Source organism: Plantactinospora endophytica (genome assembly GCF_016862915.1).
GTDB lineage: Bacteria > Actinomycetota > Actinomycetes > Mycobacteriales > Micromonosporaceae > Plantactinospora > Plantactinospora endophytica.
Genome location: NZ_BONW01000001.1, coordinates 1 through 57,169, shown reverse-complemented (window position 1 = coordinate 57,169; position 57,169 = coordinate 1). Strand labels below are relative to the sequence as shown.

At 69.4% G+C, this 57,169-nt stretch carries 50 protein-coding genes, 1 tRNA gene and 1 pseudogene; 27 read left to right on the top strand and 25 right to left on the bottom strand.

Going from position 1 to position 57,169, the window contains the following annotated elements; genetic code table 11:
• Positions 1-45: 45 nt before the first annotated feature.
• Positions 46-462: a hypothetical protein gene (locus Pen02_RS00260; RefSeq protein WP_203863835.1), complete on the top strand. Its 417-nt coding sequence runs from the start codon at positions 46-48 to the stop codon at positions 460-462.
• A 438-nt stretch (positions 463-900) separates the two neighbouring features.
• Here Pen02_RS00260 and Pen02_RS00255 read toward each other — a convergent pair whose 3' ends face one another.
• Positions 901-2,496, bottom strand: a complete 1,596-nt coding sequence (locus Pen02_RS00255; protein WP_203863834.1) for an ATP-dependent nuclease — start codon at positions 2,494-2,496, stop codon at positions 901-903.
• Positions 2,497-3,035: 539 nt separating this feature from the next.
• Between Pen02_RS00255 and Pen02_RS00250 the strand changes: the two genes are divergently transcribed.
• Both Pen02_RS00250 and Pen02_RS00245 read left to right on the top strand, forming a co-directional pair.
• Positions 3,036-3,512 (top strand): hypothetical protein, encoded by a 477-nt coding sequence (locus Pen02_RS00250; RefSeq protein WP_203863833.1) that lies wholly within the window; start codon positions 3,036-3,038, stop codon positions 3,510-3,512.
• Positions 3,509-4,141, top strand: a complete 633-nt coding sequence (locus Pen02_RS00245; protein ID WP_203863832.1) for a hypothetical protein — start codon at positions 3,509-3,511, stop codon at positions 4,139-4,141. The genes Pen02_RS00250 and Pen02_RS00245 overlap by 4 nt, the downstream gene beginning before the upstream one ends.
• A 272-nt stretch (positions 4,142-4,413) precedes the next feature.
• Here Pen02_RS00245 and Pen02_RS00240 read toward each other — a convergent pair whose 3' ends face one another.
• From Pen02_RS00240 to Pen02_RS00220, 5 genes are all read right to left on the bottom strand, one after another.
• Positions 4,414-4,596, bottom strand: coding sequence for a hypothetical protein (locus Pen02_RS00240; RefSeq protein WP_203863831.1), 183 nt, complete (start codon positions 4,594-4,596; stop codon positions 4,414-4,416).
• Between the two features lie 238 nt (positions 4,597-4,834).
• Positions 4,835-5,023, bottom strand: coding sequence for a hypothetical protein (locus Pen02_RS00235; RefSeq protein ID WP_203863830.1), 189 nt, complete (start codon positions 5,021-5,023; stop codon positions 4,835-4,837).
• A 572-nt stretch (positions 5,024-5,595) separates the two neighbouring features.
• A complete protein-coding gene (locus Pen02_RS00230) occupies positions 5,596-6,543 on the bottom strand; it encodes a UTRA domain-containing protein (RefSeq protein WP_203863829.1) in 948 nt (315 codons plus the stop codon).
• The gene (locus Pen02_RS00225; RefSeq protein WP_203863828.1) at positions 6,533-7,462 is read right to left on the bottom strand and encodes a DMT family transporter; all 930 of its coding nucleotides are present in this window, start codon (positions 7,460-7,462) and stop codon (positions 6,533-6,535) included. Before Pen02_RS00225 ends, Pen02_RS00230 begins: the two co-directional genes overlap by 11 nt.
• A 13-nt stretch (positions 7,463-7,475) precedes the next feature.
• Positions 7,476-8,258, bottom strand: a complete 783-nt coding sequence (locus tag Pen02_RS00220; protein WP_203863827.1) for a GntR family transcriptional regulator — start codon at positions 8,256-8,258, stop codon at positions 7,476-7,478.
• Positions 8,259-8,417: 159 nt separating this feature from the next.
• Here Pen02_RS00220 and Pen02_RS00215 point away from each other — a divergent pair, with 159 nt between their 5' ends.
• The 8 genes from Pen02_RS00215 (at position 8,418) to Pen02_RS00180 (ending at position 16,095) form a co-directional block, all read left to right on the top strand.
• Positions 8,418-8,669, top strand: a complete 252-nt coding sequence (locus Pen02_RS00215) for a DUF6284 family protein (protein ID WP_203863826.1) — start codon at positions 8,418-8,420, stop codon at positions 8,667-8,669.
• Positions 8,669-9,481 carry an ABC transporter permease gene (locus Pen02_RS00210; protein ID WP_203863825.1) on the top strand — a complete coding sequence of 271 codons (813 nt, stop codon included), beginning with the start codon at positions 8,669-8,671 and terminating at the stop codon, positions 9,479-9,481. The genes Pen02_RS00215 and Pen02_RS00210 overlap by 1 nt, the downstream gene beginning before the upstream one ends.
• A gap of 98 nt (positions 9,482-9,579) precedes the next feature.
• Entirely contained in the window at positions 9,580-11,781 is a 2,202-nt protein-coding gene (locus Pen02_RS00205) for a P-loop NTPase family protein (RefSeq protein WP_203863824.1), read from the top strand.
• 141 nt (positions 11,782-11,922) lie between these two features.
• Positions 11,923-12,159 carry a hypothetical protein gene (locus Pen02_RS00200; protein ID WP_239139844.1) on the top strand — a complete coding sequence of 79 codons (237 nt, stop codon included), beginning with the start codon at positions 11,923-11,925 and terminating at the stop codon, positions 12,157-12,159.
• Positions 12,156-12,446, top strand: coding sequence for a hypothetical protein (locus Pen02_RS00195; protein WP_203863823.1), 291 nt, complete (start codon positions 12,156-12,158; stop codon positions 12,444-12,446). The genes Pen02_RS00200 and Pen02_RS00195 overlap by 4 nt, the downstream gene beginning before the upstream one ends.
• A 36-nt stretch (positions 12,447-12,482) precedes the next feature.
• Entirely contained in the window at positions 12,483-14,438 is a 1,956-nt protein-coding gene (locus tag Pen02_RS00190; protein ID WP_203863822.1) for a DUF3987 domain-containing protein, read from the top strand.
• A gap of 233 nt (positions 14,439-14,671) precedes the next feature.
• Complete coding sequence (locus tag Pen02_RS00185; protein ID WP_203863821.1) at positions 14,672-14,875, top strand: helix-turn-helix domain-containing protein; 204 nt, start codon at positions 14,672-14,674, stop codon at positions 14,873-14,875.
• 11 nt (positions 14,876-14,886) lie between these two features.
• Entirely contained in the window at positions 14,887-16,095 is a 1,209-nt protein-coding gene (locus Pen02_RS00180) for a tyrosine-type recombinase/integrase (RefSeq protein WP_203863820.1), read from the top strand.
• A gap of 944 nt (positions 16,096-17,039) precedes the next feature.
• Here Pen02_RS00180 and Pen02_RS00175 read toward each other — a convergent pair.
• Positions 17,040-17,129 (bottom strand) — tRNA-Ser (locus Pen02_RS00175).
• A gap of 76 nt (positions 17,130-17,205) precedes the next feature.
• On the opposite strand from Pen02_RS00175, the gene deoD reads away from it, so the two are divergent.
• Positions 17,206-17,913, top strand: a complete 708-nt coding sequence (deoD, locus tag Pen02_RS00170) for a purine-nucleoside phosphorylase (protein WP_203863819.1) — start codon at positions 17,206-17,208, stop codon at positions 17,911-17,913.
• A 173-nt stretch (positions 17,914-18,086) separates the two neighbouring features.
• Here the strand turns inward: deoD and Pen02_RS00165 are convergent, their stop codons facing one another.
• The 4 genes and pseudogenes from Pen02_RS00165 to Pen02_RS00150 all read right to left on the bottom strand — a co-directional run bounded on the left by Pen02_RS00165 (position 18,087) and on the right by Pen02_RS00150 (position 21,941).
• Positions 18,087-19,298 (bottom strand): ABC transporter permease, encoded by a 1,212-nt coding sequence (locus Pen02_RS00165; RefSeq protein WP_203863818.1) that lies wholly within the window; start codon positions 19,296-19,298, stop codon positions 18,087-18,089.
• Positions 19,299-19,492: 194 nt separating this feature from the next.
• A pseudogene (locus Pen02_RS00160) lies at positions 19,493-20,137 on the bottom strand (ABC transporter ATP-binding protein); the annotation flags it as partial.
• 62 nt (positions 20,138-20,199) lie between these two features.
• Positions 20,200-21,228, bottom strand: coding sequence for an efflux RND transporter periplasmic adaptor subunit (locus Pen02_RS00155; RefSeq protein WP_239139842.1), 1,029 nt, complete (start codon positions 21,226-21,228; stop codon positions 20,200-20,202).
• A gap of 170 nt (positions 21,229-21,398) precedes the next feature.
• A complete protein-coding gene (locus Pen02_RS00150; RefSeq protein ID WP_203863816.1) occupies positions 21,399-21,941 on the bottom strand; it encodes a hypothetical protein in 543 nt (180 codons plus the stop codon).
• A 131-nt stretch (positions 21,942-22,072) separates the two neighbouring features.
• Here Pen02_RS00150 and Pen02_RS00145 point away from each other — a divergent pair, with 131 nt between their 5' ends.
• Both Pen02_RS00145 and Pen02_RS00140 read left to right on the top strand, forming a co-directional pair.
• Complete coding sequence (locus Pen02_RS00145; RefSeq protein ID WP_203863815.1) at positions 22,073-22,729, top strand: response regulator transcription factor; 657 nt, start codon at positions 22,073-22,075, stop codon at positions 22,727-22,729.
• Entirely contained in the window at positions 22,726-24,036 is a 1,311-nt protein-coding gene (locus Pen02_RS00140; RefSeq protein WP_203863814.1) for a sensor histidine kinase, read from the top strand. Before Pen02_RS00145 ends, Pen02_RS00140 begins: the two co-directional genes overlap by 4 nt.
• A 177-nt stretch (positions 24,037-24,213) precedes the next feature.
• On the opposite strand, the gene Pen02_RS00135 is transcribed toward Pen02_RS00140, so the two are convergent.
• The 4 genes from Pen02_RS00135 to Pen02_RS42905 all read right to left on the bottom strand — a co-directional run bounded on the left by Pen02_RS00135 (position 24,214) and on the right by Pen02_RS42905 (position 26,472).
• Complete coding sequence (locus Pen02_RS00135) at positions 24,214-24,786, bottom strand: nucleoside deaminase (protein ID WP_372445518.1); 573 nt, start codon at positions 24,784-24,786, stop codon at positions 24,214-24,216.
• Positions 24,783-25,319, bottom strand: coding sequence for a tRNA adenosine deaminase-associated protein (locus Pen02_RS00130; RefSeq protein WP_203863813.1), 537 nt, complete (start codon positions 25,317-25,319; stop codon positions 24,783-24,785). The genes Pen02_RS00135 and Pen02_RS00130 overlap by 4 nt, the downstream gene beginning before the upstream one ends.
• A 162-nt stretch (positions 25,320-25,481) precedes the next feature.
• Entirely contained in the window at positions 25,482-25,649 is a 168-nt protein-coding gene (locus Pen02_RS00125; RefSeq protein ID WP_203857601.1) for a hypothetical protein, read from the bottom strand.
• 196 nt (positions 25,650-25,845) lie between these two features.
• The gene (locus tag Pen02_RS42905; RefSeq protein ID WP_239139840.1) at positions 25,846-26,472 is read right to left on the bottom strand and encodes a hypothetical protein; all 627 of its coding nucleotides are present in this window, start codon (positions 26,470-26,472) and stop codon (positions 25,846-25,848) included.
• Positions 26,473-26,685: 213 nt separating this feature from the next.
• Between Pen02_RS42905 and Pen02_RS00115 the strand changes: the two genes are divergently transcribed.
• Positions 26,686-27,474, top strand: a complete 789-nt coding sequence (locus tag Pen02_RS00115; RefSeq protein ID WP_203863812.1) for a M23 family metallopeptidase — start codon at positions 26,686-26,688, stop codon at positions 27,472-27,474.
• Between the two features lie 28 nt (positions 27,475-27,502).
• The gene (locus tag Pen02_RS00110; RefSeq protein WP_203863811.1) at positions 27,503-28,507 is read left to right on the top strand and encodes a prephenate dehydrogenase; all 1,005 of its coding nucleotides are present in this window, start codon (positions 27,503-27,505) and stop codon (positions 28,505-28,507) included.
• Here the strand turns inward: Pen02_RS00110 and mtnA are convergent.
• Both mtnA and Pen02_RS00100 read right to left on the bottom strand, forming a co-directional pair.
• Entirely contained in the window at positions 28,479-29,456 is a 978-nt protein-coding gene (gene mtnA, locus Pen02_RS00105; protein WP_203863810.1) for an S-methyl-5-thioribose-1-phosphate isomerase, read from the bottom strand. The two genes, Pen02_RS00110 and mtnA, sit on opposite strands and share 29 nt — an antisense overlap.
• Positions 29,457-29,536: 80 nt before the next feature.
• Entirely contained in the window at positions 29,537-31,384 is a 1,848-nt protein-coding gene (locus tag Pen02_RS00100) for a M48 family metallopeptidase (RefSeq protein WP_203863809.1), read from the bottom strand.
• Between the two features lie 211 nt (positions 31,385-31,595).
• Between Pen02_RS00100 and Pen02_RS00095 the strand changes: the two genes are divergently transcribed.
• Complete coding sequence (locus Pen02_RS00095) at positions 31,596-32,669, top strand: PHP domain-containing protein (RefSeq protein WP_203863808.1); 1,074 nt, start codon at positions 31,596-31,598, stop codon at positions 32,667-32,669.
• Here Pen02_RS00095 and Pen02_RS00090 read toward each other — a convergent pair.
• Complete coding sequence (locus Pen02_RS00090; protein WP_239139838.1) at positions 32,655-33,629, bottom strand: DMT family transporter; 975 nt, start codon at positions 33,627-33,629, stop codon at positions 32,655-32,657. The two genes, Pen02_RS00095 and Pen02_RS00090, sit on opposite strands and share 15 nt — an antisense overlap.
• Positions 33,630-33,768: 139 nt before the next feature.
• Here Pen02_RS00090 and Pen02_RS00085 point away from each other — a divergent pair, with 139 nt between their 5' ends.
• From Pen02_RS00085 to Pen02_RS00070, 4 genes are all read left to right on the top strand, one after another.
• Positions 33,769-35,439 (top strand): DUF885 domain-containing protein, encoded by a 1,671-nt coding sequence (locus tag Pen02_RS00085; RefSeq protein WP_203863806.1) that lies wholly within the window; start codon positions 33,769-33,771, stop codon positions 35,437-35,439.
• 265 nt (positions 35,440-35,704) lie between these two features.
• Positions 35,705-36,070: a helix-turn-helix domain-containing protein gene (locus Pen02_RS00080; protein WP_203863805.1), complete on the top strand. Its 366-nt coding sequence runs from the start codon at positions 35,705-35,707 to the stop codon at positions 36,068-36,070.
• Positions 36,060-36,923, top strand: a complete 864-nt coding sequence (locus Pen02_RS00075; protein WP_203863804.1) for an ImmA/IrrE family metallo-endopeptidase — start codon at positions 36,060-36,062, stop codon at positions 36,921-36,923. Before Pen02_RS00080 ends, Pen02_RS00075 begins: the two co-directional genes overlap by 11 nt.
• The gene (locus Pen02_RS00070) at positions 36,920-37,555 is read left to right on the top strand and encodes a PIN domain-containing protein (protein ID WP_203863803.1); all 636 of its coding nucleotides are present in this window, start codon (positions 36,920-36,922) and stop codon (positions 37,553-37,555) included. Before Pen02_RS00075 ends, Pen02_RS00070 begins: the two co-directional genes overlap by 4 nt.
• Before the next feature lie 11 nt (positions 37,556-37,566).
• Here the strand turns inward: Pen02_RS00070 and Pen02_RS00065 are convergent, their stop codons facing one another.
• Positions 37,567-37,848, bottom strand: coding sequence for a flavin reductase (locus Pen02_RS00065; protein WP_203863802.1), 282 nt, complete (start codon positions 37,846-37,848; stop codon positions 37,567-37,569).
• A 418-nt stretch (positions 37,849-38,266) separates the two neighbouring features.
• Between Pen02_RS00065 and Pen02_RS00060 the strand changes: the two genes are divergently transcribed.
• The 3 genes from Pen02_RS00060 (at position 38,267) to Pen02_RS00050 (ending at position 39,506) form a co-directional block, all read left to right on the top strand.
• On the top strand, positions 38,267-39,085 hold the full coding sequence (locus Pen02_RS00060; RefSeq protein ID WP_203863801.1) for a helix-turn-helix domain-containing protein: 819 nt from the start codon (positions 38,267-38,269) through the stop codon (positions 39,083-39,085).
• Positions 39,045-39,236 carry a DUF397 domain-containing protein gene (locus Pen02_RS00055; RefSeq protein WP_203864281.1) on the top strand — a complete coding sequence of 64 codons (192 nt, stop codon included), beginning with the start codon at positions 39,045-39,047 and terminating at the stop codon, positions 39,234-39,236. Before Pen02_RS00060 ends, Pen02_RS00055 begins: the two co-directional genes overlap by 41 nt.
• 78 nt (positions 39,237-39,314) lie before the next feature.
• Positions 39,315-39,506, top strand: coding sequence for a DUF397 domain-containing protein (locus Pen02_RS00050; RefSeq protein WP_203863800.1), 192 nt, complete (start codon positions 39,315-39,317; stop codon positions 39,504-39,506).
• Between the two features lie 117 nt (positions 39,507-39,623).
• Here the strand turns inward: Pen02_RS00050 and Pen02_RS00045 are convergent, their stop codons facing one another.
• From Pen02_RS00045 to Pen02_RS00035, 3 genes are all read right to left on the bottom strand, one after another.
• Positions 39,624-41,651, bottom strand: a complete 2,028-nt coding sequence (locus Pen02_RS00045; protein ID WP_372445544.1) for an ABC transporter ATP-binding protein — start codon at positions 41,649-41,651, stop codon at positions 39,624-39,626.
• 188 nt (positions 41,652-41,839) lie between these two features.
• On the bottom strand, positions 41,840-43,573 hold the full coding sequence (locus Pen02_RS00040) for an ABC transporter ATP-binding protein (RefSeq protein WP_203863799.1): 1,734 nt from the start codon (positions 43,571-43,573) through the stop codon (positions 41,840-41,842).
• Positions 43,567-44,283, bottom strand: coding sequence for a TetR/AcrR family transcriptional regulator (locus tag Pen02_RS00035; protein ID WP_203863798.1), 717 nt, complete (start codon positions 44,281-44,283; stop codon positions 43,567-43,569). The genes Pen02_RS00040 and Pen02_RS00035 overlap by 7 nt, the downstream gene beginning before the upstream one ends.
• A gap of 189 nt (positions 44,284-44,472) precedes the next feature.
• Between Pen02_RS00035 and murD the strand changes: the two genes are divergently transcribed.
• On the top strand, positions 44,473-45,852 hold the full coding sequence (gene murD / locus Pen02_RS00030; protein WP_203863797.1) for a UDP-N-acetylmuramoyl-L-alanine--D-glutamate ligase: 1,380 nt from the start codon (positions 44,473-44,475) through the stop codon (positions 45,850-45,852).
• Positions 45,853-45,993: 141 nt separating this feature from the next.
• Here the strand turns inward: murD and Pen02_RS00025 are convergent, their stop codons facing one another.
• The 3 genes from Pen02_RS00025 to Pen02_RS00015 form a co-directional block, all read right to left on the bottom strand.
• Entirely contained in the window at positions 45,994-48,009 is a 2,016-nt protein-coding gene (locus Pen02_RS00025) for a cell wall-binding repeat-containing protein (RefSeq protein ID WP_203863796.1), read from the bottom strand.
• 284 nt (positions 48,010-48,293) lie between these two features.
• Positions 48,294-49,346, bottom strand: coding sequence for a hypothetical protein (locus tag Pen02_RS00020; protein ID WP_203863795.1), 1,053 nt, complete (start codon positions 49,344-49,346; stop codon positions 48,294-48,296).
• A gap of 141 nt (positions 49,347-49,487) precedes the next feature.
• A complete protein-coding gene (locus Pen02_RS00015; protein WP_203863794.1) occupies positions 49,488-53,870 on the bottom strand; it encodes an ExeM/NucH family extracellular endonuclease in 4,383 nt (1,460 codons plus the stop codon).
• Between the two features lie 389 nt (positions 53,871-54,259).
• Here Pen02_RS00015 and Pen02_RS00010 point away from each other — a divergent pair, with 389 nt between their 5' ends.
• Both Pen02_RS00010 and Pen02_RS00005 read left to right on the top strand, forming a co-directional pair.
• Positions 54,260-56,152 carry a VanW family protein gene (locus Pen02_RS00010; protein WP_372445543.1) on the top strand — a complete coding sequence of 631 codons (1,893 nt, stop codon included), beginning with the start codon at positions 54,260-54,262 and terminating at the stop codon, positions 56,150-56,152.
• A gap of 141 nt (positions 56,153-56,293) precedes the next feature.
• Positions 56,294-57,100, top strand: a complete 807-nt coding sequence (locus Pen02_RS00005; RefSeq protein ID WP_203863793.1) for a S1 family peptidase — start codon at positions 56,294-56,296, stop codon at positions 57,098-57,100.
• Positions 57,101-57,169 lie beyond the last annotated feature (69 nt).

Sequence of the window (57,169 nt, the reverse complement as noted above, 5' to 3'; positions counted from 1 at the left end):
GGGCGAGGTCAGGGCAGTGACAGGCCAGCCGCTGATAGTTGCCACATGACGAACTACAGCGCTTCCCTCTCCGACCAGGACAAGATCACCCTCCGCACCGCCGGGTACGGTGCCGTCGAGCTGCTGTCGATCGCCGGCGTCGCGGACTCGCCCCACAAGATCGCCACCAACGGCTTCCTCGCCCTGACGTCGGCGACCGGCCTGGTCGGGCACGTACTCGCCGAGAAGCCGAAGGGCGAGAAACTGAACCGCAAGTCCGCAGCCGCACTCGCCGACCAGGTACTGCCGGCCCTGACCGATTCCATGCACCTGCTCAAGAAGCAAGACCCGGCGGAAGCCGACAACTTCCGCAACACCGTCATCGTCGCCGTCAACGCGGCTGCCGGGGCCCAACGTGGCGAGGTCAGTCCGCCGATGGCCGAGATGATCCGCAAGATCACCGAAGCCCTCGACGCCGCCTGACGGCACGTCGAACCCCGCAACTGGGGGCCACAGGCAGAACGCCCGGCAGGTCGTTTCGACTGCCGGGCGTTCTGCTTGTTCAGTGGCGGTGGCGGCGGGATTTGAACCCGCGGAGGGCGTAAACCCTCACACGCTTTCGAGGTCTGCGATCATGCGTCCGGACCGGTCCGACAGTGGCCGTGACCAGCAGTCCGACTGTCTGTCGGACCGGCACGGACAACCTTGTACGACAGCGAATGAGACCACAACTGAGACCGTTGGTCCCAGTTACCCGGGCTCCTCAGGTGGAACCATTAGCTTGGGAAGCATCGGAGGTGCGCTGTCCGGCCAGCCGCGCCTTGGTCACCGTGGTCGGCGACCGCCTCAATTGACCTCTGTTGTCCTGGTTCGATGCTAAACTGCATCGGCCGATGCCGGCAGCAGGCCAGGCCCAGAACATCAAGCTAGCCGCTCAGCCGGTCCCGCTCTGAGACGCAAGGATTCTGTCGACCTAGAAATCGCTGTTGTACGGTCAACGGCACCGCCAGACACGCGCCCCAAACCGAGTAGCGCGCTCTCAATCGCCCGCAATCTATCAATCACTTCTCGGGCAGAATCGGCAAAAGCCTCTTTCGCCACCTGTTCATCTTCAACAATCCAGGCAAGAACCGCATTAAGCAGCACGCGTTTCGCTTCCCGGCGCTTTCGTTTATCTTTCTCTGAAAGCGCGCGTTCGGCATCATCTTTGAAGCAAGAGGGGTAGTACATCTCAAAGTCGGTGCGGTTCAAGTTGATGAAGCGATCCGCTGGCCAACCGGAGAAATTTCGCCTCAAAGTTTCGATGACCGCGATTCCCGACCGATCTCCATCTGCGATCACCCACGCGCGACCCCGATACATCGGCTCAAGGTGAGCGAACAAAAAGAGTTCTCGAAAGTCCTGCATGATCGGCTCAAGCCGTGAAGTGCCGCTGGCCGCTAACGTCCTAAGGCGAAGCAGGCGAGGAGCAAACCAGGGGATAAGGAATTCTCTGGCCAAGCGCTCGGCGCTGGACTCCTCGAAAATGAGCCACCCCTCTCCGAGATCGAGATCGGCCAACTCATAGCCAAGGTCCTGCAATACGGATATCCGCGAGGCCGGCGAGTTGATAACGTCATAGGAACTCGTTGGTGGAATCTCGCCGTCACTCGTGGTATGAACGACTACAGCACCAGGGATGGCGCCAAGCTTAGCCATAACGATGCTGCTATGAGTCGTTATGACGAACTGATTCTCAGCCGAGGCGGCAAGTATCAAGCCTAGAAGCGATTTCAACGCCTGCGGGTGGAGATCATTCTCCGGCTCCTCGATTAGGAATAACTTATTTCGACTTGCACTTAAGCTGAGAAGCAGGTTCAGAGCCGAAGTAATTCCCGCCCCCATCGCATGTAGCGGTATCTCGGTGAAACGATCGACTTGAATGCCCAGCTGCTGCTGCCCATGCTCGTTTGTCAAGATGTTCAGGCTGACGCCAAGAACATCTCGGCATGAAGTACGGAACGCGCGGGCCTCGGGTATCTCCGAGGTAGCGAGAGCCATCACTCTCGAAACGAGATTCGAATCGGTTGGACTGACAGTTATGGCGGAATTTCGTCGAACTTGCTCTTCATAGCGTGATTGACGTCGGGTAGCTAGAACTGGGTATATAGAGTTTCTTGGCTCCACATTACCAGCCAGCGGCACAAACGATTTGGCCCTCTCCGTAATTTGACCCCTGAGATTCTGCCCCACTCCCTTTAGCCGAAGGACAGATCCCGGCGCGATTTCGCCTGCATGCCTCGAATCGCTGAAATTGTGCCATTGACCCAACGTCAAATCGATCTCATACGAGGAAGCCCCAACGCGGACGTCACTTTCTCCCTGCTGCGCCCCCTCTTGGGACAGATAAAGCGCACGGATGACGGTCGATTTTCCCGAGTTATTACGACCGACAAGCAAAGTCACGGGACCAAGCGGAATTTTACCGGAGTCAACGACCGACCGGAAGTTTCGTATCGATATCGAGGTGTAAAGCATTTTTCCCCTCAATCCACCCCAAGGGTGCTACAGACGATCTAATGCGTCAATTTCGGAGCTAGAGGCACCTTCGTGCGAGAAGCTAATTGCATCGACGCAGCTTAAGCCCTTCTCTGCCATCCCGTCCTCCGCCGAGCCACGGCTGGAGGGGCCAAGGCCAGGGTGACGAACGGGGCAGTTCCCCAACTACCCACCCACCGAGGCTGTTCGGCAACTCCATCCTGGAGTCGTCTGGCCCCACCGGGGGCAGAGCTCTCTGCCCTCACCTCCGCTCCTTCCCTCCCTGGGGCCTCAGCGGCGGGTACGGAGCGTTCAGCGCAGGGCAGTACTGGCCGCAATCAGGGCCGGCACCAGCGTCTCCCAGTCCATATCCGCAAGGTACAAGCCTCGGTCGCGCCGACTCCCCCACTGCCCTCGCCTCCCCTTAACCAGAGGCTCCGCCGGAGACATCGGCTCTGACCGTTACTCGCTCGCGAATGTCGCGAATCCGTCAGCAACTAGACCGTGTCTCGGCTCTTGTCTTCGTGTATGCAAGGTGGATGGATCTCGATGTCGCACACACAGCCTCCGCCGTGATGCCATACGCAACCGCCGTAGTCGCGGCCTACGGCAAGGACACCGTTGACAAAATTCGTGAACTCGCGATCGCGCATGCTTCCGACGCAACAGTCAACCTCGGGCAGCAGTTACTCAACCGGATACTGAGGCGCGAGCAGTCCAGGGCTTCCATCGAGGAAGCCATCAACTACGCAGCCGGCGGAGAAAAAGATGGAGATGCAGCGCTACGCCTGCAAATTCGCCAGGCCCTTGCCGATGACGCCGCCCTGGTTCGTGACATAGCGGCCATGTTGCCTCCGGCTGATATCGAGGCAGTCGGCGAGCGTTCGATCGTGATCGAACAAAATAGTGGAATCGCTAGCACTGGCAACAACGCATTCAATGTGAGGGAACAGCATAATCATGGCTCCGGCGTCTTCATCGGTCGCGACTACAATTTCGGATCGGGTAGTGAATGACCGCGTCTACTCCCGACCATGGACCTCGGGATCAACACAACCACAGTAGCGGCATCTTCGTCGGTCGCGACCTGAACATAGAAACCCTTGACGCAAAGACCAAGGCACTGCTGGCCAAGCTTTCAAAGGATGCCCCCGCGCTGGCCAATCTTCTCGCCACAGCGCTACGGGATGGCGTCATCTCCCCCGACGTGGCCTTCGCTCTTGGAGCCGCAGCTCGCAGCATCAACGAGGATGTAGCCAGCCTCCTGTACCGCGCGAGTCGTTGTATCAATGAGGACGTCGCCCACATGTTGCGTCGCGCAGGCGAAAGTATAAACCCGGAAGTCGCGCAGCAAATAAGCACCGCGTCCACAACCCTAGAGCAGGCTTTACGTGAATTCACAGACCTGACAGGAAGGATTCGGAGCGCTACGTCCTCGCTTCGGAACACAAGCTCCGAGATCCGAGAGTGGGAGCGCGTCGCCGACGCAATGGACGTCGCAGCTCAAAACATGGCCTACGCAGCTCAGGCGCAAGAATCTAGTACGGTTGGATGGTCGTGGAAATCCTTCGGCTGGGGCGCTGGCGTTTGCCTATTTGCCATCATAACTATCTTAGTGTTGTGGACTGCTGGCGTGCATAAGTGAAGAAACATCCTCGGCTTGACTTGTAGTGGGCACTTGTAGCGGCTGGGCGCCTGGATGACCACGACGGCCGGCGATCTGACGGCAAAGCGGCAAAGCCAGTCCAGGTGGTCATCTCTAGGACCCGCACCGGGTCGCTTCACCCGGGCACCAGAGGCTACCTACGTGCGGGCTTTCGGCCCGGTCGCTTTTCCGCTAAGCCAGCGGCGGCGGGCGGGCAACGACGACGTGCGCCGAGTTGGGGCGGCTAGGAGCGGGTGAAAATGGGCCGAGTATCACACAATGTGAATCTCAACCACTGCACCAGACGGCTTGAGCACCGTCAACTGCCCGTCAGAATCGATGTGTCGCCAGATTCCCGCTGCCAGTCGGAGTGCCTTGCACACTGCCTCGGTCTGGTCCCGGGCGGGGATCCGCTCCAAGGCCGCCGCAGCATCGGCGGTCAGGTTCATCGTCACTCGACGTCCGGCCACTCAGTCCATCCCCGTAGTCCCGCGAACCTGCTCCGTCATCGGCGCCACCTAGGTCAGTGGAGCTTGCAGCACCGTCGTGGCCGCCGGCCGGCAGCCGCACGCGTAGACCACCGGCACCAGTTGCAGACGGCCACGCGCGATCATCCGCTTACACACCCGCGATCCTGCGGGTCGCGGCCAGCCCGCCGCTTGAGGTAGTAGCGCAGGCATTCATGCGGCCTGGTCACGGCTGGTTCTCGGCGGCGCTGCACAGGACGCTCAGCGACACCAGCACCTCGGTACACGGCGGGTGCGGCTCGCGGTCCGCCCGGTTGCAGGCAGGTTCGTGGCCGGAAACCCACGCCCACAGGTAGCCGTCGGAAAGCACCACACGCCGATGCGTCTGGGTCACTACCAGGTCCAGGCCGTTCATCGGCCTTCGGAGGTGCCGCAGCCCTGACGTCTGCTGTTCTACCGTGCACCACTGCGCATGTTGTAGCCGTAGCAGGGTGCCCTCTGGCAGCTCGGGAACCTCGACCCGCACCGCTGGGCGGCCCCGATCGCTGCTCAGACTCAGGGACCAGCGTCGAGAACGGTTGTCGATCACCGCTCCCACACCCGGTACCCGTGGTCCCGGCCCTAGGTAAACGACGGAAGGCGATCCAGCCGGGTCGGCGCCTCGCAGGGCGGCTGGTCGGCGATCGCCCCGCCTCGGTCCCCGGATGGCGGACGCGGGACGTTCGGTGTAGTGCAAGCGGCGGAAAGGCCAGACCATGACACGCGCTCCCTCCGGTCGCGGCGCCCCGGACCACCGGTCACGGAGCGCCGCTCTCACCTTGGCGGTCGGGCCGGATCCGCACGGGGTTCGAACCCGACTCGACGGGGCGTGGTCCCATCGGGTACCGCTACCTGGTTGACCACGCCCTATAGATAGCCTTCCGGTGCCGCCTGTTAAAGACCAGGGGACTGATGTTCGCCAGCTTGTACGCGGACAAGCGGCATCTGTCAGTCGCCGAGCGTCATGGCGTACTGAATGGCCATGAGGTCCGAACGCATGACAAAGCGAGTCACCTCGAAGGGCGTGCCGTTGTCATCATGGGCGGCGTGCAGGACGACGATGACGGGCACGCCTGGCTGAAGTTTCAGGGCGAGTGCTTCGTCTCGGGTGGGGAATCGGGTCGTTACCTGTTCCCTGATGTGGGTGATTCGGTGGCCGAGATCCTCGAACCTGGCGAAGAGTCCACCGGCTCCGAGGTTCTTCTTGCTCGCGATTGCCGACGTCCCGGCGATGTGCAGGGGTATATACGTCTGACCGAGTTGCACCGGCTCGCCGTCGGCGAAGTACCGATTCTCCCGGCAAATTACGCTCTCTCCTGGAGTCAGCAATAGCAGGGTGGCTATATCGCTAGGCGCTGGCTGCCGGGTGACCGACTGACACTCGGTGACTGGGATCCGGCCCTGCATTGTTGCTTCCGCGCGAAACGGTGTCAGGCCGGTTGCCTGTCGGATTCGCTGCGAGTAGCGGTCTGTGCCGAGGCGTGTAAGCGGTGGCCGGCTACGCACGAAGACATCGTAAAGCACGGTTGCGGCTTGCGCCCGACGGGATGCACTGCCAAGCGTCGACCTCCTGGGGGAGACTGACCCTGCTGACGCTGCCGGCCGAGTGTCCATATGATGGACGTCCGAATTCGTCAAAAGCGGCGGAACTACCGGAGAGGGTTCGGTTTCCCAATCATCCCGCGCGTTGCCCGCCAGTCGTTCAAGCTGGCCGTTGGCGTCAAGGGCCGCGTCGAGCGCTTCGGCTATGTGAGGAGTGGGTGGTTTGGCGCCGCTCTCGATGTCCCACAGGTAGGTGTGTGAGTAGTGGACGATCTTCGCCAGCTTGCGGAACGAAAGTCGCTGCTGCCGCCGTAGTTGCCGCATAAGACGGGGAAAGTCTTGCTCACCGAGCATCGTGCACCGTCTCAGTCCGTATCGGGGCGGTGGCCTTGGTGGTGGATTTCGGGGTGCGGCGCTGCACAAGGGCGACGCCTCCGAGAACAAGAAGCATTCCGCCGATCATGGGAGCTGTGACTGGTTCGGCGACGACCAGGGCTCCGAGGATGACGGCAACCACTGGTAGGAGATAGGTGGTGATGGAGGCGAGAGTTGGCCCTTCATCGCCGATGAGTCGATAGTTGAGCACGTAGGCGACGCCGGTGCCGAGGATGCCGAGAATGACCAGGCTGGCCAAAGCGTCAAGGCGCCATTGTGGTGCGGTGAACCCGCCGAGCGGCAGCGCTAGGACCATCAGCAGGGTTCCGGCTGCGAGCTGTGTGGCGGACAACATGATCGGAGAGGTTCCCCGGTTCGCCAGGAACCGGCCCATGTAGACGTAGGAGATGCCGTAGCTGGCAGAAGCGATTAGGATGGCGACTCCTCCCCAACTGGCTATTTCGTTGGCCGACTCCCATGGCGTGAAGATGAGCACAGTGCCGACGAAGCCGAGGGTCAAACCCAGGCCGCGCGACCATGTAGCGGTGCGATCGGTCCCGACCCCAAAGGCGAACAACGCTGTCCATAGTGGTGTGGTCGCGTTGATGACTCCAGCCACGTTTGAATCAACGGTGCGTTCACCAACTGCGAATAGGGTGTAGGGGATGGCGTTGGCAACCAGCGCCGCAACGAACAGGTGTCCCCATGTCCTGCGGTCAGTGGGAAACCGTAGGCCCCGATGAAGTGCTATGGGGACGAGTACCAGTGCGCCGAGGGCGAGACGGACAAGGACGATCTGGACCGGGGAGAAGCCGCGTAGTGCCAGCTTGATCCAGAGGAATCCGGACCCCCATAGAAGTGCGAGCATCAACAGCCGAACCAGACTGCCGCGACTCATCTGGCACCTTTCGTCAGTCCTCGACGGGCATTTCGTAGTCCAGTCCGTTCAGATCACCACGCATGACGAAGCGGGTGACCTCGAAGGGCTTGTGTTTATCGTCAAAGCTGGTGTGCAGCACCTCGATGACCGGTACGCCGGGCGGCATGCTCAAGCCGGTGAATTCCTCGTGGTACGGCATCCGGGCCGAGATCTCTTCCCGGATGCGTGTGATCCGGTAGCCGAGGTCTTCGAACCTCGCGTAGATGCTGCCTTTGCCGAGAGTCCGCTCTGAGGCGAGCGGCGAGTCACCGGCCACATCGACGGGAATGTAGGTCACGCCCACCTGTACGGGCTCGTCGTCAGCGAAGTACCAGTTCTCGCGGCGGATGACTGTCGCGGTGTTCGGGTCGAGCCCGAGCCGATCGGCAACGTCTGCCGGTGGCTTGTCCCGGGTGACGGACCGGCACTCGGTCTTCGGTGTCCGGCCCTGTTTCGTGACTTCGATGCGGAACGGCGATAGCCCGGTCTCACTGCGCAGGCGCCGCGAATACCGGTTGGCGCCGAGCCGCATCAGGGGCGTCCGTGGGCGGACAAAGACGCCGCGCCCGTGCTGCGCAACGACCAAGCCCTCCCCTTGCAGGATGCTGATTGCTTCCCTGGCGGTGTTGCGGGCCGTCCCGTACTGGGCGGCAAGCTCTCGCTCTGACGGCAGCTTGGCCCCGGGCGCCAACTCGTCAGATTGAATGCTCGTGCGCAGGTCATCGGCGATGCGTCGGCTCGGGGGACGCCTGTCTGTGCCGGCTTGATCGTCCATGGTTTGCCTGCCTGGGGTCGGTGGTCCCTGCCGTCGACCAGCCTACCGCAACTGGCTCAAGCCACCTCTTGACAGATGTCCGTCACGCCTCCCACACTGGCTCAAGCCAGTCAACTGGCTCAAGCCAGTTGCTTCCGCTCCTAGAGGCAGGGAGTTCGCGTGCACCCCCATCTGTCCGTCGATGACGACCCGACATCCCAAGACCTGGCCGCGATCGACCGTGAATGGCCGTTGATCGAGGCTGAGTTGGCACTGTTGGACGCGGAGATCACCGCGCTCAACGCCGACGGTGGCCCGTCGCCGCTGGACCGGCGCCGGATCCGGCGGGCCGAGCAGCGGGTGATGCGGGAGGCCGCCGCCCTGGGCGAGCTGCTGCCCGAGTCGCCGCGCGTGTGGAAGGCGGTGGCCTGATGACCACGCCGTCCATGAGCGCCTACCCCCGGGCCGTCGAAGACCTGATCCCCGCCGCCCGTGCCCTGGCCGACAAGCTCGGCCGAGTCCCGTCCCGGAACCTGCTGATGCGGGAGCTGCGGGTGGGTTCACCGAAGGCGACCGCGCTACGGGAAGCCCTCGCCACCGCCGAATTCACCCCCACCGCCCCACCTGCTGCGGCCCCGGTGGACACCCCGCCGGGTCCGGCAACCGAGCCGGTCCCGGCCGAGCCAACGACCGAACCTGAACCGTCATCTTCCCTCGCCGAGCCGGTCACCGGCCCGGAGGTGTCTACGCCGGTCGCGGTGGTCGGACACCCGAGTTCCACGATCACCACCGGCCCGGTTTCGGCTGTGCGGAAGCCGATGCGGTCATGGGTGTTGCTGCTTTTGGCCGCTCCCGCGTTCGTCGCCATCTGGTCGGGGTGGGTCGGACTCGGTGAACTCACCGGGTTCGGGGTGGTTCACCCGCTGCCGGGGATCTGGGACAGCTTCTCCCTGAACACCGCGATCACCCTGCCGGTCGGTGTCGAAGCCTATGCCGCCTACGCGCTGCGGGCGTGGCTGTCCGGTGACGGCGTACCTCGCCGGGCACGCCGGTTCGCGGCCTGGTCGGCGATCGGGTCGCTGCTGCTCGGCGCGGCCGGGCAGGTGGCGTACCACCTGATGGAGTCTGCCGGGGTGACGTCGGCCCCGTGGTGGATCACGACCCTCGTTGCCTGCCTGCCGGTCGCGGTGCTCGGCATGGGCGCTGCCCTGGCCCACCTGCTGCACACCCGCGACGGGTCCTGACTTCGCCCGGCGGCGCGGCCTCTGGCCTCGCAAACCTTCGCCGCGCCGCCGGCCCTGCCATCTGAGATCACCAAACCCCTGATGGAGGAACACCAATCATGACCTCCCCCAACGATGATCGGTTCGACTGGACGGCCGCCGAAGCGGACCTGTCCGCCGATGCAGAGGTCGTCGACCTGGCCGCCCGCCGCCGCAAGCCCACCGACAGCGTGAAGTCGTTCACGGTCGACCTTGACGACGAAGCCGACGACCAGGAGGCCGACACCCCGCCACCGGTCGACCCGCCACACGTACCAGCACCGTCGGCGTTCGCGTCGGTGCTGGCAGGCAAGACCGCGACCCGCCGCCCGATCGTCCCCGCGTGGCTACGGTCTCGGGTCGATTTGGTCACGGCTGGCCGGTGGGCGTTCTCGCACTACACCCACGTCAGCCTCTACCACCTCACCCGGTCACCGAAGTACACGCTCCGGCTGGCGTGGCGGGCACCGTTCGGCGTAGCCCGCGTCCTGGGCGCCACCGTCCGATGGGTGTCCGACGCCGAAGGCATCCCGGTCCGGCTGGCCGCCGTCCGCCGCGAAGACGCCGAGCTGTACCTGAAGCTGTCCCGGCAGCGGGATGCGCGGGTGCGCTGGCGCGGCATCGTCGTCACGGCCGTGCTATTGCTCGGCGTACCGACGGTCGCGGTGCTGATGGCCCTGGCCGGTTCATGGCAACGCTGGGCCATCCTCGCCGGAGCGGTAGCCCTGCTCGGCCTGGCGGGCACCCCGAAGGACAAGCCGCTGCTGGACGTGGCCGCCGTAACCCCACGCGCCCGGAAGCTGTCGGCCGACGTCGTGACGCGGGCGTTCCTGGCCGCCGGCCTGTGCAAGGTCGATGACCCGATCACCTTCCCGATGCCGATCATGCGCGACGGTCCCGGCTGGCGGGCCGTGGTCGACCTGCCGTACACCACCACCGCCGACAAGGCGATCAAGAGGCGGACCGAGCTGGCCGCCGGCCTCGACCTGGACGAGGTACAGGTGTGGCCGGAGCGGGTACGCGGCACCTCCGGCTCCGCCCGCCGACTGTCCCTGTGGGTGGCGGACGAGGACCCGTACGCAAAGCCGTCCGGGCTGTGGCCGCTGATCGACCGGGGGAGCGTGGACATCTTCGCCCCCTTCCCGTTCGGCCAGGACCAGCGCGGACGGCCGATCCCGTTGCTGCTCATGTTCACGTCGCTGCTCGTTGGCGCGATCCCGCGCATGGGCAAGACGTTCGCGGCCCGTCTGCCCGTGCTGGCCGCTGCCCTGGACCCGATCGTGGAACTGCACGTCTACGACGGCAAGGGAGGCCAGGACTGGCGGGCATTCGAGCGGATCGCCCACCGTGCCGGCTACGGCGTCCGGGACGAGATCGTGGAAGCCCTGGTGGAAGACCTCCGGGCACTGGTGGTGGACATGAACCGGCGCTACGACACCATCTCCACGCTGCCGCCGGACCTGTGCCCAGAGTCGAAGGTGACCCGAGAGATTGCCGAGAAGCGGTCACTCAAGCTGTGGCCGGTCCTCGTCGCGATTGACGAATTCCAGCGCTACTCCGGCCACCCCGTACACGGGGATGAGATCGTGTCGCTGCTGACCGAGCTGTGCAAGGTCGGCCCGTCGGTCGGGATCATGATCCTGCTCGCGACGCAGAAGCCGGACGGCAAGGCCGTACCGACCGATCTGCGCGACAACATCGGTACCCGGTTCGCGCTCAAGACCATGACGTGGCAGTCCTCCGAGGCGGTGTTGGGCGCAGGTTCGTACCCGGCTGGCTACGACTCCTCCCGCTTCCAGCGCGCCCACAAGGGGGTCGGGATTCTGCTCGGCGCCGACGACTCCGGCGCCGTGGAAGAAGCGGTGACCGTACGGACCAACTTCGCGAAGACCGCGCACGTGGAAACCGTCGTGGCCCGCGCCCTGGCGCTGCGGCAGAAGGCGGGCACCCTGACCGGGCACGCCATCGGCCAGGCCCCGGAGCAGACAACCAGCGCCGGTGACATCCTGCTCGACGACATCCTCACCGTCGTATCGGCCACCGAACCGAAAGTGTGGTCAGAGACCGTCGTCGCCCGCCTGGCCGAGCTGCGCCCCGACGTCTATGGCGGATGGGAACCCGCCCAACTCGCGGCGGCACTCAAGCCGCACCGCATCCCCGTCGGCCGACAGGTCTGGGGCACCGACCCGACCACCGGCAAAGGCGCCAACCGCAAGGGCATCCACCGCGACGACATCACCAACGCCGTGACCGAACGTAATCGGCGACGCAAGGCCGGATAGTCCGGCGCGGGCCGCTAGGTCTAGCCCCCGGCACAGCTAGACCTAGCGGCACCGCTAGCCCTTGATCTGAACCCCTGCCAGGACGCTAGCGATCTAGCGGCCTCAGCCCCACACGCTCGAAAACCGGCCCTGGAGGCACCCGTGGACGCGTCTGCGATCATCGCTAGCCTGCTCTGCCCGATCTTCACCCTGATAACGCTTGGTTACCTCGGAGTCTGCGCCGTCTCGCCGTTCGGAGCATGCCGACGCTGCCACGGCAACGGCCGAGGACGCACCTACCGGCACTGCAACCGCTGCGACGGCACCGGCCGCCGCATCCGCATCGGCCGGCACATCTGGAACGAGATCCGCCGCGAACACCGGAACGGCACCCGATGAACCAGCACCTGCCACACACCGACTGGTGCACCCGTGACCACCGCTGCAACCTCGGCGAACACCGCTCGGCGCCCCTCCTGGTCGACCTCCCCGGACACGGCCGCGCCGTCCTCACCCGCGTCCGCACCGACACCGGCCGCGAACACGCCGAGATCCGCGTACGCGTCGCCCTGGCCGCCACCGAACCCGCCGCCCGCCGGCAACTCGCCAGCCTGCTCACCGACCTCCGCCAGGTCGTCACCCGCGCAGCTCTCGCCGGCCGACCACGACCACGCCACGCCGCCTGACCAATCCGCCGCCCGCCAGAAGGGAGAAGCCTCATCGTGACCCGAGCACCCGCGCATGACCTGAACGCCGAGCAGGCGGTCATCGGCGCCGCGCTCCTCGCCCCGAACGTGGTCGCCGAGTTGGCCGGCACGCTCGCACCGGCCGACTTCTACCGACCCGTACACGGCCGGTTGTGGGAGGCGCTGTGCGCCATGCAGGCCACCGGCCAACCGGTCGACCCGATCGCCCTGGCCGCCCGCCTCGCCGACTCCGGAGACCTCGGCAAGGTCGGCGGAGCGCCCTACCTACACACGCTGATTCAGTCGGTACCGACCGCCGCGAACGCCAGCCACTACGCCCGGATCGTTGCCGACCACGCCCGCCGCCGGCAGGTTGCCGACCTCGGCGTCTACATCGCCGAACGGGCCGGCACCGACACCGACGTCGCCGAAATCGTCGCGACCGGCCGCGCCATCCTCGACCAGGCCGCCGCAGGTTCCCAGTGGTCACCCCTCATTCCGCTCGGCAACCGGCGGCACCTCCCCGACTTCCCCGGGTACGTCCTGCCCGAGTGGGTCGCCAACATGGTGTACGGCGTCGCCGAGTTCACCCAAACTCCGGTCGACCTGGCCGGCTGTATCGCCCTGGCCGCCCTGTCCACCGCCGCCGGAGGCCGCGCCGAGGTAGAGGTACGCGGCTCATGGCGCGAACCAACGAACCTGTTCACAGTCGTGGTGCTGCCTCCGGGGTCGCGAAAGTCGGCCGTGTTCGCCGCGATGATCGGGCCGCTCCTAACCGCCGAAAGGGCATTGGTGGAGCGGACCAAGCCCGCGATTGTGGAAGCCGAGCTGGCTGCCCGCGTCGCCGGCAAGGCAGCCGAGAAGGCCGCGAACGCCGCAGCAAACGCCGACCAGTCCGGGCGGGACACGCTGTTGGCGGAAGCGACCGCCGCCGCGATGAACGCCGACGCCGTGACCATCCCGGTACTGCCGCAACTCGTCGCCGATGATGTGACCAGCGAAGAAGCCGCTTCCTTGCTGGCCGAGCAGGGCGGACGCCTGGCCGTCCTCTCCCCGGAGGGCGGCATCTTCGCCACCATCGCCGGCCGCTACTCCGGCACTCCCAACCTAGAGGTGTTCCTGAAAGGCCACGCCGGAGACATGCTCCGGGTCAACCGGCGCTCCCGCTCGCCGGAACACGTCGAGCACCCGGCGCTCACGCTCGGTCTGGCCGTTCAGCCCGACGTGTTGCGCGACATCGCGGACATGCCGGGGTTTCGCGGTAAGGGTCTCCTGGCGCGGATCCTGTTCAGCCTGCCGGAGAACACCGTTGGTCGGCGGAAAATCGGCGCCGATCCGGTGTCGGAGCAGGTAGCCAGCGCTTACACGGCCAACCTCGGCGCCCTGGTGATGACCCTCGCCGAGTGGACCGACCCGGCCGTGCTGCCGCTGACCCCCGAGGCCAACGAGCGGGTGTTGGACATCGAACGGGCGGTAGAGCCGCGCCTTGCTCCCGGTGGTGCCTGGGGACACCTCGTGGACTGGGGCAGCAAGTACACCGGGGCCGTCGTCCGGCTGGCCGGGCTCATTCACCTCGCCGAGCACCTACGCGATGGATGGGGGAAGCCGATCCAGGCAGAGACGGTCGAGCGGGCCGGCCTGCTCGGCGACTACTTCGCCGCGCACGCCCTGGCCGCCTTCGACGACATGGGCACCGACAAGAGCACCCGATACGCCAGGCTCGTGCTGGCCTGGATCGAACGCACCGCCGCCACCACGTTCACGAAACGAGAGCTGTACCGGGGTGTGCGGAGCCAGATTCCGACCGCCGCCGATCTTGACCCGGTGCTGTCGCTGCTGGAGATCCACGGCTACCTCCGGCAACTCAATGCGCCGGCCCGAACCGGTGCCGGCCGACCCGCGTCGCCATCTTTCCTGGTGCACCCCGAGGTGCACGGCAGCGCCGGCACGGTCCACGGGCTGCCCGGCTGGGCCAGCCGGAGGCCAGCGTGAACCCGTGGACGGAATGGCCGGAATGGCCAATATCCGGGGCCGAGCAGGATTCTGGCCATTCTGGCCATTGCGGCCAGGGCACTCCACGGCGATCCGAGCGGGCCGGCCGAAGCCCGCCCCGCCGCCCACACTCACCGACCCCTCAAAACACCAGCCTGAGCCGAAACGCGCTCCACACGGCGATGAAGGCAGGCAACACGCGCTCCACCGCAACACCGACTGGGGAGGAATCCGTGAGCACCGCCGACAACCGCGTCGTACTCACCATCGAAGAAGCCGCGAAGCGACTCGGCATTGGCCGAACCACCATGTACGCCCTCGTGATGACCGGCGAGATCCGCTCCGTCACCATCGGCCGGCTTCGCCGCGTACCCGTCCGCTGCCTGGACGAATACGTAACCACCCTGCTCGACCAGCCCATGACCCCGGCTGCCTGAGGGAGGCGTACATGCGACGGAGGCCCAACGGAGCATCCAGCATCTACCAGGGCGCCGATGGTTCGTGGCACGGCCGGGTCACGGTCGGTACCAAGGACGACGGCACCCCGGACCGGCGACACGTTCGCGGTAAGACCGAGGCCGCAGTGACCAAGAAGGTTCGTCAACTCGAACGGGATCGGGACAACGGCACGGTTCGCAAGCCTGGGCAGCGCTGGACGGTGAAGACCTGGCTCACGCATTGGGTCGAGAACATCGCCGCGCCATCCGTACGGGAGAACACCATTGCCGGCTACCGCGTCGCCGTGAACCGGCATTTGATCCCCGGTCTCGGCGCCCACCGGATTGACCGCCTGGAGCCGGAACACCTTGAACGGTTCTACGCGCGGATGCAGGCGAACGGCAGCGCACCGGCTACCGCGCACCAGGCCCATCGGACTATCCGAACCGCGCTCAATGAAGCAGTGCGCCGTGGTCACCTCACCCGCAATCCCGCCTCGCTGGCAAAGGCGCCACGCCTATCCGACGAGGAGATCGAGCCCTACTCGGTCGCGGAGGTGCGGCGGCTCATGGCAGCGGCAGCATTACGACGGAACAGCGCCCGATGGGCAATCGCGCTTGCCCACGGCCTCCGCCAGGGCGAAGCCCTCGGATTGAGATGGGCGGATGTCGACCTGGACGCCGGAACCCTCATCGTGCGTCGTGGTCGGCAGCGCCCGAGGTGGCGGCACGGTTGCGCCGAACCGTGCGGCCGGAAGCACGGCGGACACTGCCCCGATCGGCAACCGACCCGGGCTGCTACCGCCGACACGAAGTCGCGCGCCGGGCGCCGCAGCATCGGGCTTCCCGACGAGTTGGTGGCCCTGCTTCGGAAGCACCGGGTCGAGCAGGACCAGGAGCGCCAGAAAGCCGGACAGCTCTGGCACGACGGCGGTTGGCTGTTCGCCACGCCGACCGGCGAGCCGGTCAACCCACGCACCGACTACGACGAGTGGAAGCGGCTGCTCAAGCTGGCCGGCCTCCGGGACGGCCGACTGCACGATGCCCGGCACACGGCCGCCACGGTGCTGCTGATCCTCGGCGTGGCCGAGCGGGCAGTGATGGGCATCATGGGCTGGTCCAACTCCGCCATGGCGGCAAGGTATCAGCACCTCACGGCGGAGGTACGTCGGGATATCGCGCAGCGCGTAGGCAATCTGATTTGGGATGATCACCACTAATGTGAGTTGCCACCCCTTGCGAGTGACCGCATCATCACAGGATGACGCCGGAAAGACGAGTGCCACTGGCAAGCATCAACTTCCCGGAGGCGCAAGCCAGAGAAGCTGCCACTCAGAGCTTGTACCTAGACGAGCTTGGTCGACAGGCACGACTAGCTAACGACGGCATTGCCCATGCCCTAACCCTCGGCCAGACCACGCCGGATACCCGGGATCCCTCCGTGTGGGCCGCCCTTCAATCTGCCCTCTTTGCCTCCATAGTTGTAGCACGGCTACTCAAACCTATAACGAAGTGCAAATATCCCGGCATGACTTATAGCCAGACCAAGCAATACGCAGAAAATCGCGGAACTGCTTTGATGTCCCTCCTGGACATCGACCCCTCGTCGCCACTCTTTTCCGTCTTCAACGTTCGAAACGCGTTCGAACATTACGACGAGAAACTAGACTCGCACATCGTAAGTGATATTGCCTGTCTATCCGATTGGTATATCTCTGACGGAATAGCCCTGGCCACGCCTGCGGATAGCACCAATCCGGCAAGGGCAGTCGGACTAAGGGTCTTCTATCCAGGTGGAGGTCTCTTGATCTTTGACAGCACCATGCTGGATCTGTTCGCACTAGACGTGGCCCTACTCGATCTACGAGTCCAGGTCCGGGACAAGCGAGAAGAACTTCGTCAACGCATCCGAGGCAGAGCGTTGTACGGGGGCCATGTCGTCGTCAGGCTGCTGCCGCCAGACAGAGCCGACTCTCGCCACGCTGAGTGGCAGGCGGTCCGGACGGCAGCGGAGGCAGACCTTGCCTCGACGGAGCCGTCACGACCTGACACAGGGACCGTCAGTCCCCAGACCACGGATCAACCCGACTGAGACCAAAACTGAGACCACAGGCAGAACGCCCGGCAAGTCGGAAGCGACTTGCCGGGCGTTCTGCCTGTTCAGTGGCGGTGGCGGCGGGATTTGAACCCGCGGAGGGCGTAAACCCTCACACGCTTTCGAGGCGTGCTCCTTAGGCCACTCGGACACACCACCGCCGAGAAGGGTACCCGACGCCCCGGGGCGACGTCGCGGCGGTATCGACCGGACCGACCTGGCAGGATGACCCCACATGAGTACGCACATTGGCGCCAAGCCTGGCGAGATCGCCGAGCGGGTCCTGATGCCGGGCGACCCGCTGCGGGCCAAGTGGATCGCGGAGACCTACCTCGAGGACGCCAAGTGCTACTCGACGGTCCGTGGCATGCTCGGCTTCACCGGCCGCTGGTTCGGTACCGAGGTCTCGATCCAGGGCTCCGGGATGGGCATGCCGTCCGCCTCCATCTACGCCCACGAGCTGATCAACGATTACGGCGTGAAGGCGCTGATCCGGGTCGGTTCCTGCGGGGCTCTCAGCGAGGACCTCCAGCTCCGGGACGTGATCGCGGCCAGTGGCTCGTCGACCGACTCGAACATGAACCGGATGCGATTCGACGGGTTGATCGACTACGCCCCGGTCGCCGACTTCGGGCTGCTGCGTACCTCGGTCGAGGTGGCCGAGCGGCGCGGCATCGCGATGCGGGTCGGTCCGATCCTCGCCGCCGACGCCTTCTACACCGACCGTCCCGACCTCTACGACACCCTCGCCGACTACGGCGTGCTGGCGGTGGAAATGGAGTCGGCGGCGCTCTACACGATCGCGGCCCGGTTCAAGGCGCGGGCGCTGACCCTGCTGACCGTCAGCGACCACATCAAGCGGGGCGAGCAGACCACCGCCCAGGAGCGCGAGCAGACCTTCAGCCAGATGGTCGAGGTCGCCCTCGACACCATCATCGCCTGACGGTCACCTACACCATCATCGCCTGACGGTCACCTACACCGTCATCGCCTGCCGGTCGGCAGATTCAGCATCGCCCCGACGGTCGGCGAGACCTGACAGCCGGCCGGGCAGGCACGACGTGACCGGGTCGGGGGTACCGCGCGAACGCGTACCCCCGACCCGGTCCGCCATTGTCACGGCGTGGCGAGCGCCTCGGTCGGGGCCAGCCGGGCGGCCCGGATCGCCGGGTAGAGCCCGGCGAAGGCGCCGATCAGCAGGGTCGCACCGACCCCGCCGACCATCGCCCAGCTCGGTACCACCGTCGGCCAGTCCCGGGACAGCGCGTAGCCCGAGGTCACCCCGATGCCGATCAGCACCCCGCCGACCCCGCCGAGGGCGGAGAGCAGCAGCGACTCGGCGAGGAACTGGGTGCGTACCTGGCCCCGGGTGGCGCCGAGCGAGCGGCGTAGCCCGATCTCGGCCCGCCGTTCGAGTACCGAGATCACCATCGTGTTGGCCACCCCGACCCCGCCGACGAGCAGCGCGACGGCGCCGAGCCCGAGCAGCAGCCCGGTGAACGCCTCGTCGGTGGCCTGCTGTGCCTCCAGCGCGTCGGACGGCCGGGAGACCTTGACCTCGTTCGGCGCCTCCGGGTTGGCGGTGGCGCCGAGCACGGCCTGTACCGCCTCGACCGACTCCTCGACCGACCGGGTGTAGACGGTGGTCGGGTGGCCGTCGAAGTCCAGGTACGTCGCCGCCGCCTCCCAGCCGACCAGCGCGGAGAGGTCCAGCTCCGGCGCCAGCGGTACCTTCGCCAGAATCCCGACCACGGTGAACCACCGGCCGCCGAGCTGGACCTGTACGTCCGGTCCGGCGCTGCCGAGCCCGAGCCGTTCCGCCGCGGTCGCCCCGAGTACGACGGCCGGATAGCGCGCCGTCGCCCCGTTCAGCCAGGTGCCGTCGGCCATGGTCGCGCCGACGGTGTCGAGCAGGTCCAGCCGGGCCGCCCGGGCGGCGATCCCGCCGCTCTCCACCTCGGGGATCTGGTCCGAGCGGTAGACCCGGGCCTCGGTGAGCTGCCCGGTGGCGGAGACCTGCTGAACCGGGCCGATCCGGCCGATCATCGCCACCGACTCCTCCGGCAACTGCGCCGCGTCACCGAACATGGTGTTGCCGGGCCCGACGGTCAGCAGGTTGGTGCCGAGCGAGTCCAGCATCCGGTCCAGCTCCGCCCGGGACGAGGACGAGATGCCGACCACCGAGACCATCGCGGCGATGCCGATCGCGATGCCCAACGCGGAGAGGAACGCCCGCAGCGGCCGGGTACGCAGCCCGACCCCGCCGACCCGGAGAATGTCCCGGGGCCGCATCCGGGCCGGCACCAGCCTGCGCCGCGCCCCGGCCATCAGCCGACCCCGTTCGATGCGATCGGCGCGAACCGGCCACCACCCACGGCGCCACCAGGCGCAGACCCGACGGCAGCGCCGGGCGCAGAACCGGGCGCAGACCCCACGGCACCACCGGGCGCAGACCCAACAGCAGCACGGGCAGGGCCGCCGGCAGCGCCAGCAGCCGTGTCGACGGCAGCGGCGCTGTCCGTCAGCACCACGCCGTCGCGCATCTGCACCTGGCGGGGCAGGCTGGCGGCGATCTCCCGGTCGTGCGTGATCACCACCACCGTCGTCCCGGCCGCGTTCAACTCGCGCAGCAGCGCGAGCACCCCGGCACCGGACGCCGAGTCGAGGTTGCCGGTCGGCTCGTCGGCCAGCAACAGCGCCGGGCTCCCGACCACGGCCCGGGCGATCGCCACCCGCTGCCGTTCGCCGCCGGAGAGTTCGTGCGGCCGGTGGTCGAGCCGGTGCCCCAGCCCGACCCGGACCAACGCGGCCTCCGCGCGCCGCCGCCGCTCCCCGAGGGGTACGCCGGCGTAGAGCAGACCGTCCGCCACGTTGTCCAGCACCGGTACGCCCGGCGCGAGGTGGAACTGCTGGAACACGAAGCCGATCCGGGACGACCGTAGCGCGGAGAGTTGCCGGTCCGACAGCTTCGCCACGTCGTACCCGTCGATGTGCACGGTGCCGGTCGACGGCCGGTCCAGGGTGCCGATCAGATGCAGCATGGTGGACTTGCCGGAGCCGGACGGCCCGACGATCGCCACCAGCTCACCGGGCCGGATCGCCAGCGTCACGCCGCCGAGCGCCGTCACGCCGCCCGGATAGACCTTGGTGACCCGGTCGAGCACCACTACGCCGTCGGTGCCGGCCGGCGGGTCGGCGAGGAGGATGCCCGCAGCCACCGGATCCCCGCTCACTTCGGCATCCCCACGGTCGCCCCCTCGACCAGCCCGTCGCCGGTCACCTCCACCCGGCCGGAGGCGAACAGCCCGGTCTGCACCGCCACGATCCGGGTCGCGTCGCCCTCGACGAGTTCGACGCCGTACCCGCCCTCGGCGAGGGCGAGCAGTGCGGCGACCGGAACGGTGAGCACGTTCTCCCGCTGGGAGGCGGTGAATGCGACGTCGACCGAGGCGCTGTCGAAGCCGGCCAACGCCTTCGGGTCGGCAGCGGTGACGGTCACCTCGATCTTGGTTTCCGGCCCGCTCTGCTCGTTGCCGGTGTCGATGATCGTCTCCGTCGCCGCGATGGTGCCGGCCGCCTCCTTGCCGTCCGGCAGCGTCACCGTGACCTTGGCGCCCCGCTTGGCCAGCCGCTGGTCGTCGACGTCGAGCGAGACGGTGACCACCCGGGAGGTACCGCTGTAGCTGAGCACACTGCCACCGGGCTGCACCGCGCTGCCTACCTCGGCCTCGGTGCTGTCCACCCGGACCCCGCCGGTGGCGTAGACGACCTGGCCCAGCTCGACCCGGCCGGTCTCGTCGAGGCCGAGGTCCTCCTGCCACTCCTCGACCGCGTCGGCGGTGGCCGAGGTGTACTCGTCGTCGACGGTGAACCCGTCGTAGCCGAGCGCGCTCAGGTTCTTCTCGAACTGCTCGACATCGTCGCCGCTGTCGCCCGAGCGCAGCGTCCGGTACGCCGGCAGGCCGCCGTAGAGCAGTACGACCTTCGCGTTGTCGATCGAGTAGAGCGGCTTGCCCCGGGTGACCTGGGAACCGGCGGCGGCCATCGAGGTGATCGTGCCCGCCTTCCGGGCCGCCACGGTGCGGGTCTCGCCGTACCCGAGTTCGCCGTCGGCGGTCTCCGAGTCGATCAGCGTCTGCCTGGTGACCTGGGCGTTCGCCGGTGGAAGATTGCTGGCCGTCGCCGTACCCGGGTCGTCACCGCCGAAACCGACGGCGGCGGCGACTCCGGCGGCAACCGCCAGCGCGGCGGTGGTCACGACCGCCACCGCCCGGCCCCGGCCGGCCCGGCGCCGCCGCCCAGGCCGGTCCCCGGCCGCCGGAACCGCCCCCGTCGCGGTCGCGGTCGATCCGGCATCGCCAGGTGCGTCGGCCGCCGGACCCGCCCCGTCCGGGGACGGACCGGTTCCGGTCACGGAGGTGCCCGCCGTCATTGGCCGCCACCCGTGATCCGGACCGGGGCTTCAGTGCGGCACTTCTCCATGGCGGCCTGGAACTTCGGGTCGTCCATCTTCATCCCGCTGCCCTGGTTGACCTGCAGGCTGCCGTCCGCCCCCGGGTCCGGGAAGTCCGGCACACCGTTCTCCCGCATGCACTTCGCCATCTTGCGTAACTGCTCGACCTGCTCCGGGTTGAGCTGCATCTGTCCGCCGTTCGGCAGCAGTTGGCGGCATTTCTCCATCGCCGCCTTCGTCTTGGCCGGATCGCCACCGGCGTCCCGCTGGACCCGGATCCCGCCCTGACCCGGCTCCGGGTCCGGCATCTCCACCCCGTTCTCCCGCATGCACTTGGCAAACTCGAGGCGGCGATCCTCGTTACTCATCGCAGCGGCACTGGCACTGGCCGTCGGGCTGGCCCCGGTACCGCCCTGGGCGGTGGCCACCCCCGGCGCCTCGTCGGCCCGTGCGCAGCCGGCGAGCGCCAGGCCGAGGACGGGGAGGGCCAGCCAGATGCCCGACATTCGTCGGCGCATGGCACAACTCCTTCCGTGGGCCGGCGCGGTTCGCCGGCCGATACGGACAAAGTCAAGTCGGGTGCCCGTATCCGGGGCGTAACCGTCGACGTTTACGGCGCGGTTATCCGCGGGCGCGTCACCATGGGACGGTGCGGGTACTGGTGGTCGAGGACGAGAAGCTGTTGGCGGACGCCGTCGCGGAGTGGCTGCGCCGGGAGGCGTTCGCGGTAGACGTCGTGTACGACGGCGACGCCGCCCTGGAACGGCTCGGCGTCAACGACTACGACGTGGTGGTACTCGACCGGGACCTGCCGGTGGTGCACGGCGACGACGTGTGCCGGGCGATCATGGAGGGCGGGGCCGAGACCCGGGTACTGATGCTCACCGCCGCAGCCGCCGTCCGGGACCGGGTCGCCGGATTGGCCCTCGGTGCCGACGACTACCTGATCAAGCCGTTCGCGCTGGTCGAGCTCTCCGCCCGGGTACACGCGCTGATCCGGCGGGCCCGGCCGGCCACCCCGCCGAAGCTGGCCCGGGCCGGCCTGGTGGTCGACCCGGCCCGGCACGAGGTCTACCGCGACGGTCGGTACGTCGCGCTGTCCCGCAAGGAGTTCGCGGTGCTGTCCGAGCTGATGCGGGCCGGCGGTGCGGTGGTCTCCGCCGAGGAGTTGCTGGAACGGGCCTGGGACGAGCACATCGACCCGTTCACCAACGTTGTCCGGGTGACCGTGATGAAGCTGCGCCGCAAACTCGGCGATCCGCAGATCGTCGAGACCGTACCGGGAGTGGGGTATCAGATCCGGTGAAGAGACTGACCATCCGGGCCCGCCTGACCCTCGTCTACGGCGGCCTCTTCCTGCTTGCCGGGATCGTCCTGCTCGCCGTCACCTACGTCCTCGTCGAACAGCGGATGCCCGGCACGTTCGGGGTGCAGGTGAACGGCGTCAATCCGCCGCCGGGGTCGCCGGGCACCCCCCGACTGATCACGCCGGACAACGCCGAACAGCTCCGGATCTTCGCCCGGCAGATCCAGGACGAGGCCCGGGAGCGCGCGTTGCAGACCCTGCTCACCCAGGGCGGCGTCGCACTCGCCATCGTCTCGGCGACCGCCTTCGCCTTCGGCTGGCTGATCGCCGGACGGGCGCTGCAACCGCTGCACCAGATCACCGGTACCGCCCGGCGGATCGCCGGAGCCGACACGGCCGGACGCGGTCTGCACGAGCGGATCGCGCTGGACGGCCCCCGGGACGAGGTGAAGGAACTCGCCGACACCTTCGACCTGATGCTGGAACGGCTGGACCAGTCGTTCGACGGGCAGCGGCGGTTCGTCGCCAACGCCTCGCACGAGCTGCGTACGCCGCTGGCGCTGAACCGGTCACTGCTCGAACTCGCGATCACCCGACCCGACGCCCCGGCCGAGTTGAAGCAGCTCGGCGACACCCTGCTGGCGGTCAACGAACGCCACGAACGGCTCATCGACGGGCTGCTCACCCTGGCCGACTCGGAGCAGCAGGTGGTCGACCGTACCCCGATCGACCTCGCCGAGGTGGTCGGGCACGTGGCCGAGCAACTCCGTACGGAGCTGCCGGTGCACCGGCACCTCGCGTCGGCGCGTACCGCCGGTGATCCGGTACTGCTGGAGCGGCTGACCCAGAACCTGCTGGAGAACGCGCTGCGGCACAACGTACCGGCCGGCGGCCAGGTCTGGGTCAGCACCGGCACCGTCGACGGCTGGGCGACGCTGGTGGTGGCGAACACCGGGCCGGTGGTGCCGGGGTACGAGGTCGAGACGATGTTCCAGCCGTTCCGGCGGCTGCGCCAGGAGCGGGTCGGCGGCGGTCGCGGGTTCGGGCTCGGGCTGTCGATCGTCCGGGCGGTTGCCGGCGCGCACGGCGGCTCGGTGCGAGCCGAGCCCCGGCAGGGAGGCGGGCTGGTCGTCACGGTCCTGTTGCCGGCCGAGGCGTCGATCCGGACGGTACCGGACAACCTGCCGTCGACTTCCGCCCCCGCCGCAGCGATATCCACAGCCACGTCCACGGTTCCCGCTCTACCGCACAACGGGCTGCCCATCAGCAACGGCGGTGGTACGCCACAGCCGGCCCGGAGACGCTGACGCGAGGGTTTTCCACAGGCGTCCCGGGTTATCCACAAGGGTGTGCACAACCCGGGACGGGTAATCGTCGCCTCGGCATCGCCGTCGACCCGGCGCGGTGGTCAACGCCCCGACGGACGGTCGCCAACCCGACGGACACTCGCCGACCCGGCGGACGGTCAGCGATCGGGCGGACGGTCAGCGGAAGAAGGCCCGGAACGCGGCGGCACACTCGGCCGCCAGTACCCCGCCGTAGACCTCCGGGCGGTGGTTGAGCCGCGGGTCGCGTACGACGTCCCAGAGCGAACCCACGGCACCGGTCTTCGGCTCCCAGGCGCCGAAGACGAGGGTCGAGATCCGGGCCAGTGTCAGCGCACCGGCGCACATCGTGCACGGCTCAAGGGTCACCACGAGGGTGCAGCCGGTCAGCCGCCAGGCGCCGACCGTTCGCGCCGCCCGGCGCAGCGCCAGCACCTCGGCGTGTGCGGTGGGATCGCCGGTCAGTTCGCGCTCGTTGCGGGCGCTCGACAACTCCGTACCGTCGGGGCCGTAGACCACCGCGCCGACCGGCACGTCCCCGGCCAGCGCTTCGGCGGCCACCTCGGTCACCCGGCCGCCCGGCTGGTCCCCGCCCGCCGGGCCGGGGTCGGTCGGGGCGGCGGAAACCTCCAGCGCCCGCCGCATCCACGCCTCGTGCCGGTGCCGACGCCCGGTCAGCGGCGGCTCCGGCACCTCGGGTACGCCCGGCGGTCGACCCACTGCTCCGGTCACGCCTCCCGGAGTTCCTCGACCTCGTTGTCGCAGCCGATCACCTTGCAGACCTCCGCCAGCACGTCGGCCGGCAGCATCCCCTCGTGCGCGCAGAGGGTGAGCAGGCGGTGCGCCGAGATGCCGAGGTCGGCGAGGAGATCGGCGTCGCCCACCGGATCGGCGTCGGGATCGACGGTCGGCTCGTTCTCGTCGTCGTCGTCCGACGACCCGGCCGTCCGATCGACCGGCTCGACGACGTCGTCGATCTCCAGGGCCGGAGCCTTGATGTCGCCGACCAGCAGTGCGCCGAGCCGCGACTCCTCGGCGAACGCCGAGTCCGAACCGAAGACCCGGAGGTCCTCACCCTCGTCGAGGCGCATGATGGCCAGATAGGTGTCGTCGGACTCGACGAACAGCAAGGAGATCTCGGCGTCCTGGTCGACGTCGCGGAGCAGGTCGGCGACCTCGTCGATGTCGCCAGCACCATTGAGATCAACTTCTGCCGCGTTCCAGCCGGACGGGCGGCGCACCACGGCCGCAGCGAAGTACGACACGGTCCCCCCAATTACCCAGCGGCCCCCAGCCGCAGATCACAGCCGACTTGCGATTTCACCGCCGGCCCCACTGTTACGCGTGACGGTATCCGGTCGTATCCAGCAGAGCCCACGCAACTCCCCGAAGGAGACCCGGGGAATCGAAGTGGGCGGGGTCGCCGCTCAGTTCGCCAACCGGCGGCGGGTGGCGATCAACTCGCGCAGCCGGTCGACGCGGGCGCGTCGGGGATGCTCACGCTCCCGCACCGACTTCGCCCCGGCCAGCTCGGCAAGGAGCTGCAACCGACGGCGGCTGCGGTCAGGGTCGAGCCGATGCTCTGTCCAGGCCATAACGCCGAGAGTGCCGAGTCCCGGCCGGTTCGTCAAGGCCGGTAGCGGTGTGCAGCGACGACCTCACGCAGCGCCGTTGCCACGAGGAAATTTCGGCCGGTTCGCCGACTCGTCGACACCGCTTCGAGCGGCCGGTCCAGGCGGCTTCGAGCGGCCAGCTAGAGCGGCTTCCAGCGGCCGGAGCCGGACGGCGGGGCTACCAGAGCGGCCAGTCGGCGCTGGTGTACCAGCGGGTGGCGAGCGCCGCCACCGCGATCGCGCAGCCGACCCCGGTGGAGAGGGCGATTCCCGCGCCGACGCCCCGGTTGCCCCGGGCCGTCAGCGCCAGCGCGACGAGCCAGGCCAGGCCGCCGGCCAACAGGGTCCAGAGCACGTAGCCGCGCAGGTCGTGCCCGAGCAGGCCGAAGGCCAGCAGCCAGACGGCGGCGGAGCCGGCACCCGCGGCGACGGCTCCGGCGCGTACCGGATGGGGCTCGCGGTAGGTCGGGTGGGTGTGCGGGGGCGGCGGGCTGGCCGGGAAGAGGCCGGACGGACTGTGCCCGGCGGGGCGCGGATGCCAGACCGGCGGTGCCTGCCCGGCGCCGGGCGGCAGCAGCAGGCCGGGCTGCGGCACCGCGGTCTGGACCGGATGCGGCGTACTGGGCTGGGCCGGCTGCACCACCCCGGGTTGGGCCGGGCCACCGAACTGGAGCACGCCAGGCTGGGCCGGCTGAGTGAGCTGGGTGGGCTGCGGGGGTGTAGGCGGCTGCGGGGGCGTCGCTGGCTGGATCGGCCCGGGCTGCGGTACGCCGGACCGGGGCTGGAGAGCCGGCTGATCCGTCATGACGCCGCTCCTTCCCACAGGTGCGCTGCCCACCCGTTCCGCGCGATTTTCCCCATCCGCAGCCTACCCGGCCACCGCCGGGGACCGGCCCGGTCGCGCCCGCTGCCCGTACGGGTTCGGCGGCACCGGGGACGGCGGGTACAGATCGGTCGCGGCGGCGGTGGCGGCGGTTCCGGGCCGACGGCCTCCGGGCCGGTCTGCCACTATGGCCGAATGCGTTGGGGAGGATCAGCGGTACCGGGCCGGTTCGACCGGCGGCGGGCGTACCCGGTCGCCGTGCTGCTGGTGACGGTGACCGCGCTCGTCGCGGGCTGCGCAGACACGAGGCAGCCGACCGGCGCACCGGCGTTCGAGCCGATGGAGACGCCGACGGCGAGCGCGGGTGCCGACGGTACGCCGACCGCACCCCCCTCGCCGACCGCCAGTGCGAAGCCGACCGGCTCGCCGTCGAAGAAGCCCACCACTCCGCCGCCGACGACCAGCGTCAGTGCGAAGTACGTCTTCCCGGTGCAGACCGGCAACGTCGCCTACCACCCGACCCACTCCGGATACCCGGCCACCGACATCTTCGCCAACTGCGGTTCACCGGTCGTCGCCGTCACCGCCGGCCGGATTCTGGAGGTGAGCCGGGTCGACCGGTACAGCAAGTCGGGGCCGCAGGGGCCGGACAACGGCGGCAAGTCCGTCTCGCTGCTCGGCGACGACGGCGTCCGCTACTACGGCTCGCACCTGACGACCGTGGCCGGCGGCATCGAGGCGGGTGTCCGGGTGCGCCCCGGCCAGCAGGTCGGCACGGTCGGCAAGACGGGTAACGCCAACAACGTCTGTCACCTGCACTTCGGCATCTCCCCGCCGTGTCAGAAGACGGCCGACTGGTGGATCCGACGTGGCGTGGTGTGGCCGGCGTCGTTCCTGGACGCCTGGCGGAAGAAGCGGAACACGTCGCCGTCGGCCAAGGTCAAGGACTGGCGCGCCGACAACGGCTGCCCGAAGGCGCCGTAGCCCCGGCCGGTGTGCGAGAGTTCCGGTCGTGGACGTCGCGGTGATCGGGCTCGGTCTCATCGGCGGCTCGGTGCTGCGGGCACTGGCCTCGACCGTTCATCCGGTGCTCGGCTACGACGCCGACCCGGCGACCAGGGCCACCGCCCGGACCGCCGCCGCACAGGCGCCGCCGGCCCACCGGTGGCAGGTCGCCCGGACGGTACGCGACGCCGTGGCCGGCGCCGACCTCGTGGTGATCGCCGTACCGCTGCCGGCGGTGGCCGGCGTACTCGACGAACTCTCCGGAGTCGGCTACACCGGGCTGGTCACCGACGTCACCTCGGTCAAGGAGCCGGTACGCGCCCTCGTCGACCGCCATCTGCGTGGTGGTACCGACCGGCGGGCCGGGTTCGTCGGCGGGCACCCGATGGCCGGCCGGGAGACCTCCGGGTTCGGTGCCGCCGATCCGGCGCTCTTCACCGGCTGTGCCTGGGTGCTCTGCCTCGAACCGGACGTCACGGCGATCGCCGACTGGCTGGAGTTGGCGGCGCTGCTGACCGGCATCGGCGCCCGGGTGGTACCGGCGGTCGCCGCCGAACACGACCGGGCGGTGGCCGCCGTCAGCCACGTACCGCATCTGCTGGCCACCGCGATCGCGGCGGTCGCCGCCGACGATCCGCTCGCCGGCACCCTGGCCGCCGGCTCGTTCCGGGACGGCACCCGGGTGGCGGCGACCCGGCCGGACCTGGTCGCGGCGATGTGCGGCGGCAACGCGGCGGCGGTCGGGCCGGCCCTGGACGCCGTACTGCGCGAGCTTGCCCGGGCCCGTGACGCGGTCGGTGCGGCGGATCCGATCGGGGCGCTGCGGAACTGGCTGGCACCCGGCTCGGCGGCCCGGCTGGCCTGGCCGCCCCGGCCGGGCAGCGCGGTGGAGCTGACGGCGCAACCCGACGCGCTGCTCCAGCTCGGCCGGGCGGGCGGCTGGGTGACCCGGGTCGCCGAGGACCGGCGTACGGTCACCGCCGTCAGACCCGCTCTCCCCGATCCAGCCTGATCACCCGCCGCTCGGTGACGATCGCCGTGACCAGCTCGTACGGGGTCACGTCGAAAGCGGGGTTGACCGCGTCGGCCGGACCGTCCTCCCCTGCGGAGTGGCCGTAGGAGAGCACCTCGGCGGCGCCCCGGTCCTCGATCTCGACCTGGGCACCGCTGGCCGTCTCCGGGTCGACTGTCGACTCCGGGGCGACGACGACGAACGGGATGCCGGCCCGGCGCGCGCCGAGCGCGTGCGCGTACGTGCCGATCTTGTTGACCACGTCGCCGTTGGCGCAGATCCGGTCGGCGCCCAGCACCACCCCGTCGACCTCGCCCCGGGCCATCAGGAACGGGCCTGCCCCGTCCACCGCCACCCGGTACGGCACGCCGGCCCGGCCGAGCTCCCAGGCGGTCAGCCGGGCGCCCTGCAACAGCGGCCGGGTCTCGCTGGCCAGTACGCCGCCGAGCGCGTCCCGGCGGTGCAGTTCGAGTATCGCGCCGAGGGCGGTACCGCCGACCACCGCCGCCAGCGCGCCGGTGTTGCAGTGGGTGAGCAGGCGGGGCCGTTGCCCGCACAGTTCGGCGAGCAGGTCGGCGCCGAGGGTGGCCATCGCGGCGGACGCGGCGATCTCCTCGTCCCGGACCGCCAACGCCTCGGCGAGTACCGCGTCGGCGCCCTGCGGCAGCTTGGCGGCGGCCCGGCGTACGCCTCGGGCCAGGTTGACCGCCGTCGGCCGCGCGGTCTCCAGCCGGCGTACGTCGGCGGCGACGTCGCCCGCCCGGTACGCGGCGAGCGCGACCCCGAGCGCACCGGCCACCCCGAGCGCCGGGGCGCCGCGTACCGCCAGCCGCTGGATCGCCGCGACCAGGTCCTCGACGGTGTCCAGCCGGAGCACGGTGAGCCGCCCCGGCAGGGCGGTCTGGTCGATCAGTTCGACGGCACCGTCAACCCAGTCGATCGTGTGCATGGCCGCCAGGGTACGGCGGCAGCACCCGGCCCGGCGAGCCCGCGCGCCCCGCCCCGCCGGGCCGCCCGTACGAACGAGAGTCAGCTCTCGCCGAACGACTTCAGCGCCTCCAGCAGGGTGTCCCGGCTCTTCTTCTCCAGCAGTTCGCTGCTCCACGCCTCCTGCAGGGCCAGCCGGCGGCCGTCGTGCAGCACGATCTCGGCCTTCAGCGGCACCTGCTTGCGGATCGTGGCGCCGGCGACCTCCTCGAACGGCAGGAACTGGTGCCGGCCGGCCAGTTCGGCGACCGGCGCGGAGCTGACGAGTTCCTGCAACCGCTTCGTACCCTTGTCGGACTTGCCGGGATTGCCGACGAAGACCAGGCCACGGTTGAGCATCAGCACGTCGTGGTCCACGCCGTCGATCTTGATGTTGGCGAGTCCGGCGAGCAGTCGGGCGCCGTCGGCGGTGGCGCGGCGCTGCACCACCCGGCCGTGCGTCGGGTCGATGCCGAGCGCGGTCAGCCGGGCGACGGCCTCGGGCAGGGTCTGTGCCGCGACGGCCAGCTCGGCGATCGGACCGAACGAGATCGGCCGGCCGTCCCGCCCGACGAGCCGGGCCGGCTCCGACCACGAGTGCTGCCACCAGGCCGCCTGCGCGGCGACGGCGGCGCTCTGCAACAGCGTCTCCATCGGCTCGGCGAACTTGTGGGCCGCCTCCCGCCGGGTGGCGTTCGAGAAGAACTGCTCGGCGAACTCGCCGAGCCGGCCCGCATGGATCACGTCGAACAGGACCGGCAGGCCCGGTTCGGGTGCCCCGGTGAACCGGCCGAGGGCCCGGAAGACGGCATCGGTCTGCCGCTGCGCGCCCGCCGCCACCATCGCGTGGGTGAACTGCGGCCAGGGCAGCACCTTGCGGTCACCGACGTCGACCATCCGGTCCTGGAGCCGGCGGCCGAGCGACGCGATGTCCGGGAGCAGCACGTAGGCGGGCCGGTTGTCGGCCGGGCGGGGTACGTCGGGAGCGGTCGCGATCACCGAGATCCGCTCCGGGATCGGCGGGTGGGTGTCCCAGCGCGACCCGTTGCCGTCCGGCTCGGCGCCGCGCAGCTCGTCCAGTTCCGCCTTGCGGGCGGCGACCAGCGCGTAGAACCCGCCGAAGAGGTCGTCCGGCACGAAGCCTGCCTCCCAGCCGGGGTGGACGTACCGCTGGAAGTAGAAGTCCCAGGCCGCGTCGAGGACCGGCAGTTCCCGCAGTGCCGAGGCGGCGGCGACCCGGCCGGCGACCTGCACCGAGGACCGGTCCGCCTCCAGTTCCTGGCGCCGCGAGGCGGCGTTGTCGACCAGCAAATAGAGCCGGGCGTAGCCCTTGAACACCCAGCCGACCGGGTTGCTCGGGCCGATCCGGCTGATGGTGCCGCCGAGCGCCAGCCGTCCCCGGTACGCCACCGCGCCGAGCCGGGTGTGTTGGCCCGAGTAGTGCCCCAGCTCGTGGGCGAGTACGGAGCGGATCTGGTCGACGCTCATCGCCTGGAGCAGTGGAAGTCCGATGTAGAGGATGCGTCGGCCGCTGATCAGGCCGAGCAGTTTGGCGTCCTCGGTGACCGCCGCGTTGACCTCGGGCAGCAGCCGGATCTCGTCCGGTACCCGGGTGCCGACCACGCCGGCCAGCTCGTGCACCGTACGCCACAGTTCCGGGGCCTGGTCGGGGCCGACCGGTAGCCCTTCCGGGGGCGCCGGCTTGGCCCGGATGGCCTTCCAGAGCGCGACCGACACCGCGCCGACCGTGGCGACGAAGAGCGGGAACACGATCTTCAGTGCGATCACGCCGGTGAGTACGGTGCTGAGCCAGATGGCCAGGGCCACCGCGCCGCCCAACTGGACGAGCGCGACGACGTAGAACCCGGCGAGCATCACCACCGACGCCAGGGCGCGGAAAGTGGCGACCATTGTTTCGTCCTCCCCCGTGGTTACCTGCGCCGCTCGACCGGACGTGCGGAGCGGCGGACGGACAGTACGACGTAGGTACACACTCGGCAACCCCCTTGACGCCGAACGTCAAGAGACGGTCGGTGGAGCCGGGCAGGTACCCGAACGGCGGTGTCGACGGCCAGCCCTGACTAACCTGGTCGGGCATGGGCAGACGCGCTGAGGAGGCGGCATGACCGAACGGGATCCGCTGGCCGACCTGCGCCGGATCGCCTTCCTGTTGGAGCGGGCGAACGAGGCCAGCTTCCGGGTCAAGGCGTTCCGGTCGGCCGCCAAGACCCTGGCCGAGCTGCCCGCGCAGGAGCTGGTGGACCGGGCCGAGGCGGGCACCCTGACCGAGCTTTCCGGCGTCGGCGAGGTGACCGCGCGTACCGTCACCGAGTCGCTGCGCGGCGAGGAGCCCGTCTACCTGCGCCGGCTGCTGGCCACCGAGGGGCTCGACCTGGACGAGGAGGCCGCCGCGCTGCGGGCCGCGCTGCGCGGCGACTGCCACACCCACTCCGACTGGTCGGACGGCGGCTCGCCGATCGAGGAGATGGCGTTGGCCGCCGTCGAGCTGGGGCACGAATATCTGGTACTCACCGACCACTCGCCCCGGCTGACCGTGGCCCGGGGGCTGACCGCCGCCCGACTGCGCAAGCAGCTCGACTACGTAGCGGCGGTCAACGACGCGCTGCCGGAGGGCTTCCGGATCCTCACCGGGATCGAGGTCGACATCCTCGACGACGGCTCGCTGGACCAGGAGGAGGAGTTGCTGGCCCGGCTGGACGTGGTGGTCGGCTCGGTGCACAGCAACCTGCGGGACCCGCAGGCCCGGATGACCAAGCGGATGCTGGCCGCGATCGCCAACCCGCACCTGGACATCCTCGGGCACTGCACCGGCCGGATGGTCGCGGCCCGCCCGCCGGGGGTGACCGGCCCCGGCGACCGGGGACACCGAGCGCGTACCCGGCCGCCGAGCGAGTTCGACGCGGAGGCCGTCTTCGCCGCCTGTGCGGAGTACGACAAGGCTGTCGAGATCAACTCACGGCCGGAGCGGCAGGACCCGCCGAAGCGGCTGATCCGGGTGGCCGTCGAGGCGGGCTGCCGGTTCGCCATCGACACCGACGCGCACGCCCCGGGTCAGCTCGACTGGCAGCAGTTCGGCTGCGAGCGGGCGGCCCGGTGCGGCGTACCGGCGGAGCGGGTGGTCAACACCTGGTCGGCCGAGGAACTGCTCGACTGGACCGGCTCACACGCGGGCTGACGGGGTCAGTTCCGGCGCCATCCCGGTCGGTACGGCGGGACGTCGGCGCCGGGCGAAGAGGCCCTGGGAGACCGCCACCCCGGCCAGGACGATCGCCGCGCCGACCGGCTGGTACCAGGCGAGGTGCTCACCGAGGGCGAGCACGCCGATCAGCACCGCGAAGATCGGGATCACGTAGGTGACGGTGGACGCCGTACTCGCCCCGGCCACCCGGATGTTCCGCAGGTTGATCACGAAGGCCAGCCCGGTGCCGAGCGCGCCCAGCGCCAGCACGCTGGCGATCACCTCGCCGGAGAGGCTGGTCGGTGCGGGCGGCGCACCGGCGATCAGCGGCGCGGCGATCGCGAGCTGCGCCGTCGCCATCAGCAACTGCGCGGCGGAGAGCGCCAGGCCGGACTCGGCCCGGTCCGCGACGAACCGCTTCTGGTACGGGATGGCCACGCCGTAGCAGGCCGCCGCCGCGAAGCAGAACAGTTGGCCGGTGAACTGGGCGCCGCCGAGGCCCTGCCACACGCCCAGCACCACGAGTACCCCGACGAAGCCCAGCCCGAGCCCCACCGCCCGGCGTACGGTCATCCGCTCGGTGCGGAACACCAGCACCGCCAGCGGCAGCACCACCAGGGGTGTGGTGGCGTTCCAGATGCCGGCCAGCATCGAGGAGACGTGCTGCTCGCCGTAGCCGAAGAGGGTGAACGGCAGGGCGACGCCGATCGCCGAGTAGAGCGCGGTGTGCAGCCACAACTTCGGGTCCCGGGGCAGCCGGTCGCGGAGCACCGCCAGCACCACCAGCAGGGTGATCGCGCCCGCACCGACCCGGCCGAGGGTGACGTAGACCGGGTGCATCTCCCGGATACCGACCTTGATGAAGAGGAAGCTCGATCCCCAGATCGCACCGAGCGCGAAGAAGCCCGGCAGCCACGACTTGAGAGCGGCTTTGTCAGGGGCGGTAGCCGTAGTCACCCCTGACACTTTGCAGCAGCCGTACGACAAAATCTCGCGACTTTCGGTCGTCGTGTCCAGGACCACACCTGCCGGCCCGGACCCGACGGCCCGCGTATCACGGATGAGTCGAAGTGCGCCGATCACGTAGGGTCGTGGCGTGGGACGAATCAACGAGTTGGCCGACCGCCACGTCGACGAGTGGGCCCGGCTCAATCCGATCGGCGCGACGTTCGTCGGCATCGGCGGCCACGACGACCAACTCGGCGATTTCTCGCCGGACGGCTTCGCGGCCCAGGCCGAACTGACCCGGCGTACGCTCGCCGACCTCGCCGCCACCGAGCCGGACTCCGAGGCCGAACGCACCGCCAAGGAGGCGATGCAGGAGCGGCTGGGCCTGGAACTCGCCCGGTACGACGCGGGCGAGACGGCCAGCGAGTTGAACGTCATCGCCAGCGGGCTGCACGAACTCCGGCAGGTCTTCGACCTGATGCCGACCGAGGGTGCCGAGGCGGTCGGCAACATCGCCGCCCGGCTGGGCCAGTTCGCGGGCGCGCTCGACGGGTACAAGACCACGCTGCGTACCGCCGCCGGGGCCGGGCACGTCAGCTCCCGGGCTCAGATCGTCGAGGTCGCCAAGCAGTGCGACGTCTGGACCGACCCGGACGGCGACAACTTCTTCCACACCCTGGTCGAGCAGCTCTCCGCCGACCCGGCGCTCGCCGCCGAACTGCGCCGGGGAGCCGCTGCGGCCACCGCCGCCACCGCCGAGTTCGGGCACTTCCTGCGCGACGAACTCGCCCCGCTGGGCCGGGCCAAGCAGGCCGCCGGCCGGGAGCGGTACGAACTCGCCTCGCAGTACTTCCTCGGCGCCCGGGTCGACCTCGAAGAGACGTACGCCTGGGGGTTCGAGGAGCTGGCCCGGCTGGAGGCCGAGATGCGCGCGGTGGCCGCGGAGATCGCCGGGCCCGGCGCCGACATCGAGGCCGCGGTGACGGCGCTGGACGCCGACCCGGCCCGCCAGATCCACGGCAAGGAGGCGTTCCGGGACTGGATGCAGGCGCTGGCCGACAAGGCGATCGCCGAGCTGCACGGTACCCACTTCGACATCCCGGAGCAGGTCCGCCGGATCGAGTGCTGCCTCGCGCCGACCAGCGACGGCGGCATCTACTACACCGGTCCGAGCGAGGACTTCGCCCGGCCCGGCCGGATGTGGTGGGCGGTGCCGCAGGGAATCACCGAGTTCTCCACCTGGCGCGAGGTGACCACCGTCTTCCACGAGGGCGTACCCGGCCACCACCTCCAGGTGGCCCAGACCCAGGTCCGCGCCGACCTGCTCAACCGCTGGCAGCGGCTGCTCTGCTGGACGTCCGGGCACGGCGAGGGCTGGGCGCTCTACTCCGAGCGGCTGATGGACGACCTGGGCTACCTCGCCGACCCCGGCGACAAGCTGGGCATGCTGGACGGGCAGGCGTTCCGGGCCGCCCGCGTGGTGGTGGACATCGGCATGCACCTGGAGCTGGAGATCCCCCGGGACAACCCGTTCGGCTTCCGTCCGGGTGAGCGGTGGACCCCCGAGCTGGGCTGGGAGTTCATGCGGGCGCACTGCCGGGTGCCGGACGAGAACCTGCGCTTCGAGCTGAACCGCTATCTTGGCTGGCCGGGGCAGGCACCGTCGTACAAGGTCGGCGAACGGATCTGGTTGCAGGCCCGGGAGGACGCGAAGGCTCGCAAGGGCGCCGACTTCGACCTCAAGGAATTCCACCGGAACGCACTCAACCTGGGCTCGATCGGCCTGGACCCGCTCCGCGCCGCACTGACCAGAATCTGAACACTGTTGCCCCCGCTTCGGTGCGGACAGCAGTTCACCGCCTGACGCCTTCGCCGGAAACGGCCGGCGCAGAGAGCACAAGGGCGTGTCCACCGACCCGACGAGCTGTCGGACCCTGCGTCGCCGGACGCGGCTCGGCCTGACTCCGGCACTCGTCGGGTGGATGGCCGGCTTGGTCAAGCTGCCCAAAGGCTGGCACTGTGCGTAGCCGACCGGTAGACTGAATCATATCGTCGGATCATGATTCAGAGCTTGGGGGTGGAGTGTGACCAGGCCGGACGTGGGCTCGTTGATCGAGCGCGCCAGAGGGGCAGCAGGGCTGAGTCAGCGCGCCCTCGCCGACAGGACCGGCATCTCGCAGTCCACCCTGTCGCGGATCATCTCCGGTGACCGCGCGGCGAAGATGCCTGAAATCGTGGCAATCGCGTGGGCGACCGGGCACACGGTGGCCCAACTTACCGGGGCCGGGACAGTGGCCGACCGAGTCCAGAGCGCGGCCCGGGCCACCAACGGCTCTCGCATGCAGGAGATGCACCAGGCCCTGCTGCACTTCCTGGAACTGGACGACTACTTGGAGGAACAGGCAATCCCGGCAGTCGATCTGATGTCGGCGGAGAACCGTGACCGCTGAGGCCGAGGGGCGGGCTGCCGCCGCCAAGTTTCGGGAAGAGCACGAATTGGGCGTGCAACCCCTGGGTGATCTCATTGCGATCATCGAGCAGACGACCGGGATCGATGTGGCCGTGCTCGATGCGGGGCCGGACGAGCACGGCCTGACGATGCGGGATCCGGAGCGCGACACCACGTTCATCGGCGTCGCGCGCGGCCAGCACCCGATGCGGCAACGCAGCACGCTTGCGCATGAGCTCGGCCACATCCAGTTCGGAGACTGGGCGGATGCCGACGCGGGCAACTGGAGCGACCGGTCGCCGGCTGAGATCCGGGCCGACGCCTTCGCCAGGAATCTGCTGCTGCCGGTGGACGGCTTGCGGAAACTTCTCGGAGACCGTAAGCAGATGACGCGGTCCACCCTCTCCGTGGTCGTCCAGCGGTTCCTGGTGTCGCCCGCAGTCGCGGCTATCGCGCTGCACCAGGCGGGATACATCGACCCCGCGACGAAAGTGGACTGGATGGACCTGTCCACGCCTCAGTTGGCGGTCCGTTTCGGATGGATCGACCAATACCACGCCCTGCGGGCCGACTCGAACAAGCAGAGAGCGCCGCAACGACTGCTCGCCCGTGCGACCAAGGGGTATGCGGAGGGTGTGCTGTCCGCGCAGGCCATCGCAACCTTGCGCGGTATCACGGTGGAAACCGTGGAGGCGGAACTGCGGGAGGTGGGCATCGTGCCCGTCGAACGTCCGATCGCCTGGGCCGACCCTGCCGAACTGCCGGACGTACCCGTTGACTGGGCGGCCCTGGACGCGGACCTGACCGCGCCGGACGACCAGGAGGACCCGGCGGCCGAGACAGAAACACGATGAGCCGGCGGCCGGTCATCGACGCCGGGCCTAGCTTAAACTTCTTCTCGATAAACAAGGAACGGCTTCTCATCAGCGTTCTCGGACCGCTCAGCGCTCCGGAGACGGTGCGGGCCGAAGTGCTACGCAAGTCCCGGGAGGATGTGCGCTTCCGCTCTGCCGCCACCGTCTGGCGCAAATTGACACCACGCTGGCTGGAGATACTTTCCGACGACGAGACACCCGAACTGGCAGCAGTCGTGCACCGAATCACTCAGCAACCGATGCGTGAGCGGCTGAGGCATCCGAGAGACCTGGGCGAGATCATGGTGGTGGCGCATGCCGTCGTCGCCGCCGAAGCGGGCGGAACGACGGCGGTACTCATCGACGACGGGGCAGGGGCCCGGATCGCTACCTCCGAGTTGAGCCGACTGCAACGGCTTCGCGCTCAAGGTCGCCCCGTGGGATCGATCAGACTGGTAAGCACGCTGACGGTCCTGGAGCGTGCGGCCGGCAGCGAGCACGTTCCGGACAAGACCACGATGCGGGACATCTACCAGCGGCTACGCGGTCTCGACGACGGTCTACCGCCAGTCGAGACGACAAATCTTCTAGTCTCGCCGTTCTGGGACCGTGGCAACAGCGAGCGTTCCTGAGGTCGCGGCGATTAGCGGCGTCGGGGGACCCAGTGCAGGATCTGGCCTGCGATCAGTGCGGGGTGCGTGTCGGGGAGTTCTTCCAGGGCGCGGGCGAGGTGTGCAGCGAGGTAGATCATCAGGCCCACCCGGTTGCCCCGGAAGTCGATCAGCAGGGAGAGCCGGGCCGGCGGACAGGGCCAGGCGGCACCGCAGGCACGACAGCGGTACGACGGGTGTAGCGGGACGTGGACGCCGGTGCCGCGACGCCGCCGTGCGGCGAAGCGGTACCACCGCTCCTGCGGCCCGATCACCGGTCACGCCCGCTCGTGTTGCCGGGGACGATTCCACCCGGGCCATTGATTGATCGTCCGGCGCGGCGTCGACGCATGGGCGTCCGGGCAGCGCCAGCGGGCCCCGCATCGGCAGTACCGCCACAGCCGTCGCCAGTCCCGTCGGTGTATTCGTTGCGCCTGCTGAAAACGCATCAGTCACCTCCTAGTGGTGAGCGGGACGAGGGCCGTATTGCTCCGCCGTGTCCTCGCCCTTATCTCCAGGACGGGGGTCGGATGGAATCGGCCCGAGCGGGCATTGATCCCGCCAGAGTCGAGGGCGGCTCGGCAACATCGTCGGATTCCACCCTGGACCGTGAGCGGACGGTGACGGAAGATAATCGGCGGGCAGTAACGCTGGATACTCCGGTTCGCACTCAGCCTCAGGGGAGCATTGAACGTGAGTAATCTTCCGGTGAGACTCAGAGAACTACGGGCCGAGCGGGGCGTCACCCAGGACCAGGTTGCCGATGCCGTGCAGGTCAGCAAGTCGCTGATCGCGGCGTTCGAGACGAGCCGACTGGCCCCGCAGCAGGATACGGCGGCGGCCCTGGACGCCTTCTTCGGCACCGGCGACGAGATCCAGAAACTGTCGGCGGAGGCCAGAAAGAACCGCAAGCCGGGTCCGAGTTGGTTCCGTCCGTGGCGGGACGTGGAGGAGACAGCCGTTATCCTCCGCTACTTCCAGGCGACCCTGATCCCCGGTCTACTACAGACGGAGGCGTACGCGCGGGCGATCTTCGCCAGTACCGGAATGCTCTCCGACGACGAGGTGGCGGAACGGGTCGCCAACCGACTGGAGCGACAGGCCGCGATCCTCGACCGGGCCGACCGCCCCGCCTTCGCCTTCATCATCGACGCCGCCGTACTCCGATGCGGCCCTCCCGAGATAGCCAAAGAACAACTGCTGCACCTCGCCGACACCGGCGCTCGGCCGAACATCTTCGTCCATGTCCTCCCCGACTCCGCCGGGCTGCATCCAGGCCGTAGCGGGTCGTTCGCCTTGGCGACCTTGGAAGGCAGTGGTGCGGTCGGCCTGCTGGAGGACTTCTACGAAGGCAGAGTGATTGCGGAACCAACTCGCGTGACCGGCCTGGAACGAGCGTGGCAGACTGTATCGGCGGTCGCCTTCCCGCGTGACCAGTCGAGAGACCTGATCTTGAGGTTGGTGAATGACTATGAAGACCGAGCAGCCGATCTGGCGCAAGTCCAGCCGTAGCGGCCAGAGCGGCGGGGACTGTGTGGAGGTTGCGGACAACGTTCCTGGCCGGATACTCGTCCGGGACAGCAAGGACCAGCAGGGACCCGTGCTGACCTTCACTCCCAAGCAGTGGCAGGCGTTCGTCAGCCTGACGAGCCAACACTGCTGACGTTCACACCCTCCGCCGAGTCGTGCTCGGCAGGACTCGTGTTGAGCACCCATCTGATTCCGATGATGGTGAGTAGATATGACGACCCAGCAGCCGACCTGGCGCAAGTCCAGCCGTAGCGGACAGAACGGCGGAAACTGCGTCGAGGTTGCCGACAACCTTCCTGGCCGGGTACTCGTCCGGGACAGCAAGGACCAGCAGGGACCGGTCCTGACCTTCACCACCGAGAAGTGGCAGGCATTCGTCAGCCTGGCAAGCCAGCAGCACTGACGATCACACACTTTCAGCGTGTGCCTGCCCGCAGGCGCGCGCTCATGCCCGGACGGTACCGAGAGCCGGCCGGGGCGGAGTGCCCCGACCGGCTCTAGCCGTCCTACGCGTCCGTCATCAGCGCTGTCGAGGAGCACCCGCCGGTACGCCGCCCGGCCCGGCCACCGCCGCCGGCTCCACGTCGGCGACCGGCTGGGAGAACTGCGCGTGGTAGAGCCGGTGGTACGCGCCCTGCGCGGCCAGCAGCTCCGCGTGGGTACCCTGCTCGACGATCCGGCCGCTCTCCATCACCAGGATCAGGTCGGCGTCCCGGATGGTCGACAGCCGGTGGGCGATCACGAAACTGGTCCGGTCCGCCCGTAGTGCGGCCATGGCCCGTTGCAGCAGCACCTCGGTACGGGTGTCCACCGAACTCGTCGCCTCGTCCAGGATCAGCAGCGACGGGTCGGAGAGGAACGCCCGGGCGATCGTGATGAGCTGCTTCTCGCCCGCGCTGACGTTGTTGCCCTCCTCGTCGATGACCGTGTCGTAGCCGTCCGGCAGACTGCGGACGAACCGGTCGACGAAGGTCGCCTTCGCCGCGGCGAGGATCTGCTCCTCGGTCGCCTCCGGGTTGCCGTACGCGATGTTGTCCCGGATCGTGCCGCCGAACAGCCAGGTGTCCTGGAGCACCATGCCGATCTCGGAGCGCAGGGTGTCCCGGCGCAGTTCGGTGAGGTCGACCCCGTCCAGGGTGATCCGGCCGGAGTCCAGCTCGTAGAAGCGCATCACCAGGTTGACCAGGGTCGTCTTGCCGGCGCCGGTCGGACCGACGATCGCCACCGTGTGTCCCGGCTCGGCGACCAGGGAGAGGTCGTCGATCAGCGGCTTCTCCGGCTCGTACCGGAAGGAGACGTGCTCGAACTCGACCCGGCCATGCCGCTCGCCGAGCCGGGCCGGCGCCACCGGGTCGGCGCTCTGCTCCTCCGCGTCCAGTACGTCGAAGACCCGTTCCGCCGACGCGACCCCGGACTGCAATAGGTTCGCCATCGCCGCGACCTGGGTCAGCGGCTGGGTGAACTGCCGCGAGTACTGGATGAACGCCTGTACGTCGCCGAGGGTCATCGCCCCGGACGCGACCCGCAGCCCGCCGATCACCGCGATCAGCACGTAGCTCAGGTTTCCGATGAACATCATCGACGGCATGATGATGCCGGAGACGAACTGGGCGGCGAAGCTCGCCTTGAACAGTTCGTCGTTCTTCGCGGCGAAGGTCGCCTCGACCTCGCGCTGCCGGCCGAAGACCTTCACCAACTCGTGCCCGGTGAACGCCTCTTCGATCTGGCCGTTCAGCGCCCCGGTGTGCGTCCACTGTGCGATGAACTGCTTCTGCGACCGCTTCGCGATCGCCTTGGTGACCAGCACCGACAGCGGTACGGCGATCAGTGCGACCACGGCCAGCAGCGGCGAGATCCAGAACATCACCCCCAGTACCCCGACCACGGTGAGCAGCGAGGCGAGCAACTGGCTGAGGGTCTGTTGCAGGGTCTGCGCGATGTTGTCGATGTCGTTGGTGACCCGACTGAGCAGTTCGCCCCGGGGCTGACCGTCGAAGTACGGCAGCGGTAGCCGGTTGAGCTTCGCCTCGACGTCGGAGCGCAACTGTCGAATGGTGTCCTGGACCGCGCCGTTCAGGATGTAGCCCTGGAGCCAGCTCAGCAGGCTGGCGCCGACGAAGAGCAGGACCGCCAGCAGCAGGATCTGGCCGAGCCGGGCGAAGTCGATGCCGGTGCCGGGGATGACGTCCATCTTCAGCAGCAGCTCGGCGAAGCCGTCGTTGCCGGCCGCCCGGGCCTGCTCGGCGGCCTGTTCGGCGGTGGCGCCGGCCGGCAACTGCTTGCCGATCAGGCCGGAGAAGATGACGTCGGTGGCGTACCCGAGGATCTTCGGCCCGGCCACCGACAGCCCGACGCTGGAGATCGCCAGCAGGATCACCACGACGAGCTGGACCCGGTGCGGCCGGAGCAGGCCCAGCAGCCGCCGGGCCGACGGGCCGAAGTTCATCGACTTCTCGGCCGGCATCCCGGCGGTGGCCCAGCCGGGGCCGCCCCGGGCACCACCCCCGGGCAGTCGGGCCGGTGTGGCCCGGTTCGTCTTCTGGTTCATCGCCCCGTCCTGGGTGTTGCCGTCCGCCGGCCGCCTCTCGGCGCCGGCAGCCTGTCCGTGCTGTTCGCCCATCGCGCCGCTCCCGTTGGACACGGCATCGCTTCCGTTCGGCGCAGCACCGCCGGTGGCCGGAGCGGCACCGCTTCCGTTCGGGACGGCGCCGTCGCCGGCCGGGCCGGTCGGGCGGCTCATGCCGACACCTCCACGGTGAGCTGGGACGCGACGATCTCGGCGTACGTCGGGCAGGTTTCCAGGAGGTCGTCGTGTCGACCGGCGCCGACGATCCCACCGTCCTCCAGCACGATGATCTGGTCTGCCTCGATGATCGTGGAGACCCGCTGCGCCACGATCACCACCGCCGCCTCGGCGGTGACCGGTTTCAGCGCGGCGCGCAGCCGGGCGTCGGTGCCGAGGTCGAGGGCGGAGAACGAGTCGTCGAAGAGGTAGATCTCCGGTTGGCGTACCAGGGCGCGGGCGATCGCCAGTCGTTGCCGCTGCCCGCCGGAGAGGTTCGTCCCGCCCTGCGCGACCGGGGCGTCCAGTCCCTCCGGCAGCGCCTCGACGAAGTCCCGGGCCTGGGCGACCTCCAGGCTGGCCCAGAGTTCCTCGTCGGTGGCGTCCGGCCGGCCGTAGCGCAGGTTGCTGGCGACGGTGCCGGAGAAGAGGTACGGCCGCTGCGGCACCAGGCCGATCCGCTCCCAGAGCAGGTCCGGGTCCAGTTCGCGGACGTCGGCGCCGTCGACGAGTACCGCGCCGCCGGTGACGTCGAAGAGCCGGGGTACCAGCCCGAGCAGGGTGGTCTTGCCGGCGCCGGTACTGCCGATGATCGCCGTGGTCTGGCCGGCCCTGGCCCGGAACGAGACGTCCCGGAGCACCGGGGCCGCCGCGCCCGGGTACTGGAAACTCACGTCCCGCAGCTCCAGCTCGCCCCGGAGCCCGACCTCGCGTACCGGTGCCGACGGCTCGGCGACCGAGGAATCGGTGCCCAGCACCTCCATGATCCGCTCGGCGCAGACCGCCGCCCGGGGCACCATGATCAGCATGAAGGTCGCCATCATGACCGACATCAGGATGAACATCAGATAGCTCAGGAAGGCGGTCAGCGCCCCGATCTGGATCTGGTTCGCGTCGATCCGGTGCGCGCCGAACCAGAGCACCGCCACGCTGGAGACGTTGAGCACCAGCATCACGATCGGGAAGATCAGCGCGGTCAGCCGGCCGACCCGCAGGGCGGTGGCGCTCAGGTCCTCGTTCGCCACCTCGAAGCGCCGGGTCTCGTACGGTTCCCGGACGAACGCCCGGACCACCCGGATGCCGGTGATCTGCTCCCGGAGCACCCGGTTGACGGTGTCGATCCGGGTCTGCATCAGCCGGAACTGCGGCACCATCCGGCGGATCACCAGCCCGATCGCCAGCACCAGCACCGGTACGCAGACCAGCATCAGCCAGGAGAGGCCGACGTCCTCGCGCAGCGCCATAATCACGCCGCCGACCAGGGTGATCGGCGCCGAGACCAGCATCGTGCAGGTCACCACGACCAGCATCTGCACCTGCTGGACGTCGTTGGTGGTGCGGGTGATCAGCGACGGTGCGCCGAACTGGCCGACCTCCCGGCCGGAGAAACCCATCACCCGGTGGAAGATCGCTGCGCGTACGTCCCGGCCGAGGCTCATCGCCGTCCGGGCGCCGAAGTAGACGGCCGCGATCGAGCAGGCGATCTGCAACAGGGTGACCAGCAGCATCCAGCCGCCGGTACTGACGATGTAGCCGGTGTCGCCCCGGGCGATGCCCTTGTCGATGATGTCGGCGTTGAGGCTGGGCAGGTAGAGCGAGGCCATGGTGCCGACGAGTTGCAGCAGCACCACGGCGGTGAGCGGTCGGCCGTACGGCCGGAGGTAGGTGCGGAGTAGTCGGTTCAGCATCGATGTTCCTTCGAACCGGGGACCCGGGAACCGGTCGTGGCCGGTCCGCTGGGGTTCTGGTCAGCGTGGTGGTCCGGGCCGGACGGCTCGGCCGGTCGGTCCGGGTCCGCCGCCCCGGGTTCTCGTACGCCGTCCAGCAGCACGGCGGCGATCAGCTCGGGGCTCAGCGGTTCGTTGTCGGTGATCCGGGGGTGCGAGCCGGCGAAGGTCAGCAGTCGCAGCAGCCGGGCCACCTCGGGCAGTGGATAGCGGAAGCGGTCCCGATCGGGTTCCAGCACCCGGACGATGGCCTGGTAGATCTGCTCGTTCGGCGGGTGGAGCTTCGCGCCGCCGGCCGGCGAGTCCTCCGGCGGGCCGTGCATGCCGACGGAGTGCAGCAGGTTGAAGATGCTGGTCAGCCGGAGCTGGAGGATCGCGGCCAGTCTGGTGAGGCGCTCCCGCAGCGGGATGTCGAGGTCGAGTTCCGCCAACTCGGCCAGGAGCGGGGCCGGGTCGAGCGCGGTCTCCACGGCCACCCGGACCAGCCCGTCCTTGTGCGGGAAGACCCGGAAGATGGTCCCCTCGGCCACCCCGGCCGCCTCGGCGATCTGCCGGGTGGTGACCTTGATCCCGTGCTCGGTGATCAGTGCCAGGGTCGCGGTGATCAGCGCAGCCCGCCGCTCCTCGGGTGGTAGCGGTCGGGCCCGGCCGGACGGGGTCTGCGAAGTCACGGCGGCAACAGTAATGAGTGAGCCACTCACTCACAACCGATTTTCCGGGTTCCCGTCGTCCCGGTGCCCAAGCTCACACGGTCAGGTCGGCTGGCACAGGCCCGACCGGGGAGCGGGGTCGACGTCCCCACCCGGAGCGGGACGGCCCGGGACTAGAGTTTGGGCGCGCGTACCGGAGGGAGTTGTCAGGTGCAGCTGGCGGATTTGCACGGCCGGCGGGTCGCGGTCTGGGGCACCGGCCGGGAGGGCGTCGCGGCGATCGACGCGATCGCCCCGGTCGGGCCGGCCGAGCTGGTCGCGGTGATGGACCGGGAGACGTACGCCGCCAAGCCCTGGACGGGCCGGCTCGCCGAACTCGCCCCGCTGCACACCGGCCCCGCCGCGCTCGACGTCCTGCTCCGGTCGGACGTGGTGGTCCGGTCCCCGGTGATCGGCGAGACCCACCCCTGGGTGGTACGCCTGCGCGAGCGCGGGGTACCGATCACCAGCGGCACGGCGCTGTGGATGGCCGAGCACGCCGCCAGCACCATCGGGGTCACCGGCAGCAAGGGCAAGAGCACCACCACCAACCTGATCAGCCACCTGCTGACCGCCGTCGACCACCCGAACGTGATGGGCGGCAACATCGGCGTACCCGTGCTCGACCTGCCCCCCGCCCAGCGGTACGTCCTCGAACTCTCGATGTACCAGTGCGCCGACCTGACCGACTCGCCCGACGTCGCGGTGCTCACCTCGCTCGCCCCGGAACACCTGGACTGGGCCGGCGGAGAGCCGGAGTACTACCGGCACAAGTTGAACCTCGTCGAGCACGGCCCCCGGTGGGTGGCGTACAACGCGCAGGACGACCGGCTCAGTGCCGAACTCGCCGCCCGTCCCGGACTGCCGCTGCTGCCCGCCAACACGGCCAGCGTCCCCGGTGCCGAGCCCGCCTTCCAGGTGACCGCCGACCCCGACGGCACCCGTCAGGTACGCCTCGGCGACCAACCCCTCTTCTCGCGTACGGCGTTGCCGCTGCTCGGGCGGCACAACGAGGGGAACCTCTGCGTGGCGCTCACCGCACTGCGGGCGGTCGGCGTCGACTGTTTCGCCGAGCGGGACCGGCTCGCTGCTGCCCTGGCGACCCTGCCGGCGCTGGAACACCGGCTCACCCCGATCGAGGACCCGTCCGGGATCACCTTCGTGGACGACTCGCTGTCGACGATCCCGCAGTCGGCGATCCACGCCATCGAGGCGTACGCCGGTCGTCCGCTGACGGTGATCGTCGGTGGCGAGGACCGTGGCGTGGACTACGCCCCGTTGCGGAACTTCCTCGCCGAGCAGGAGGTGGTGGCGACCCTGATCGGCATCCCCGACAGCGGTCCCCGGATCCTGGACGTGGTCAAGGACCTGCACACCATCACCACGCTGACCGCCGACGACCTTCACGAGGCGGTACGACTCGGCCGGGAGCGTACGCCGGCCGGCGGGGTGGTGCTGCTCTCGCCGGCCGCGCCCAGCTACGGCCGGTTCGACAACTACGCACACCGCTCCCGGGTCTTCCGCCAGGCAATCCAGGACACCGCCGAGTAGCACTCTTCTGGCACCGGCACCAGCACCAGCACCAGCACCAGCGGCGGTAACCATCGCCGGGACAGCCGGGCGGGGCGACGCTCCGACACACGAAGAAGGGGCCGGTCCACCGACCGGCCCCTTCTTCATTGCCCTAGCGGATTACCGCTGCTCGAGCCGCTCCTTCAGCCCGGCCACGGCCGCCTCGATCTGCTCCGGCGTGCGGACCCCGGAGGAGTCGACCGCCGTCGCCGAACGGGCGCTGGACGTGCCCCGGTCGATGTCGACGATCCCGATGTTGGTCGGGTTCTGCACGAAGGTGTGCCCGCCCGGGCCGCTGATCCAGGTGCCGGCCGGCGCCTGCTGACCCGCCGAGAGGACTGCGGCGGAGCCGAACATCAGCGCGGTGTCGAGCGAGCCGCTGTGCTCGTCGAGGAAGAGTTCCGGCTCGAAGGAGAGCGCGGACTCGTTGCCCCGGGTGAGCAGCAGCGGACCGTTGATCGTCGCCATCAGGGCACCGCCGGAGAGCGCGTCCGGCCAGTCGACCCCGGTCGCCAGCCCGGCGTGGTTGGTGCCACCGAAGAACGCCCACGCGGTGAAGAGGGACGTCTCGTAGCGGCTGGAACCGAAGATCTCGATCGGGTTGTACGGCGCGGTCGCCTGCGCGCCCTGGAGGCCGATGCCGACGACCCGGGAGCCGTTCCCCGCCACCCGGTCGAGGTAATTCTTGGTGCCGGTCGACAGGGTGTAGTCGGAGGTGAGCACGACCACCGCGGACTGGCCGCTGCCCGGCACGTTGAACGAGCCGGCCGCCGCACCGGCCGCGAGCGCGTCCGGGAAGTTGAGCCCGGTCGCGGCGAGCACGTAGGTCGGGTTCGGGTTGATCTCGTTGGCGATCGCCACCGAGGTGCTGAACCGATCCTGGCCGGCGAGCCGCTCGACCTGGTAGCCCAGCGCCTTGACCTGGTTTTCCACGGTGGTCGAGATCGCGCCGGGGCTGCCGAGCAGGTAGACGGTCCTGCCGACCGGCAGGATCCGCCGGATCTCGGTCTCGGTGACCGCGTTCAGCCCGGTCGGCGGGGTCATCAGCAGCGGACCCTGCTTCGCGGCGGCCAGCGCCGCACCGCCGAGCGCGTCGGCGAACAGGTCCGACCGGGAGAGCACGACCGCGTCCGCGAACTGGCGCGGGTCGTTCTGGTCGGACGCGGTCGCCCAGTGCGCCTGGGAGACGGCGTTCGCCGTGGTGAACCGGTCCTGCCCGGCGAGCCGGGCCACGGTGTCGGTCCGACGCGGCTGGTAGGACGGGATGCCGGCCAGGCCGGCCACCGGGACCGGGTTCGCCGCCTGGCTGCCGTCCGCCAGCGCGGTCGCCACACCGGTGCCCTGGGCGAACGCCACGGTGGTGCCGGTGGGCGAGAAGGTCGGGTGGTCGTGGGTGGCCGCGTTCGAGGTCACCGCGACGACGCCGGTGCCGTCGATGTTGGCGACGTAGATCTGGCCGCCCCGGACGAACGCCACCTTCTTGCCGTTCGGCGAGATGGACGGGTTGCTGGCGTCGTCGGCGATCGTCGTGAAGCTGGAGCCGTCGAAGACGCCGACCTGTGAGGTCCCGGACGGAGCGTCCGCGCCGCCGCCCTGCGACTGGTAGACGAAGGTCGAGCCGGGGCCGGAGTCCGGGTTGGAGTAGTGCTTCCCGTCGGCCGGGGTGACCTGGCGCGGGAGGAAACCGCCCGAGGCGACCTGCGCCTCGATCCGCCACGGCGAGCCGGCCTCCTTGGCCGCGAAGAGCACGCCGATGCCCTCGCTCCGGTAGACCGGGCTGCGGTACTCGACCGGTCCCTCTTCGGGCGAAGGGGGTGAGACCCACCAGTAGTTCGCACCGTCGTTGTGCCGGAGGGTCGCGATCTCACCGTTCTCGGTGGCGAAGATGGCCCGGCTGCCGTCCGGCGCCCAGGCGGCGCCGTTCACCGTGGTGATGGTCGGATCGCCACTGCTGAGCCGGAGCGTCGACCCGTTGTTGAACCGGATGGTGTTGGTGCCGTTGCTGGCGCTCAGCAGGCCGTCGGTGGTGCCGGGGTGGCTCGCCTGCGCGGCCGGGGCACCGAAGACAACAGCGGTGGCGCTGAGCGCGACGGCCGAGGCAAGCGCCATCGACCGGGAAAAAGAACGTGGAGGCAAGGGGACTCCTCGCAACAGGTACGCGTCGCACTGCCCAGATAAGGGACGGTGGCCCCCCGTGGGGCGACGCCCGAGTTACTTTAAGGGTTCCTTTATTCGGCGCGCTGCCCCGTTTCGGTTTTCCGCACCAAGTCGGACCGTTAGGCCAGTCACACCCCGACGATCCGATGGTTCCTTGCTGCGAAAGCCACCATGTGGACCGGTCCGGGCGAGTAATCCGATTTGCCGTCCACAAGGGATGGTGTATTACCGTACCACCACTCGGCCACCTATCCGGATTGTGATTATCCGAGTACGCAGAACAGATTGCGTATCGACCGGACGGCGGACCGAATTTCCTGAAGGTACCGGTCGGCGCCCACCGGCTCGGCCGGCCCGTACCCGGTCAGTCGGCTCGGGTCCAGCCCGATCGTGTCCACCTCGCACCCGTAACCGAGACCCAGCGTACGGATCGCGTCACAGTGCTGGAACGGCACGTAGAGCTGCGACGTCAGCACGAGTACCCGGTCCCCGGCCGCCGGACCCACCTCCGCCGCCCAGAAGTGGTACGTGTCGGAGGTGTGCGCCCGCCGGGTCTCCGGCTCGGTCGACGGTGCGGCCAGCACCCGCAGCACCGGCCCGACCGCCGGCCGGTACACCGCGACCGACCACGACCGGTGGGTGACGTCACCGGCCGAGCGGCGCTCCTCGACCGGCGCCGGGCAGCCGAAGCCGACCCGGACACCCACGTCCATCGCGTCCACTTCGTATCCGCCGTCGAGCTGTCGGTAATGGTCGTCGGTAGGGACGGGCAACGGTTCGAGTCCGCCGTCGAGTTGTCGGTGGTGGTCGTCGGGCGGAACGGGCAGCCGGTCGAGTTCGAGCGGGCGGAGCGGGCGGAAGCTGCCCAGCGCGGAAACCTCGCCGACCTCGACCGCACCGCTGCCGACCAGCAGCGCGGCGTACCCGGTCCGTTGCAGGCAGGACCGGGCCAGCCCGCCCAGCACCAGCAGGTGGTCGTACCGCCGCTCGGGCACGGGGCGCGGACCGGTCAGGCCGAGCGCCTCGGCAGCCGACCGGACCAGGTCGGCGACGGCGGGATCGAGACCGGACTCGACCACCTCGTCCCGCTCGACCGCACCGTGCCGGCGCCGGAAGTCCCAGTGCCGGGCCGAGAAGTCGTCCAGCCAGGCCAGCAGCTCGCCGGCGCCCATCCGGTCCGGCAGCTCGTCGCCGAACGCGGCCACCAGGTCCCGCAGCGGCCGGGACCGGACCCACCCGGTCAGCCCGGCCACCAGGTCGTCCCGGCGCACTCCGGCGGCCCCGCTCGGCAGCGGTACGGGCTGGTAGCCGCTCACCCTCGTCCTTCCCCGTCCCCGGGACGGCCCACTCCCGGAAACGCCCCACAAAAGCGACTGCGGGTCCGGAACCGGTGACCGGCCCCGGACCCGCAGTCGCGTCAGTTCAACTCAACTGTCGGTCCGTACTGAAACCGTCTTTCACAGCCTGGCACACTGTCCCGCCGCCGGGCCGCGTACCGTGTTCGGCCGGCCGTCGTTGCCCGGAGCCGGCGTGTTGGCCGCGCAGGCCAGCGGTCCACCGATGGTGTTGCCGGCGACCACCAGCGGCTCGCTGCCGGAGTTGCCGAGCAGCGAGACCGGGCCGCCGACGTTGACGGTGTCGAGACGCACCCCGCCGCTGTTCAGCGCGAGCGAGACCGGCCCGCCCACCCGGCCCTTCTCGACCAGCACCTCACCGGTCGCGGCGACCACCGAGACCGGGCCGGAGACGGTGGTACCGCTCAGGGTGAGCAGCTCCGCCCCGGTGGCGGTGACCGGACCGGCGATGCTGCCACCGGTCGCGATCAGCGACGCGCCCGGCAGCACGGTCACCGGACCGCCGACGGTCGCGTTCTCCAGGCAGGTGAGCCCGGAGAAGACGGTCAGCGGACGGCTGTGCCGGCCGGTGATCGTCGTGGTGCACTCCGGGCCGGGCTGCCCGACCGCCGAACGCGGCGCCGGGTCGGCGGTGACCGGCGAGTTGTCGGCGAGGTAGTCGGTCAGCATGGTCAGGTCGTTGTCACCGGTGGTAACCCGGTCGGTGCCACCGGCCAGCGCGGCGAAGTTGTCCCCGCCGGAGGCGAGGAACGAGTTCACCGTCAGCCGGTAGCTGCCGGTCGGGCTGATCGGCGTGCCGTTCAGCGACATCGACGTGATCCGGGCGCCCTGTGCGGCCGCCGGGTCGTAGGTGTAGCTGAACCCTTTGGAGACACCCAGCCAGAGCACCGGCCGGGACGCCCCGGCCGGCTGCCACTGCTGCTCCAGCACCTGCTTGAGCTGGGCCCCGGTGTACGTCTTCGTCACCACGTCGTTGGCGAACGGCTGCACCGCGAACGCCTCCGAGTAGGTGACCACGCCGTCCGGGGCGTGCAGCAGGTCGGCCCGCAGGCCACCCGGGTTCATGAACGCGATCTGCGCCCCGCCCCGGCCGGCCGCGCTGGTACCGGCGAGCTGCACGTCCGCGATGAAGTTGCCGAGTACCGACTCCTTGCCCCGGTCCTCGTTGCCGGCCTCGTTGTAGGCCCGCCTGATGTCCGCGGTGATCGACCCGAGTGGCCGCTGACCCAGCTCCTGGGCCCGGGCCTTGGCCGCCGCCACGATCTCGGCGACCGCCGGGTCCTGCGGCGCGCCGACCACGTCGACGAGCGCGGCGTCGGCTGCGGTGACCGCACCGGTGGCCGGGTCGAAGGTCAGCTCGACCTTGCCCAGCCGCTTGCCGTAGTCCTCCGCCTGCACGACCGGCCGCAGCTTGTCGGTGCCGGGGATCGGCACCTCGAAGGCGTACGGCTGGTGGGTGTGCCCGCTGAAGATGACGTCGATCGTCGCGTCCGCCCGGGTGAACTTCCCGAAGACCGGGTCGTTCGCCAGTGCCTCGGCCGAGTTGATGTTCTCGGTCGCCGCGCCCTCGTGGGCGAGCAGCACCACCACGTCGGCCTCGCCGTTGGCCGGGTTGCCGTCCTTGAGCTGTGCGGCCACGGCGTTCGCCTCGGCCACCGGCTCCCGGAAGCTGATCCCGGCGATGCCGTCCGGGCTGACCAGCGAACCGGTCTGCTCGGTCACCACGCCGACGAAGCCGACCCGGATCCCGCCGACGGTGCTGACCGAGTACGCCGGCAGCGCCCGCTCGTCGCCCCGGTACACGTTCGCGCCGAGCAGCGGGAAGTCCGCCCGGTCGGCGACCCGGCCGGTCAGGTCCGCGATGCCCTTGTCGAACTCGTGGTTGCCGACCGCCGAGGCGGCCACCCCGATCTTGTTCAGCGCGTCGATCGTCGGGTTGTCCTCGTCGATCGCCGAGATGAACGTGGAGGCGCCGATGTTGTCACCGCCGGAGACGAACGCGGTGTTCGGGTTCTCCGCCCGGAGCTGGTTGACCAGGCCGGCGACCTGGGCCGCTCCGCCGACCGGCCGGCCGTCCGGGGCGTTGCCCGGCGACTCCAGCCGACCGTGGAAGTCGTTGACGCTGAGCAGTTGCAGGTCGACCGGTCCGGTCGCCCCGGTCTCCAGACCGACGACGATCGGGTTGTGGTCACTGGCCCGGTACGGGTTCTCGGCGAAGAACGCCGGGTGCCCGTCGTACTGGAAGGCGTACGACTCGTGCGAGTTGATCTGCCAGACGTCGACGCCGGTGACCCGCTCCTTCAGCGACGCCGAGGCGACCGCGTGGTCGAGCGAGCCGGACTCGCCGCCGAAGACGTAACTGGCCTTGCCGGCGTCGTTCAGGTCGACGTACCCGGCGTCGTAGAGGACCTTCATCGGGTCCTCCTGGGTGTACGCGTTGAAGTCGCCGAGCAGCAGCACCTGGTCGCTGCCGCTGTCGGTCTTCAACCGGTCGACGAACGCGGTCAGCGCGCGGGCCTGGCGGACCCGGTCGCCGTTGAACGCGCCCTGCCCGTCCCCGCTGTCGGCGTTGTCGCCGGTCGCCGAGTCGGAGCTGCTCTTCGACTTGAGGTGGTTGGCCACCACGGTGAAGGTGGTCGCGCCGGCCGTGAAGGTCTGCGCGATCGGCTCCCGGGCGTTGAACCACACGGCCTCGTCGTTGACCGACCGGGACGCGCCCTTCGGCTGCGCCTTGGCCGGCTTGAAGATGATCGCGGTGGTGATGAAGTCCTGCTGGGCCGCGGCCGGCAGCTCCGCCGGGGTACGCACGTAGTCCCAGGTGCCCGCCCCGGCCGCGGTGTTCAGCGCGGCGACGAGTCGCTTGAGCGCCTTCTGCGGGTCGGCGGCGTCGAACCGGACCGAGTTCTCGATCTCCTGGAGCGCGACCACGTCGGCGCCGAGCGCGTTGATCGCCGAGACGATCTTCGCCTCCTGCTTGGCCAGCGCCGCCTCGTCCGCGGCACCCCGGGCGTCGCCGCCGAAGTGCACGAAGTAGTTGAGCACGTTGAACGCGCCGACCTTGAGGTCACCGCCGACGTCGCCGGGTGCCGGGGTACGCGGGTTGGTCACCTTGAAGCTGGTGCGGGCGGCCGGCGGGGTGTCCGCGCTGACCGGGGTGGTCGGCTGGAGCCGCCACTCGTTGAACCCGTAGGACAGCACGGTCGGCCCGAACGCCTCGACCGAGTCGCCGACCCGCAGCGGGCTGCCCGGAGCCAGGTACGGCGGCAGCAGGCCCGCGTCGGCCAGGTTGGTGGTCCGGCCGTCGTCGACCAGCAGTCGGGCCAGCTTGTTCGCCGCCGCCGCGTTGCGGGCTGCGTCCGTACCGGGCCGGGCGATGTCGGTGGGGATCACCGCAGCGCGGTCACCGGCGGCGAGCACGACCTCGCCGTACCGGTTGGTGTTGTAGACCTCGGCGACGGTGTACTGGCCGACCGGGGCGACCAGCATCGACTCGACCGACTCCCGGGCCGGGACGTCCAGCGGCAGCGAGAGCGCGACCGGCGACGGCAACGCGACTCCCTGCTCGCAGACCTGCACGTCGGTCTTGGCTCCGATGCTGACCTGGGTGAGCCCGTTGAACTCGCTCGCGTTGCCGCTGACCCGGACCCGGTCGCCGAGCGCGACGCTCGGGTGGTTGGCGGCGTTGCTGGTCAGGTAGACGAAGATGCCGTCCGAGGCGGTACCGGCGGCCGGCGTACGCCCGCCGCTGCCGGCGGTCTGGAGGTAGATCCCGTTGTACCCGCCGGTGCGGTGGTCGCCGGTGACGACACCCTCGACGGTCACCCGGGTACCGGCCAGCGGCGTCGCGTCGCCGGTGCCCTGCACCTGGGCGATGGTGTGGCTGACGGGGGTGTCGCAGCCGACCGGGTCCGGATCCGGGTCCGGGTCGCCGCCTCCGCTGTTGCGGGCGCCGAAGCTGTTCTGTGCCGGGGCCCGCCACGTGCCGTCGATCCGCTGGAGCGACTGGCCGACCGGGGTGGCGCTGCCCTCGGCCACGCCGATGTCGGTGGCGGCCTGCCCGTTGGCGGGTCCGCCGACCCCGGTCATCCCGCCCTCGTAGCTGAGGAACTCGGCGACCGTACCGTCCGGCGCGACCAACGCGACCGCGTCCGGCGAACCGTTCTGGATGCCGTCCGTCGGGTACGTCGCGACGACCACCCCGGCCGCCGGCACAGTCCCGCTGAGCGTCCGGGTGTTGTACGGCGCACCGTTGTTGCCGTTGTAGAGGACGAGCTGCCATCCGGTCAGGTCGGTACCGGCCGGAGCCTCGACCTCGATGGCCTCGCCGGTATCCGTACCGACATTGTCGTAGTGAATCTCACTGAGGAAGGGCGTCGCGGCGGGTTCGGCGGCGAAGGCCGCGACTCCGCTGGTTACACCGAGCGCACCACTGGTGAGCAGTACGCCCAGCGCCTTGAGCGAGCGTCCGCGTCTGTTCCGGCGCATCAAGTTGCCTCCGATAGGGGGTAGACGGTCGGAGCATATGCGGGCTCGGTGGCTTACCGAGATCTGCCAGGTGTACGGAACCCCATGGATGTTCGGTCCTAACGCATCCGAAGATCGGACCATTCACCTTTTTCGGCTCGGTCCGGGACGCAGCCGCCCCGGCACCGTCCACACCGGTCGGGTCAACTCCGAGGTCCCGGCACTGCACGGGTAGGACGAGGTCAGGCCGCCGCCGGCCGACCCGTTGCCCGTTCTGGTCGAGTTTTGGCTACCGTAGTCGGTCAAGGTCCTGCCGGCCGGGCCGAATCCCCGCCCGCCGCATCGCGCTGATCGAGGTGTCCGTGAGTCAGTACGGCGAGAACAGGGTGCCCGCCGACGAGCGGCCGACCATGCAGATGGCCGCCGTCTCGGTGCCCGCCGAGGATCGCCCCACCATCCAGATCACCGCCGTGACCCTGCCGGTCGGACAGGAAGCCGGCGGCGGACCGGTCGGCGCCGCCGGGGGTACCCCGGAGACCGTCACCGCCGCATCGGCCGGCTGGGACGCTCCGATCTCCCGTCCCGACGCCTCCGGCGCCCCGGGCGCCCCCGGACAGCCGGCATCCCGGCGCCGGCTGCGGCGGGTCCTGATCGCCGGTGGGGCGGCCTTCGCCGTGCTGGTCGCCAGCGGTGCCGCCACGGCCGGCTACGCGTACGCCGGCGAGGTGCCCCGGGGCACCAGCGTGCTCGACGTGGACCTGGGCGGCAAGAGCCGGGCCGAGGCGGTCCAGGCGCTCCGCGCCGCCCTGGACTCCCGGGCCAGCACCTTCACCACCCCCGTCCCGGTACGCATCGGCGACCAGACCGGCGAGGTGACGCCGGCCGAGGTCGGCCTGGCGGTGGACGTCGAGGCGACCGTCGAGGCGGCCTCGGCGCACCGGCCCGGCCCCTGGGAGCTGCTCTTCGGCTCCCGTGAGGCCGATCCGGTGGTCACCGTCGACGCCGAGAAGCTCGACACCGAGCTACGGAAAATCGTCGGCCGGACCGGGCCACAGATGACGTTGCCGGCGATCACCTTCAGCGGCACCACGCCCCGACCGGTCTATCCGAAGCCGAGCAAGGGAATCCGGGCCGAGGACTCCGCGAAGGCGCTGCGGGACGGCTGGCTCGGCGGGCAGGCCGTGGTGGTGCCGCTGGTCGAGACGCACCCGGCGACCACGACCGAGGAGGTCGACAAGCTCGTCACCGAGCTGGCCCGGCCGGCGGTCGCCGGCCCGGTCACGGTGACCAGCCAGCGGGGCAACTTCAGCATCCCGCCGGCCGCGATCGCGAAGAGCCTGGTGCTGACCGCCGACAAGAAGGGCAAGATCTCGCCCCGGGTGGACGAGAAGAAGCTCCGTGCCGCGCTCCCGAGCCAGCTCGGCAAGGTGGAGGTGGAGCCGAAGGATGCCACCATGTCGATCCAGGGCAACAAGCCGAAGGTCGTCGCCGGCACCGGCGGCTCGCAGGTGGACACCGCCGCGCTGGCCCGCGACCTGATGGCGGTACTCCCGAAGGCCGACGGCCGTACGGTCGCCGCGCAGCTCAAGGCGGTCGAGCCGAAGGTGACCACCGACGACATCAACAAGATGGGCATCAAGGAGCGGGTCTCCACCTTCACCACCAACTTCACCGGCGGCCTCAGCTCGGCGCGCAGCCAGAACATCGTGACGATCGCCCGGGACGTGGACGGCACGGTGGTGAAGCCCGGCGAGACGTTCTCGCTGAACGGGCACACCGGGGAGCGCGGCTACGCCCAGGGCTACCGGGACGCGCCGGTCATCCTGGACGGCAAGCTGGTGCCGGGGGTCGGCGGCGGCACCTCGCAGTTCACCACCACGCTGTTCAACGCGACGTACTACGCCGGGTTGGAGGACGTGGAGCACAAGCCGCACTCGTACTGGTTCAGCCGCTACCCGGCGGTCATCGAGTCGACCATCTTCTGGCCGGACCTCGACTTCAAGTTCAAGAACGACAGCCCGCACGGCGTACTCATCGACACCTCGCACACGTCCAGCTCGGTCACGGTCTCGATCTGGAGCACCAAGGTCTTCGACAAGGTGACGACGGAGTACAGCCCGCGCCGCAACATCACGAAGCCGAAGGTGATCAAGCTCCAGCCGGGGCCGTCCTGCATCCCGACCAACGGCATCGACGGCTTCACCCAGGACGCCTTCCGGCTCTTCCACAAGGGCGGAAAGGTCATCAAGCGGGAGAAGTTCACCTGGAAGTACCTCGCCGAGCCCCGGTACAGCTGCGGTTAGCCGGTCCCGTCGCCCGGTGGTATGACACAACCGGGATGACATCGGCACATTGCGATACACCGATGGAGGTCCATACGCTGCCGGCATCGTGATCTCAGGCGCGCCCACAAGGCGCGTCGTCGATGCTCGGAGAGGACCCCCATGGCTCGTTGGCGCTCCCTCACCCGCCTGGCCGCCGCGGCGTTCGCCGCGGTCGCCGTCGGCGGCGTCACCCTGGCCGCTCCGGCCAGCGCCGCACCGGAGAACACCGACGTCACACCCTTCGTCGTCGGCGGCACCCGCGCCGCACAGGGCGAGTTCCCGTTCATGGTACGACTCTCGATGGGCTGCGGCGGTGCCCTCTACAGCCCGCGGCTGGTCCTCACCGCCGCACACTGTGTCGGGCGTACGGGGAGCAACACCAGCATCACCGCCACGCTGGGCGTGGTGGACCTCCAGTCGACGAGCGGCCGGATCCAGGTCCGCTCGAACTACGTCTACCGGGCGCCGGGCTACAACGGCAGCGGTGACGACTGGGCACTGATCCGGCTGGCCAGCCCGGTCACCGGGCTCAGCACCCTGCCGATCGCCACCTCGACGGCGTACGACAGCGGCACCTTCACCGTCGCCGGCTGGGGCGCGGCCCGGGAGGGCGGTGCGCAGCAGCGGTACCTGCTCAAGGCATCGGTGCCGTTCGTCAGCGACTCGGTCTGCAACGGCCCCTCGTCGTACGACGGTGACGTCATCGCGGCCGAGGAGATCTGCGCCGGCCCGCTCTCCGGCGGTACGGACACCTGCCAGGGTGACTCCGGCGGTCCGATGTTCCGGCAGGGCGGCAGCGGCCTGGTCCAGGTCGGGATCGTGAGCTGGGGCAACGGGTGTGCGCGGCCGAACTACCCTGGCGTCTACACCCAGGTCAGCTACTTCTCCTCGGCGATCATCTCGGCGGCGGCGAGCCTGGGCGGCTAGTCGGTCCGGGTGTGTTGGTCGGGGTCGTGGGAACCGACCAACCCCCGACCAGCACATCATCGGTGAAAA

What these genes read in the sequence shown, in the direction of transcription:
- Pen02_RS00055 (WP_203864281.1), top strand. Translation starts at nt 39,045, where the DNA reads ATGAAGACCGAGCAGCCGATCTGGCGCAAGTCCAGCCGTAGCGGCCAG.
- mtnA (WP_203863810.1), bottom strand. Translation starts at nt 29,456, where the DNA reads ATGCACACGATCGACTGGGTTGACGGTGCCGTCGAACTGATCGACCAG.
- Pen02_RS00040 (WP_203863799.1), bottom strand. Translation starts at nt 43,573, where the DNA reads ATGCTGAACCGACTACTCCGCACCTACCTCCGGCCGTACGGCCGACCG.
- Pen02_RS00250 (WP_203863833.1), top strand. Translation starts at nt 3,036, where the DNA reads ATGGATCTCGATGTCGCACACACAGCCTCCGCCGTGATGCCATACGCA.
- Pen02_RS00180 (WP_203863820.1), top strand. Translation starts at nt 14,887, where the DNA reads ATGCGACGGAGGCCCAACGGAGCATCCAGCATCTACCAGGGCGCCGAT.
- Pen02_RS00260 (WP_203863835.1), top strand. Translation starts at nt 46, where the DNA reads ATGACGAACTACAGCGCTTCCCTCTCCGACCAGGACAAGATCACCCTC.
- Pen02_RS00245 (WP_203863832.1), top strand. Translation starts at nt 3,509, where the DNA reads ATGACCGCGTCTACTCCCGACCATGGACCTCGGGATCAACACAACCAC.
- Pen02_RS00005 (WP_203863793.1), top strand. Translation starts at nt 56,294, where the DNA reads ATGGCTCGTTGGCGCTCCCTCACCCGCCTGGCCGCCGCGGCGTTCGCC.
- Pen02_RS00125 (WP_203857601.1), bottom strand. Translation starts at nt 25,649, where the DNA reads ATGGCCTGGACAGAGCATCGGCTCGACCCTGACCGCAGCCGCCGTCGG.
- Pen02_RS00070 (WP_203863803.1), top strand. Translation starts at nt 36,920, where the DNA reads ATGAGCCGGCGGCCGGTCATCGACGCCGGGCCTAGCTTAAACTTCTTC.
- Pen02_RS00050 (WP_203863800.1), top strand. Translation starts at nt 39,315, where the DNA reads ATGACGACCCAGCAGCCGACCTGGCGCAAGTCCAGCCGTAGCGGACAG.
- Pen02_RS00255 (WP_203863834.1), bottom strand. Translation starts at nt 2,496, where the DNA reads ATGCTTTACACCTCGATATCGATACGAAACTTCCGGTCGGTCGTTGAC.
- Pen02_RS00230 (WP_203863829.1), bottom strand. Translation starts at nt 6,543, where the DNA reads ATGCTCGGTGAGCAAGACTTTCCCCGTCTTATGCGGCAACTACGGCGG.
- Pen02_RS00100 (WP_203863809.1), bottom strand. Translation starts at nt 31,384, where the DNA reads ATGGTCGCCACTTTCCGCGCCCTGGCGTCGGTGGTGATGCTCGCCGGG.
- Pen02_RS00235 (WP_203863830.1), bottom strand. Translation starts at nt 5,023, where the DNA reads ATGAACGGCCTGGACCTGGTAGTGACCCAGACGCATCGGCGTGTGGTG.
- Pen02_RS00220 (WP_203863827.1), bottom strand. Translation starts at nt 8,258, where the DNA reads ATGGACGATCAAGCCGGCACAGACAGGCGTCCCCCGAGCCGACGCATC.
- deoD (WP_203863819.1), top strand. Translation starts at nt 17,206, where the DNA reads ATGAGTACGCACATTGGCGCCAAGCCTGGCGAGATCGCCGAGCGGGTC.
- Pen02_RS00195 (WP_203863823.1), top strand. Translation starts at nt 12,156, where the DNA reads ATGAACCAGCACCTGCCACACACCGACTGGTGCACCCGTGACCACCGC.
- Pen02_RS00225 (WP_203863828.1), bottom strand. Translation starts at nt 7,462, where the DNA reads ATGAGTCGCGGCAGTCTGGTTCGGCTGTTGATGCTCGCACTTCTATGG.
- Pen02_RS00045 (WP_372445544.1), bottom strand. Translation starts at nt 41,651, where the DNA reads ATGAACCAGAAGACGAACCGGGCCACACCGGCCCGACTGCCCGGGGGT.
- Pen02_RS00210 (WP_203863825.1), top strand. Translation starts at nt 8,669, where the DNA reads ATGACCACGCCGTCCATGAGCGCCTACCCCCGGGCCGTCGAAGACCTG.
- Pen02_RS00015 (WP_203863794.1), bottom strand. Translation starts at nt 53,870, where the DNA reads ATGCGCCGGAACAGACGCGGACGCTCGCTCAAGGCGCTGGGCGTACTG.
- Pen02_RS00010 (WP_372445543.1), top strand. Translation starts at nt 54,260, where the DNA reads ATGCAGATGGCCGCCGTCTCGGTGCCCGCCGAGGATCGCCCCACCATC.
- Pen02_RS00205 (WP_203863824.1), top strand. Translation starts at nt 9,580, where the DNA reads ATGACCTCCCCCAACGATGATCGGTTCGACTGGACGGCCGCCGAAGCG.
- Pen02_RS42905 (WP_239139840.1), bottom strand. Translation starts at nt 26,472, where the DNA reads ATGACGGATCAGCCGGCTCTCCAGCCCCGGTCCGGCGTACCGCAGCCC.
- Pen02_RS00095 (WP_203863808.1), top strand. Translation starts at nt 31,596, where the DNA reads ATGACCGAACGGGATCCGCTGGCCGACCTGCGCCGGATCGCCTTCCTG.
- Pen02_RS00150 (WP_203863816.1), bottom strand. Translation starts at nt 21,941, where the DNA reads ATGCGCCGACGAATGTCGGGCATCTGGCTGGCCCTCCCCGTCCTCGGC.
- Pen02_RS00165 (WP_203863818.1), bottom strand. Translation starts at nt 19,298, where the DNA reads ATGGCCGGGGCGCGGCGCAGGCTGGTGCCGGCCCGGATGCGGCCCCGG.
- Pen02_RS00115 (WP_203863812.1), top strand. Translation starts at nt 26,686, where the DNA reads ATGCGTTGGGGAGGATCAGCGGTACCGGGCCGGTTCGACCGGCGGCGG.